This is a genomic window from Pseudomonas putida (assembly GCF_028682395.1).
Taxonomy (GTDB): domain Bacteria; phylum Pseudomonadota; class Gammaproteobacteria; order Pseudomonadales; family Pseudomonadaceae; genus Aquipseudomonas; species Aquipseudomonas putida_AB.
Genome location: NZ_JANHLC010000001.1, coordinates 284,577 through 339,352, shown reverse-complemented (window position 1 = coordinate 339,352; position 54,776 = coordinate 284,577). Strand labels below are relative to the sequence as shown.

At 62.4% G+C, this 54,776-nt stretch carries 54 protein-coding genes and 2 pseudogenes (2 of these 56 cut by a window edge); 37 read left to right on the top strand and 19 right to left on the bottom strand.

The window, feature by feature from the left end:
- The 3 genes from NPS46_RS01615 to NPS46_RS01605 all read left to right on the top strand — a co-directional run.
- A protein-coding gene (locus NPS46_RS01615) for a PaaI family thioesterase (protein WP_274104640.1) crosses the window boundary here: on the top strand, positions 1-17 show its 3' portion. It extends 430 nt beyond the left edge of the window; the window shows 17 of its 447 coding nt (coding positions 431-447); the start codon falls outside the window, past its left edge; the stop codon is at positions 15-17.
- A 99-nt stretch (positions 18-116) separates the two neighbouring features.
- A complete protein-coding gene (gene htpG / locus NPS46_RS01610; protein WP_274104639.1) occupies positions 117-2,021 on the top strand; it encodes a molecular chaperone HtpG in 1,905 nt (634 codons plus the stop codon).
- Between the two features lie 61 nt (positions 2,022-2,082).
- Positions 2,083-2,808 (top strand): dienelactone hydrolase family protein, encoded by a 726-nt coding sequence (locus NPS46_RS01605; protein WP_274104638.1) that lies wholly within the window; start codon positions 2,083-2,085, stop codon positions 2,806-2,808.
- A gap of 54 nt (positions 2,809-2,862) precedes the next feature.
- Here the strand turns inward: NPS46_RS01605 and NPS46_RS01600 are convergent, their stop codons facing one another.
- Complete coding sequence (locus tag NPS46_RS01600; protein ID WP_274104637.1) at positions 2,863-3,729, bottom strand: pirin family protein; 867 nt, start codon at positions 3,727-3,729, stop codon at positions 2,863-2,865.
- A gap of 60 nt (positions 3,730-3,789) precedes the next feature.
- Entirely contained in the window at positions 3,790-4,206 is a 417-nt protein-coding gene (locus tag NPS46_RS01595; protein WP_274104636.1) for an OsmC family protein, read from the bottom strand.
- Positions 4,207-4,393: 187 nt separating this feature from the next.
- Between NPS46_RS01595 and NPS46_RS01590 the strand changes: the two genes are divergently transcribed.
- The 4 genes and pseudogenes from NPS46_RS01590 (at position 4,394) to NPS46_RS25215 (ending at position 7,686) form a co-directional block, all read left to right on the top strand.
- Entirely contained in the window at positions 4,394-5,362 is a 969-nt protein-coding gene (locus NPS46_RS01590) for an amidohydrolase family protein (RefSeq protein ID WP_274105376.1), read from the top strand.
- A gap of 100 nt (positions 5,363-5,462) precedes the next feature.
- Positions 5,463-5,927, top strand: coding sequence for a DUF3859 domain-containing protein (locus NPS46_RS01585; protein ID WP_274104635.1), 465 nt, complete (start codon positions 5,463-5,465; stop codon positions 5,925-5,927).
- Positions 5,928-6,060: 133 nt separating this feature from the next.
- Positions 6,061-6,831: pseudogene (locus tag NPS46_RS25220) on the top strand (MCP four helix bundle domain-containing protein); the annotation flags it as partial.
- Positions 6,823-7,686 carry a methyl-accepting chemotaxis protein gene (locus NPS46_RS25215; RefSeq protein ID WP_425312686.1) on the top strand — a complete coding sequence of 288 codons (864 nt, stop codon included), beginning with the start codon at positions 6,823-6,825 and terminating at the stop codon, positions 7,684-7,686. The pseudogene NPS46_RS25220 and the gene NPS46_RS25215, both read left to right, overlap by 9 nt.
- Positions 7,687-7,732: 46 nt before the next feature.
- On the opposite strand, the gene NPS46_RS01575 is transcribed toward NPS46_RS25215, so the two are convergent.
- The 5 genes from NPS46_RS01575 to NPS46_RS01555 form a co-directional block, all read right to left on the bottom strand.
- Positions 7,733-8,866, bottom strand: a complete 1,134-nt coding sequence (locus NPS46_RS01575; RefSeq protein ID WP_274104633.1) for a hypothetical protein — start codon at positions 8,864-8,866, stop codon at positions 7,733-7,735.
- Between the two features lie 176 nt (positions 8,867-9,042).
- Positions 9,043-10,263, bottom strand: a complete 1,221-nt coding sequence (gene fabB / locus NPS46_RS01570) for a beta-ketoacyl-ACP synthase I (protein WP_274104632.1) — start codon at positions 10,261-10,263, stop codon at positions 9,043-9,045.
- A gap of 11 nt (positions 10,264-10,274) precedes the next feature.
- On the bottom strand, positions 10,275-10,790 hold the full coding sequence (gene fabA, locus NPS46_RS01565) for a 3-hydroxyacyl-[acyl-carrier-protein] dehydratase FabA (protein ID WP_274104631.1): 516 nt from the start codon (positions 10,788-10,790) through the stop codon (positions 10,275-10,277).
- A 237-nt stretch (positions 10,791-11,027) separates the two neighbouring features.
- On the bottom strand, positions 11,028-12,926 hold the full coding sequence (locus NPS46_RS01560) for an ATP-binding protein (protein ID WP_274104630.1): 1,899 nt from the start codon (positions 12,924-12,926) through the stop codon (positions 11,028-11,030).
- Positions 12,923-13,855 (bottom strand): ABC transporter substrate-binding protein, encoded by a 933-nt coding sequence (locus tag NPS46_RS01555; RefSeq protein ID WP_274104629.1) that lies wholly within the window; start codon positions 13,853-13,855, stop codon positions 12,923-12,925. Before NPS46_RS01555 ends, NPS46_RS01560 begins: the two co-directional genes overlap by 4 nt.
- 404 nt (positions 13,856-14,259) lie before the next feature.
- On the opposite strand from NPS46_RS01555, the gene NPS46_RS01550 reads away from it, so the two are divergent.
- From NPS46_RS01550 to NPS46_RS01510, 9 genes are all read left to right on the top strand, one after another.
- Positions 14,260-15,285, top strand: a complete 1,026-nt coding sequence (locus NPS46_RS01550; RefSeq protein WP_274104628.1) for an NAD(P)H-dependent glycerol-3-phosphate dehydrogenase — start codon at positions 14,260-14,262, stop codon at positions 15,283-15,285.
- Between the two features lie 18 nt (positions 15,286-15,303).
- Positions 15,304-15,639: a DUF4389 domain-containing protein gene (locus NPS46_RS01545; protein WP_274104627.1), complete on the top strand. Its 336-nt coding sequence runs from the start codon at positions 15,304-15,306 to the stop codon at positions 15,637-15,639.
- A complete protein-coding gene (gene sixA / locus NPS46_RS01540; protein ID WP_274104626.1) occupies positions 15,636-16,091 on the top strand; it encodes a phosphohistidine phosphatase SixA in 456 nt (151 codons plus the stop codon). Before NPS46_RS01545 ends, sixA begins: the two co-directional genes overlap by 4 nt.
- A gap of 122 nt (positions 16,092-16,213) precedes the next feature.
- Positions 16,214-17,899 (top strand): AMP-binding protein, encoded by a 1,686-nt coding sequence (locus NPS46_RS01535; protein ID WP_274104625.1) that lies wholly within the window; start codon positions 16,214-16,216, stop codon positions 17,897-17,899.
- A gap of 2 nt (positions 17,900-17,901) precedes the next feature.
- Positions 17,902-18,345 (top strand): hotdog fold thioesterase, encoded by a 444-nt coding sequence (locus NPS46_RS01530; protein ID WP_274104624.1) that lies wholly within the window; start codon positions 17,902-17,904, stop codon positions 18,343-18,345.
- Positions 18,346-18,456: 111 nt separating this feature from the next.
- The gene (locus NPS46_RS01525) at positions 18,457-19,263 is read left to right on the top strand and encodes an alpha/beta fold hydrolase (protein ID WP_274104623.1); all 807 of its coding nucleotides are present in this window, start codon (positions 18,457-18,459) and stop codon (positions 19,261-19,263) included.
- A complete protein-coding gene (locus NPS46_RS01520; RefSeq protein WP_274104622.1) occupies positions 19,260-20,114 on the top strand; it encodes an alpha/beta hydrolase in 855 nt (284 codons plus the stop codon). Before NPS46_RS01525 ends, NPS46_RS01520 begins: the two co-directional genes overlap by 4 nt.
- A 148-nt stretch (positions 20,115-20,262) precedes the next feature.
- Entirely contained in the window at positions 20,263-21,069 is an 807-nt protein-coding gene (locus tag NPS46_RS01515; RefSeq protein WP_274104621.1) for a DUF4892 domain-containing protein, read from the top strand.
- A 68-nt stretch (positions 21,070-21,137) separates the two neighbouring features.
- Positions 21,138-22,190: an AI-2E family transporter gene (locus NPS46_RS01510; protein WP_274104620.1), complete on the top strand. Its 1,053-nt coding sequence runs from the start codon at positions 21,138-21,140 to the stop codon at positions 22,188-22,190.
- Positions 22,191-22,250: 60 nt separating this feature from the next.
- Here NPS46_RS01510 and xopAW read toward each other — a convergent pair whose 3' ends face one another.
- From xopAW to NPS46_RS01495, 3 genes are all read right to left on the bottom strand, one after another.
- Positions 22,251-23,051: a XopAW family type III secretion system calcium-binding effector gene (gene xopAW / locus NPS46_RS01505; protein ID WP_274104619.1), complete on the bottom strand. Its 801-nt coding sequence runs from the start codon at positions 23,049-23,051 to the stop codon at positions 22,251-22,253.
- A 113-nt stretch (positions 23,052-23,164) separates the two neighbouring features.
- Positions 23,165-24,214 (bottom strand): sensor histidine kinase, encoded by a 1,050-nt coding sequence (locus NPS46_RS01500; RefSeq protein ID WP_274104618.1) that lies wholly within the window; start codon positions 24,212-24,214, stop codon positions 23,165-23,167.
- On the bottom strand, positions 24,214-24,978 hold the full coding sequence (locus tag NPS46_RS01495) for a response regulator (protein ID WP_274104617.1): 765 nt from the start codon (positions 24,976-24,978) through the stop codon (positions 24,214-24,216). The genes NPS46_RS01500 and NPS46_RS01495 overlap by 1 nt, the downstream gene beginning before the upstream one ends.
- A gap of 309 nt (positions 24,979-25,287) precedes the next feature.
- Between NPS46_RS01495 and kdpF the strand changes: the two genes are divergently transcribed.
- The 8 genes from kdpF to NPS46_RS01455 all read left to right on the top strand — a co-directional run bounded on the left by kdpF (position 25,288) and on the right by NPS46_RS01455 (position 33,769).
- Positions 25,288-25,377 carry a K(+)-transporting ATPase subunit F gene (kdpF, locus tag NPS46_RS01490; protein ID WP_003446770.1) on the top strand — a complete coding sequence of 30 codons (90 nt, stop codon included), beginning with the start codon at positions 25,288-25,290 and terminating at the stop codon, positions 25,375-25,377.
- Between the two features lie 11 nt (positions 25,378-25,388).
- A complete protein-coding gene (kdpA, locus tag NPS46_RS01485; protein WP_274104616.1) occupies positions 25,389-27,083 on the top strand; it encodes a potassium-transporting ATPase subunit KdpA in 1,695 nt (564 codons plus the stop codon).
- A gap of 10 nt (positions 27,084-27,093) precedes the next feature.
- Entirely contained in the window at positions 27,094-29,157 is a 2,064-nt protein-coding gene (kdpB, locus tag NPS46_RS01480) for a potassium-transporting ATPase subunit KdpB (RefSeq protein ID WP_425312671.1), read from the top strand.
- Between the two features lie 66 nt (positions 29,158-29,223).
- Entirely contained in the window at positions 29,224-29,772 is a 549-nt protein-coding gene (gene kdpC, locus NPS46_RS01475) for a potassium-transporting ATPase subunit KdpC (protein WP_274104615.1), read from the top strand.
- Positions 29,773-29,811: 39 nt separating this feature from the next.
- A complete protein-coding gene (locus tag NPS46_RS01470) occupies positions 29,812-32,469 on the top strand; it encodes a sensor histidine kinase (protein ID WP_274104614.1) in 2,658 nt (885 codons plus the stop codon).
- A gap of 36 nt (positions 32,470-32,505) precedes the next feature.
- On the top strand, positions 32,506-33,201 hold the full coding sequence (locus NPS46_RS01465) for a response regulator (protein WP_274104613.1): 696 nt from the start codon (positions 32,506-32,508) through the stop codon (positions 33,199-33,201).
- An 86-nt stretch (positions 33,202-33,287) separates the two neighbouring features.
- Positions 33,288-33,569 carry a ribbon-helix-helix domain-containing protein gene (locus NPS46_RS01460; protein WP_274104612.1) on the top strand — a complete coding sequence of 94 codons (282 nt, stop codon included), beginning with the start codon at positions 33,288-33,290 and terminating at the stop codon, positions 33,567-33,569.
- Complete coding sequence (locus NPS46_RS01455) at positions 33,566-33,769, top strand: type II toxin-antitoxin system RelE/ParE family toxin (RefSeq protein ID WP_274104611.1); 204 nt, start codon at positions 33,566-33,568, stop codon at positions 33,767-33,769. Before NPS46_RS01460 ends, NPS46_RS01455 begins: the two co-directional genes overlap by 4 nt.
- Before the next feature lie 120 nt (positions 33,770-33,889).
- On the opposite strand, the gene NPS46_RS01450 is transcribed toward NPS46_RS01455, so the two are convergent.
- Positions 33,890-34,927, bottom strand: coding sequence for a patatin-like phospholipase family protein (locus NPS46_RS01450; RefSeq protein WP_274104610.1), 1,038 nt, complete (start codon positions 34,925-34,927; stop codon positions 33,890-33,892).
- A 158-nt stretch (positions 34,928-35,085) separates the two neighbouring features.
- Here NPS46_RS01450 and NPS46_RS01445 point away from each other — a divergent pair, with 158 nt between their 5' ends.
- The 6 genes from NPS46_RS01445 to NPS46_RS01420 all read left to right on the top strand — a co-directional run bounded on the left by NPS46_RS01445 (position 35,086) and on the right by NPS46_RS01420 (position 41,014).
- Complete coding sequence (locus tag NPS46_RS01445) at positions 35,086-35,364, top strand: hypothetical protein (RefSeq protein ID WP_274104609.1); 279 nt, start codon at positions 35,086-35,088, stop codon at positions 35,362-35,364.
- Positions 35,365-35,502: 138 nt separating this feature from the next.
- The gene (locus NPS46_RS01440; RefSeq protein WP_274104608.1) at positions 35,503-36,420 is read left to right on the top strand and encodes an AAA family ATPase; all 918 of its coding nucleotides are present in this window, start codon (positions 35,503-35,505) and stop codon (positions 36,418-36,420) included.
- Positions 36,417-37,373 carry a DUF58 domain-containing protein gene (locus NPS46_RS01435; protein WP_274104607.1) on the top strand — a complete coding sequence of 319 codons (957 nt, stop codon included), beginning with the start codon at positions 36,417-36,419 and terminating at the stop codon, positions 37,371-37,373. The genes NPS46_RS01440 and NPS46_RS01435 overlap by 4 nt, the downstream gene beginning before the upstream one ends.
- Entirely contained in the window at positions 37,370-39,322 is a 1,953-nt protein-coding gene (locus NPS46_RS01430) for a transglutaminase TgpA family protein (RefSeq protein WP_274104606.1), read from the top strand. The genes NPS46_RS01435 and NPS46_RS01430 overlap by 4 nt, the downstream gene beginning before the upstream one ends.
- A gap of 18 nt (positions 39,323-39,340) precedes the next feature.
- The gene (locus NPS46_RS01425; protein WP_274104605.1) at positions 39,341-40,102 is read left to right on the top strand and encodes a CHAD domain-containing protein; all 762 of its coding nucleotides are present in this window, start codon (positions 39,341-39,343) and stop codon (positions 40,100-40,102) included.
- Between the two features lie 114 nt (positions 40,103-40,216).
- Positions 40,217-41,014: an acyl-CoA thioesterase gene (locus NPS46_RS01420; protein WP_274104604.1), complete on the top strand. Its 798-nt coding sequence runs from the start codon at positions 40,217-40,219 to the stop codon at positions 41,012-41,014.
- Between the two features lie 70 nt (positions 41,015-41,084).
- Here the strand turns inward: NPS46_RS01420 and NPS46_RS01415 are convergent.
- From NPS46_RS01415 to NPS46_RS01405, 3 genes and pseudogenes are all read right to left on the bottom strand, one after another.
- Positions 41,085-41,306, bottom strand: a pseudogene (locus NPS46_RS01415) (terminase); the annotation flags it as partial.
- 152 nt (positions 41,307-41,458) lie between these two features.
- A complete protein-coding gene (locus tag NPS46_RS01410; protein WP_274104603.1) occupies positions 41,459-42,940 on the bottom strand; it encodes a methyl-accepting chemotaxis protein in 1,482 nt (493 codons plus the stop codon).
- Positions 42,941-43,139: 199 nt separating this feature from the next.
- Positions 43,140-43,946: a TatD family hydrolase gene (locus NPS46_RS01405; protein WP_274104602.1), complete on the bottom strand. Its 807-nt coding sequence runs from the start codon at positions 43,944-43,946 to the stop codon at positions 43,140-43,142.
- Positions 43,947-44,183: 237 nt separating this feature from the next.
- On the opposite strand from NPS46_RS01405, the gene NPS46_RS01400 reads away from it, so the two are divergent.
- From NPS46_RS01400 to NPS46_RS01390, 3 genes are all read left to right on the top strand, one after another.
- Positions 44,184-45,608 (top strand): transglycosylase SLT domain-containing protein, encoded by a 1,425-nt coding sequence (locus NPS46_RS01400; protein ID WP_274104601.1) that lies wholly within the window; start codon positions 44,184-44,186, stop codon positions 45,606-45,608.
- A gap of 101 nt (positions 45,609-45,709) precedes the next feature.
- Positions 45,710-46,144 carry a DoxX family protein gene (locus NPS46_RS01395; RefSeq protein ID WP_274104600.1) on the top strand — a complete coding sequence of 145 codons (435 nt, stop codon included), beginning with the start codon at positions 45,710-45,712 and terminating at the stop codon, positions 46,142-46,144.
- Between the two features lie 262 nt (positions 46,145-46,406).
- Positions 46,407-46,712 carry a class I SAM-dependent methyltransferase gene (locus NPS46_RS01390; RefSeq protein ID WP_274105374.1) on the top strand — a complete coding sequence of 102 codons (306 nt, stop codon included), beginning with the start codon at positions 46,407-46,409 and terminating at the stop codon, positions 46,710-46,712.
- On the opposite strand, the gene greB is transcribed toward NPS46_RS01390, so the two are convergent.
- The 3 genes from greB to NPS46_RS01375 are packed head-to-tail and all read right to left on the bottom strand — an operon-like array spanning position 46,709 to position 50,428.
- Complete coding sequence (greB, locus tag NPS46_RS01385) at positions 46,709-47,206, bottom strand: transcription elongation factor GreB (RefSeq protein ID WP_274104599.1); 498 nt, start codon at positions 47,204-47,206, stop codon at positions 46,709-46,711. The genes NPS46_RS01390 and greB overlap by 4 nt on opposite strands.
- A gap of 34 nt (positions 47,207-47,240) precedes the next feature.
- On the bottom strand, positions 47,241-49,745 hold the full coding sequence (locus NPS46_RS01380) for an ABC transporter permease (protein WP_274104598.1): 2,505 nt from the start codon (positions 49,743-49,745) through the stop codon (positions 47,241-47,243).
- Entirely contained in the window at positions 49,745-50,428 is a 684-nt protein-coding gene (locus NPS46_RS01375) for an ABC transporter ATP-binding protein (protein ID WP_274104597.1), read from the bottom strand. The genes NPS46_RS01380 and NPS46_RS01375 overlap by 1 nt, the downstream gene beginning before the upstream one ends.
- 10 nt (positions 50,429-50,438) lie before the next feature.
- Here NPS46_RS01375 and NPS46_RS01370 point away from each other — a divergent pair, with 10 nt between their 5' ends.
- The 3 genes from NPS46_RS01370 to NPS46_RS01360 all read left to right on the top strand — a co-directional run bounded on the left by NPS46_RS01370 (position 50,439) and on the right by NPS46_RS01360 (position 52,454).
- Positions 50,439-51,044, top strand: coding sequence for an arylesterase (locus NPS46_RS01370; RefSeq protein ID WP_274104596.1), 606 nt, complete (start codon positions 50,439-50,441; stop codon positions 51,042-51,044).
- Between the two features lie 58 nt (positions 51,045-51,102).
- Positions 51,103-51,396: a hypothetical protein gene (locus NPS46_RS01365; RefSeq protein WP_274104595.1), complete on the top strand. Its 294-nt coding sequence runs from the start codon at positions 51,103-51,105 to the stop codon at positions 51,394-51,396.
- A gap of 86 nt (positions 51,397-51,482) precedes the next feature.
- A complete protein-coding gene (locus NPS46_RS01360) occupies positions 51,483-52,454 on the top strand; it encodes a L,D-transpeptidase family protein (protein WP_274104594.1) in 972 nt (323 codons plus the stop codon).
- Positions 52,455-52,578: 124 nt separating this feature from the next.
- Here NPS46_RS01360 and oprI read toward each other — a convergent pair whose 3' ends face one another.
- Positions 52,579-52,830 carry an outer membrane lipoprotei OprI gene (oprI, locus tag NPS46_RS01355; protein ID WP_003172710.1) on the bottom strand — a complete coding sequence of 84 codons (252 nt, stop codon included), beginning with the start codon at positions 52,828-52,830 and terminating at the stop codon, positions 52,579-52,581.
- Between the two features lie 615 nt (positions 52,831-53,445).
- On the opposite strand from oprI, the gene NPS46_RS01350 reads away from it, so the two are divergent.
- A complete protein-coding gene (locus tag NPS46_RS01350; RefSeq protein WP_274104593.1) occupies positions 53,446-53,727 on the top strand; it encodes a GNAT family N-acetyltransferase in 282 nt (93 codons plus the stop codon).
- 59 nt (positions 53,728-53,786) lie between these two features.
- On the opposite strand, the gene NPS46_RS01345 is transcribed toward NPS46_RS01350, so the two are convergent.
- Positions 53,787-54,776, bottom strand: partial view of a 3-deoxy-7-phosphoheptulonate synthase gene (locus tag NPS46_RS01345; protein WP_274104592.1) — the 3' portion only. 87 nt of this gene lie beyond the right edge of the window; the window shows 990 of its 1,077 coding nt (coding positions 88-1,077); the start codon falls outside the window, past its right edge; the stop codon is at positions 53,787-53,789.

The window sequence follows — 54,776 nt, the reverse complement described above, 5'->3', positions numbered from 1 at the left end:
TCGAGGAAAACAACTGAACCCTTGAAATTCGCCAGCCAGCCCCCAACTTTGATGACAACCCGCCGCCGAGCCTTTTTTGGGTGCGGCCACTGCCATCTATTTGGAGTTTGATAACCATGAGTGTGGAAACTCAAAAGGAAACCCTGGGCTTCCAGACCGAGGTGAAGCAACTGCTGCACCTCATGATCCATTCGCTGTACTCCAACAAGGAAATCTTCCTTCGCGAATTGATCTCGAACGCCTCCGACGCAGTCGACAAATTACGCTTTGAAGCGCTGTCCAAGCCTGAATTGCTGGAAGGCGGCGCCGAGCTGAAAATCCGTGTGAGCTTCGACAAGGACGCGAAAACCGTCACCCTCGAAGACAACGGCATCGGCATGAGCCGCGACGATGTGATCACCCACCTGGGCACCATCGCCAAATCCGGCACTGCCGACTTTATGAAAAACCTGTCCGGTGATCAGAAGAAGGACTCCCACCTGATCGGCCAGTTCGGCGTGGGCTTCTACTCGGCCTTTATCGTCGCCGACCAGGTTGAAGTATTCAGCCGCCGTGCCGGCCTGCCGGCCAGCGAAGGCGTGCACTGGTCCTCCAAGGGCGAGGGCGAATTCGAAGTCGCGACCGTCGAGAAAGCTGACCGCGGTACCCGTATCGTCCTGCACCTGAAGTCTGGCGAAGAAGAGTTCGCTGACGGTTGGCGCCTGCGCAATATCATCAAGAAGTACTCCGACCATATCGCCCTGCCTATCGAGCTGCCAAAAGAACAGGCCGCTGCCGAAGGTGAGGAAAAGCCGGCTTTGGAGTGGGAAACCGTCAACCGTGCCAGCGCCCTGTGGACCCGTCCTCGCACTGAAGTGAAGGATGAGGAGTACCAGGAGTTCTACAAGCATATTGCCCATGACTTCGAGAACCCACTGGCCTGGAGCCATAACAAGGTCGAAGGCAAGCTGGAATACAGCTCGCTGCTGTATGTGCCGGCACGTGCGCCGTTCGATCTGTATCAGCGTGAAGCGCCCAAAGGCCTGAAACTGTACGTCCAGCGCGTATTCGTGATGGATCAGGCAGAGTCGTTCCTGCCCCTGTACCTGCGCTTTATCAAGGGCGTGGTCGACTCCAATGACCTGTCGCTGAACGTCTCGCGGGAAATCCTGCAGAAAGATCCGATCATCGACTCCATGAAGTCGGCGCTGACCAAGCGCGTACTCGACATGCTGGAAAAACTGGCGAAGAACGAGCCTGAACAATACAAGGGCTTCTGGAAGAACTTCGGCCAGGTGATGAAGGAAGGCCCTGCCGAAGATTTCGCCAACAAGGAAAAAATCGCCGGCCTGCTGCGTTTTGCCTCGACCCAGGGCGACGACGGCGAGCAGGTGGTGTCCCTGGCCGAGTACCTGGCACGTGCCAAGGAAGGGCAGGATAAGATCTACTACCTCACCGGCGAAACCTACGCACAGGTCAAGAACAGCCCGCACCTGGAGGTCTTCCGCAAGAAAGGCATCGAAGTGCTGCTGCTGACCGACCGTATCGACGAGTGGCTGATGAGCTACCTCAGCGAGTTCGACGGCAAGAGCTTTGTCGACGTGGCCCGTGGTGACCTGGACCTGGGTAACCTGGATTCGGAAGAAGACAAGAAAGCCCAGGAAGAAGCAGCCAAGACCAAAGAAGGTCTGGTTGAGCGTCTCAAGGCTGCGTTGGGTGATGCCGTCAGCGAAGTACGCGTGTCCCATCGTTTGACCGACTCGCCGGCTATCCTGGCGATTGGCGAACAGGACCTGGGCCTGCAAATGCGACAGATCCTCGAAGCCAGTGGGCAGAAGGTCCCGGATTCGAAGCCGATCTTCGAATTCAACCCAAGCCACCCGCTGATCGAGAAGCTCGACCACGAACAGAGCGAAGAGCGGTTTGGCGACCTGTCGCACATTCTCTTCGATCAGGCCGCCCTCGCGGCTGGCGACAGCTTGAAGGATCCGGCGGCGTATGTGCGTCGGCTGAACAAGTTGTTGGTTGAACTGTCGGTTTAACCACGCTGTACGAAAAACCCGCTTCGGCGGGTTTTTTTATCTCTCGCAACAGGAGTCTGCAATGAGCCAAGTCATGCTGAGTTCGGTGGTCCATCAGATCGATGGGCAGGCCTACGAAAGTCGCCTGGCCTATGACCCGAGCCATAAGGGCCCCCGTCCGGGGTTGTTGATGGCACCGAACTGGATGGGTATTGGTGCCGGGGCCGAGAAGATCGCCGAAGCCGTCGCCTCCAAGGGGTATGTGGTGCTGATTGCCGACCTCTATGGCCAGGCGGTACGCCCGGGCAATATGCAGGAAGCCGCGGCGGCGATGACGCCACTCAAGGAAGATCGCGTACTGCTGCGCAAGCGCATACTGGCGGCCTTTGAGGTCCTGCGTGGGCAGGGCCTGGCGGCGGTCGATCCGTTGCGCCTGGCCACTTTCGGTTTCTGTTTTGGCGGTTGCTGTGCCCTGGAGCTGGCCCGCAGCGGCGCACCGTTGAGGGCGGCGGTGTCCTTCCATGGCACCCTGGATACGCCGACCCCGGCCCTGGCCGGCGAGATCAAGGGCTCGGTGCTGGTGCTGCACGGTGCGGCGGATCCGTTCGTGCCCCAGGAGCAGTTGCCGGCCTTTGCCCAGGAGATGGATGGCGCGGGTGTGGACTGGCAATTGGTCAGCTATGGCGGCGCGGTGCATTCCTTTACCGATGTGCACGCCAGCGTCCCGGGCAAGATGATGTATGACGCCAGAACCGCCCGCAGGGCGTTTGTGGCGATGCACAACCTGTTCGATGAAGTGTTTGCCTGAGTGGCGGCGCCTACAGGCCTGATGGGCCTTTTGTAGGCGCGAGCTGACTCGCGATCACTGGCCGGGCAGCTCGATGCGCCCGGTTTCTCCCGGCACCGTCGGCCAGTCCCCTGCCGCCCAGCGCTGGCGAGCCTGGTCGATCAGCGCCGGGTCACTGGCGACAAAGTTCCAGTTAAGCCGGCGTGGTCCGTCCAGGGGCGCGCCGCCGATCAGGACGGCATGGCACTCGCTGTCGGCATACAGTGTTGGCGTCTCGCCGGCCGGTAGCAGTACCAGGGTGCGCGCTTCAAGCGGCTGGCCATCGAGCTGGGCGTCGCCTTCGAGTAGGTACAAGGCCCGTTCTTCGTGTTCGGCAGGAATCAACAGGGTCGTCGCGGTCTGCATATGCAACTCGGCGTACAGCGTGGGGGCCAGTACGGGCACTGGCGAGGCCAGGCAGAAGCCGTTGCCGGCAATCATGCGGATCCGTACCCCCAGGCTGTCGCTGGTGGGCAGGCTGGCGGCAGGATGATGGCTGTAGTGCCCGCAACCTTGTTCGAAGGCTTTTGGTGTTGCCAGCCATACCTGCAACCCATGCAGGCTGGACCCGCTGGCCTGGAGCGGGGCGGGCGTACGCTCGATGTGGGCTATGGCGCTGCCGGCAGTCATCCAGCTGACTTCGCCGGGACGCACCTGTTGGTCCGAGCCGAGGCTGTCCTTGTGCTGCAGTTCGCCCTCAAACAGATAGGTCAGGGTCGACAGACCGATATGCGGGTGCTGGCGGATGTTCATGCCGCGGCCCGGTGGGTAGCGCGTGGGCAGCATATGGTCGAAAAACACGAAGGGGCCAACGCTGCGGGCCTGGGCCGAGGGCAGGGGGCGCAGGATCGGCTGGCCTTCGACCTCCTCGGCGCGCGGGCGGATCACGGTCATTGCGGGCATGGCGATTCCAGGCTGGGCGGGTGATGCGCTGAGCATAACCCGCTTTTCAGACCGGGGCCGTTACTGGCTGAACGCCCCTTCACTGAGGTGGGTTTCGATGTTGACCTCGGCGGTGGTCATCAGTTTGTGGATCGGACAACGGTCCGCCACACCGTGCAGTTCGTCACGCTGGGCGTCGGTCAGCACGCCCTTGAGGGTCAGCTTGACGTGCAAGGCGTACTTGCCTTTCTGCTCCTCGCTGCTGTCATGCTTGACCTCGACGGTCACGCCGGTCAGTGGAATATTCTTCTTCTGTGCATAGAGCCTGAGAGTCAGAGCCTTGCAGGCGCCCAGTGCGGCGTCGAAGTAATCGTGGGGCGAGGGCGCGCTATCCTCGCCGCCCAGGGCCTTGGGCAGATCGGTGAACAATTCGTGATCGTCGATCTGGATGCTGTGGCGAAAGCCTTCGCTGGATAGGGTGTTGACGGTAATAGGCATGGCAAACCTCTGGAACGTGACGGAAAAGAAGTCCTGATCTTTATAGAGCATGGCTGATGACAGGCGTTCCTTTATTGCGGCTGAACCCTCGCAGCGCTCATCGGGTCTACCCAGCTCGTACCGCCTGTTCGTGCTGCCTGGAGATTGGCCCGTGCCCTGGATTCAATGCTGTTTTACCCTGGTCGTGATGCTGGGGGCCATGTGCGCCCAGGCGCGTGAATATCGTTATAGCGATGCTCACCTGCATTACGTCGATTTTTTTCAGGAGTCAGCCGGGATGGCGCCGTTGCTCGAGGCGATGGCAGCCAACCGTATCGACCATGTGCTGATTACCGGGATCCCGGTGGCGAAGAAATGGCATGAGGACGAGCCCAAGCGGCCGCGCTACTACGCCGGTGACGATGCCGATGCCTATTGGTACAGCGCCACCGATGTGCTGGTCGCGGCGGCGGTGAAAAGCCTGAGCCCAAGCCAGCGCTCGCGCTTCCACCCCTTTATCAGTGGCTTCAACCCCAACGACAAGAACTCTGCGGCTCATATCCAGCGCATGCTCGACCTCGATCCGGGGCTCTGGCAGGGGATTGGCGAAGTCTTTACCCGTCACGATGACCTGACGGCCCTGACCGCCGGTGATACGCCCCGCGCCAACAATGAGGCAATGACGCGGGTCTACCATCTGGCGGCGGAACATGATCTGCCGGTGCTTGTGCATTCCAATATCACGTCCAAACGCGAGCGCAATCCACTGTACCTGGCGGAGATCGAAGAACCGCTGCGCAACCACCCCCATACCCGGTTTATCTGGGCCCATGCCGGCACCAGCAAGGAGATTCACCGACATCAGAAGCAGCTCGACTTTCTGTTGCCGACCTTGAACCGGTTGCTCGACGCCTATCCGAATTTGTATATCGACCTGTCCTGGAGCGTACTCACGCCCTACCTGCTGGACGAGCAGGGCGTGCCCCGCAAAGCCTGGCTCGAACTGGTGGAACGCTACCCGGAGCGTTTCATGCTGGGCTCCGATGTGGTCGGGCGGTTCACCCGTCTGGGCGAAGCGATGCAGCGCTTCGATCCATTCCTCGATGCGTTGCCGGCAGCGCTGGCGCAACGGGTAGCCCGGGACAATTTTCTGGCGATCCTGCCCAAGTCACGCTGAGGCTTGGGGGCACGGCAGGGGCCAATGCGCGCGCAAGGCTGTCATCAACCTGTCATGCCGGTGTCATAGCCTCGCCTGCATCTCAATCAAGGAGCGCGATATGCACCTCACCCGTTTGAGCGCGATAAGCGCGCTGATGCTGTTTGCCGGTTTGGCCAGTGCCGAGGTTCGGGTTGAAGGCCCGGTCCAGTATGGGGTGTTCCAGGGGAGCCAGACCGAGCTGCAGCCGGGCGAGCGCGTGTTGCGGCGTAGTAATGAAAGCATCGAGCAGACCCAGATCATCCCGGCCAAGCTGGGGACCAAGTTTGGCCTGCGTTACCAGTTGGCCGGCAAGGTTGCAGGCGACACGCCGCTGACGCTGTTGTACCTCACCCCAGGGCTGCGTACGCCCGATGGCCAGCGTCATGACAAGCTGGAAGTGGTCCAGCAAGTGGTGCCCAATGCGCCTCTGGACGTCATGGCCTATGAGTTCACCGAGAGCCATGAAGTGGTACCGGGCGAATGGCGCTTTATGGTGTTCCAGGGCGATCGCCTGTTGGCCCAGCAGAGTTTTACCGTGCGCTAAGCCCAAAAAATCCGTGGATCGGACTGCTTGGGCAATTTGATATCACGAATTCTTCTTACGCAAAATTTCGCCGGCCCGATACCGTCTATGAAGATCGCATCACCGATGCGCGCTTTTGGAAGGAACCAGGGGAATGAGTCTGCGCAATCTGAACATTGCGCCCCGGGCCGGTCTGGGGTTTGGTCTGTTGGCATTGCTGGTGTTTGCGCTGGGCGGCTTCGCCCTGTTGCAGATGAATAATATGCGCCAGCAGGCGCAAGAAATTGACAGCAACTGGCTGCCCAGCGTGATGGCGGTCGGTGAAATGAGTCAGGATCTGTTGCGTGTGCGCGCCCTGACCTTGCGGCTGCTGATCAATCGCGACCCTCAGGCCCTGAGCCAGAACGTAAGCAAACTCAATGACCTCAAGCAGGGCCTGGGCGCTATCCAGCAGCGCTATGAGGCGCTGATCGTGCTGCCTAAGGAGCGTGAGTTGTTCGAACGCTTCAAGAGCCTCGAAACGCAGTATCTACAGCGCCAGACTCAGGTCATGAGTTTTTCCCGCGAGGGCCAGGTCGAGTCGGCGGTGAAAGTGGTCAATGGCGAGATGAACCAATTGGCCGATGAAATGGCAGCTACTCTGCATGAACTGATCGGGCTCAATCAAAGCAGCGCCAATGCGGCCGCCGATCTGGCGCAAGCGGTATTCAGTAGTGCGCGGATCTGGGTCATCGGCATGGTCGTGCTGGCGGGGCTGGTCACGGTGTTCCTGGCTGTACTGCTGACTCGCAGTATTGTCATACCGCTGGCGCAGTCGTTGGGGGTTGCCGAAGTGGTGGCCTCGGGCGACCTGACCGCGCAGATCGAGATCAAGGGGCGTGACGAGCCGGCACGCTTGCTCGCAGCGCTCAAGAGCATGCAGCAGCACTTGCGTGAAACGATCCGCCGTATTTCCGACTCCTCCAGCCAACTGGCCTCGGCTTCCGAGGAGTTAAGCAGCGTGACCGAGGATGCCACCCGCGGGCTGCACCAGCAGAGCCTGGAGATTGACCAGGCTGCGACGGCGGTCAACCAGATGACCGCGGCGGTAGAGGAGGTGGCCAGTAACGCGGTGGCGACTTCCGAAGCGTCGCGCGAGTCGGATCTGGTCGCCCAGCATGGCCGCGAGCAGGTCCGCCAGACCGTGGCGTCGATCGAGGCACTGGCTGACGATGTCGGCAACAACGCTGAGCAAGTCGAGTCTCTGGCGCAGAAGGTCTACGGCATCAGTAAGGTGCTGGATGTGATCCGCTCGATTGCCGAGCAGACCAATCTACTGGCGCTCAATGCCGCCATTGAAGCGGCACGGGCCGGTGATGCCGGACGTGGTTTTGCGGTGGTGGCCGACGAGGTTCGGGCGTTGGCCCATCGCACCCAGCAGTCGACCCAGGAAATCGAGCAGATGATTGGCGGGATCCAGCAGGGTACCGATCAGGCGGTTAGTGCTATGCAGCAGAGCAATCTACGGGCGCGCACAACCCTGGATTTGGCCAAGGCGGCCGGCGTGGCCCTGGAGGAAATTGCCGAAGCCATTACTCAGATCAACGAGCGTAACCTGGTGATTGCCAGCGCTTCGGAAGAGCAGGCGGCCGTGGCGCGCGAGGTCGATCGCAATCTGATGAATATCCGCGACCTGGCCTTGCAGACGTCGGCTGGCGCCAACCAGACCAGTGCTGCGAGCCAGGAGTTGTCGCGCCTGGCGGTGGATCTCAATGCCCTGGTGGCGCGGTTCTCGGTTTAACGGGCTAGTCCTTGGGCGTTGCCCGATGGTGAGGTGGCGTAAAGGCTCAACAAATATCTTTGTATTTGCTTTCATGGAACATTAGGTCTGCCGCCAGGCCGGCTGCTGGTTGGAATTGGGGGCTGTTGATCGAGGTAAAGGTTGTGCCTTTGTCGCCATTGGCCACTCTGCGTTGTCCTTTATATTGTTTGGTAATGAAGGTGCAGGACTCTTTTTTCAGCAAGGCATAGTCAGCTTCGGCCTCTCTTATGAGGTCATGAAAGCTCTCCAGCTCGGCATCTGACAAATTGAGCTTTTTGTCTATTTTCACGTTCCAGCGTGTCAGACAGGTTTCGGCGAAGTGACGCACGATCAGGCCAGGCTCGGGTAGTGCCTTTGGATTGTTGAGATGTTTGGCGTTGGCGTCGCCGACCAGAGAGGCATGACGTCCGGCCATTGGGTAGAGATGGACCTTTGTGCTGCTGTGGGTGTGCGGGACAGCTGCGGTAAATCCCCAAGAGCGTTCATCGCGGGCGAAGAAGCCAACATACTCTTTTACATTCGCACCAAGGGTGACGCGATTGGGTTGAAAGTTGGATATACCTGGCACAGGGTCAACGGCAAATATATTGATGGGGATGTCTTTGAGAATGCCGTCGTTGAGCATTATGTTCGCCATCATGTGGCAACTTACGGCGCCACGACTCCAGCCAATCAAGTTGACACAGGTTGGGATAGCCTCTTTGTTGCGGAGCACTTTTATCAGTTGTTCTTGGAGTTGCTGTGGGGTGAGCTTGCGCTCACCGTAGTTTTTCTTGCTCTTGGGCCACGAGCCTTCCCGCGTTGCATTGGCAACCGGCACGCCGGCCGCCTTGAGGGCTTTAAGCTCGCGCTTTTTCAGCTGGGAGCGCTGCCAGGTTGCCTGGCCCCTGACTAGCTGTATCGCGTGGTGGACATTTTCTTCCCAGCCCTTGCCTAGCAATCTACCGGCTTTTATGCCGTAGTTTGCTGACTTGACGAACAACTCATCCGCCTGCAAGTTATGAGTGCCTGGTCCGTTCACGATAGCCCAGTCGACGAACTCTCGGCCAAGGTTGTTGTTGGCCAAGGTTGAAATAAGCTCGCCATTCCAATAGTTTTTATTTGTGTCGTCAAATTTGGTGAAGCCAGTACCGCAAAAATAGACAGTGAGTGTCGTCATTTTTTTTAGCCTGGAAACGGGCGGGCATATTAGGCTATGTATGCCGGGCCGAATGTTAAAGGTTACAAATATTGCTGGGTATGTAGAGGTTCGGCTGGCGAGGGGGAAAAATGCTGCACCATAAAAAACGCCCCGAACCAGTCGGGGCGTTTTTTATGGTCGCGGGAGGCGAAGGCTTACTTGCCCTGCCAGCGCTGCAGTACCAAGGTGGCGTTGGTGCCGCCGAACCCGAAGCTGTTGCTCATCACGTTGTTGAGCGTAACGTTCTCGCGGGTCTGGGTAAGGATCGGCATATCGGCAACGGCCGGGTCGATCTCTTCGATGTTGGCGGAGCCGGCAATGAAGTTGCCTTCCATCATCAGCAGGCAGTAGATCGCTTCGTGAACGCCAGCGGCGCCCAGGGAGTGGCCGGACAGGCTCTTGGTCGAGCTGATGGCCGGGGCCTTGTCGCCGAACACTTCACGCACGCCTTCCATTTCCTTGGCATCGCCAACCGGAGTGGAGGTGCCGTGGGTGTTCAGGTAGTCGATCGGACCGTCAACGGTGGCCATTGCCATCTGCATGCAGCGGATCGCGCCTTCACCGCTAGGGGCAACCATGTCGTAGCCGTCGGACGTCGCGCCGTAGCCAACGATTTCCGCGTAGATCTTGGCGCCGCGAGCCAGGGCGTGTTCGAGTTCTTCGACCACGACCATGCCGCCGCCACCGGCGATCACGAAGCCATCACGGTTCTTGTCATAGGCGCGGGAGGCTTTGAGCGGGGTTTCGTTGTACTGGCTGGACAGCGCACCCATGGCGTCGAACAGGAACGATTGGCTCCAGTGTTCTTCTTCACCGCCACCGGCGAAAACGATGTCCTGCTTGCCCATCTGGATCTGCTCGACCGCGGTACCGATGCAGTGAGCACTGGTGGCGCAGGCGGAGGAGATGGAGTAGTTCAGGCCCTTGATCTTGAACGGCGTGGCCAGGCAGGCGGAAACGGTGCTGCCCATGGTGCGCGTCACGCGGTACGGACCGACACGCTTGACGCCTTTTTCGCGCAGGATATCCAGCGCTTCCATCTGGTTCAGGGTCGAGGCGCCGCCGGAGCCAGCGATCAGACCGGTGCGCGGGTTGGAAACCTGCTCGTCGGTCAGGCCGGAGTCGGCGATCGCGTCTTTCATGGCCAGGTAGGCATAGGCTGCCGCATGGCCGACGAAACGGTAAATCTTGCGATCGATCAGCGATTCAAGGTCGAGGTCAATGGAGCCGGAAACCTGGCTACGCAGACCCATTTCGGCATATTCCGGGTTGAAGCGGATGCCAGGGCGGCTTGCACGCAGGTTAGCGGAGACGGTCTCTTTGTCATTGCCCAGGCACGAAACGATGCCCAGACCAGTGATAACGACGCGGCGCATGCGGATAACCCTTAGAAGTTGTCAGTGGAGGTGAAAACGCCGACCCGGAGGGCTTCGGCAGTGTAGATCTCGCGGCCGTCAACGCTGACCGAGCCATCGGCGATGGCCATGTTCAGCTTGCCGCGCATAACGCGTTTGATCTGGATGTTGTACGTGACTTTCTTGGCGCTCGGCAGAACCTGGCCGAAGAACTTCACTTCGCCCGATCCCAGGGCGCGGCCACGGCCAGGCAGATCCTGCCAGCCGAGGAAGAAACCGACCAGTTGCCACATGGCATCAAGGCCCAGGCAGCCCGGCATGACCGGGTCGCCTTCGAAGTGACAGGCAAAGAACCACAGGTCTGGATTGATATCCAGCTCGGCGACCAATTCACCTTTGCCGTACTTGCCGCCTTCGGCGCTGATATGGGTGATGCGATCCACCATCAGCATGTTCGGGGCGGGCAGTTGCGCGTTACCTGGGCCGAACAGCTCGCCGCGACTGCAGCGCAGCAGGTCTTCCCGGGTAAAGGCGTTTTGTTTGGTCATGCGAGCTCCTCAATAATCCGATGCTGCAGGGTGGGGCGATTCATCCCGAGCGTTCGGAGCGTTCATGCCCCGAATCGACAGCCTACTCATAGACTATTGCGTTGTAGTGAAAGTCACAGCTTCAAGGGCACGAATGTACACTTGTTCACTGAAATTATTATTCGGGCCGGTTTCCCAGCCCGTTCGGGTGTCTAAGACTGCCGCACTTTCGCTTTTCATGCCAGTCGCACGTGAGTTTCAGGGCAACCAACGCTGCAGTAACTGCTGTAGATCATGGCGTTTGAATGGCTTGGACAAATAGTCGTTCATGCCGGCCTGCAGGCAGGTTTCCCGGTCTCCCTGCAGGGCATTGGCGGTCAGGGCAATGATAATCAGTCGCTCGCCGCCCTGCTGCAGACGGATCTGGCGCGTGGCTTCGTAGCCATCGACCAGCGGCAGGCGGCAATCCATCAAAATGGCCACGTAGTTCTGGCTTGCGGCGCTGTCGATGGCCTGTACGCCGTCGCCGACCACCGTCACGGCAAAACCGAGGCTGCGCAGCATGGCCTCAATGACGGTCTGGTTCACTGGGTTGTCCTCGACCAGCAGAATCCGCCGGCCCTCGCCATGTTCCGGTGCCGGGCTGGGCGCGATTACGGTCGGTGCCGAGGACGGCATGTAGCGGGCCAGGGGAATCTCCAAGGTGAACAGCGAGCCCTGGCCCTCTTCACTTTGTGCATGCAGGGTCCCGCCCATGCGCTCGGCCAGATTACGGGCAATCGGCAGGCCCAGGCCTGTGCCGCCATAGCGGCGCGAGATCGAGTTGTCGGCCTGTTGAAACGCATCGAACATTCGCTCCAACTGCTCGGTGGAAATGCCAATGCCGGTGTCGCGCACCGTGCAGGTCAGCCACAGTAGTTCGCTGTCCAGGGCTTGCCAGCGAGCCTGGATCGAGACGCTGCCCTGCTCGGTGAATTTCAGGGCATTGGCGATCAGGTTGACCAGGATCTGGTGAATACGCGTTGGATCGCCCCGTACATGCAGGCCTTCCATATCGCTGGGGATGTACAGCTTTAGCTCCAGCCCGCGTTGGCTGGCGTTGTGTTCGAATGCCTGGGCCGAGGTGCGGATCATCTCTGCCAGTTGGAACGGAATATGTTCGAGCTCCAGGGCGGCACGTTCGATTCGCGAGAAATCGAGAATATCGTTGATCACCTTGAGCAGGTGCTCGGTGGATTGCGAGGCCAGCGTGGCGTATTCGTGCTGCTCCTCGGTCATCTCGGTGGTTTCAAGCAGTTGCAGCATGCCCAGCACCCCATTCATGGGCGTGCGCAGCTCATGGCTCATCATGGCCAGGAACTCGGATTTCGCATTGTTGGCGCGTTCGGCTTCCTCGCGGGTGTGGATCAGTTCGGCCATGGCCTGCTGCTGTTCCCGGCTGGCCTCTTCAAGGCCGCTGGCAAGGTTATTGATATGCCTGGCCAGGCTGCCCAGTTCGGCATCGTCGACGATGGGCAGCGGGGTGCGATAGTCACCGCGTTGGATGGCCTTCACGGCATTCCCCATATCGCTGATGGGTTTGGCGATGCTGGCCGCCAGACGGCGGGCCAGGAAGAAGGTGAAGAGCAGGGCAAACAAGGCAAGAATTGCGGCCTTGAACAGGATTTCCTGCTGGCGCTGGCTGAAAGCATCACTGGACATACCGACAATCACCCGGCCCAGGTATTGCTGAGTGGTCCTCGCGTTGGCGTCGCTGTCAGCGAAGAATTCATTGCGCAGGTGGATGCGCTGCAGACGTACCGGTGCCTGAAATATCTCCACCTGTTTGGAACGCGTGTGGCTCTCCAGGGGCTGTTCGACATAGGCGAGGATTTGGTTGGCGTCGTCCTGGACCTCGAGAAAGCGCACATGAGGTGTGGCGAGAGTGGCTTTGAGCAGACTTTCCAGGACTTGCTTGTTGCCCGAGATCACCCCGAAATCTGCGGCGGGGGCTAACTGGTTGGCGATCAGTTGGCCGGTGTGGTTGAGCTCCTGGCGTAGGTCCTGCAGCCGGACCAGGGTAAAGAAACTGATCAGCAGCAGGGTCAAGAGCAAGGCCGGGCCCAGGCTGATCATCTGGGTACGGGTGTGGATATCCCAGCGGCGGCGCAACGTCATGGGTGTACTTCTCCTGAGGTCAGCCGGTTGGCGAGCGCCGACTCGTCGATATCCTCTATCCCCAGCGAGCGGGCTACTTGCGGGTTGCTCAGCACATTGAAGCGTTTCGCGTACTGTGCCCGGGGCCAACGGGTCGGCGGGCGGTCGAGCAGGTCATCGAGGGTGTACAGCCAGTCCTGTTCGCTGCTGTACGTGCTGGCAAGGCTACCGGCCCAGACAAAGCTGGCAGTGGGGCCGATCAGGGCCTGTCGGCGAGTGTAGCAACTCAACAACAGGCGTTTTGCGGTGCTCGGGTTATACAGCGTGGGATCGTCCAGGCCCAGCAAGACCTCGCTGTCGTTGAGCAGTGTTTGCAGTGGCTGGCTGTCGAAGGTGTCGTTCCAGCGCCGGGTGACGATCTCCAGCCCGAGCGAACGTGCGGCCCGACGTGTCTCGAGCAGCAGGAATTCGCTGTTGTGGCTATAGAGCACGCCCACCCGGCGAACCTCAGGAAGCATGGCGCGAATCAGGCGTAACTGGCGTGCCGGTGGCGGATCGCTCCAGAGCAGGCTGAGATGGGACGGGCGCAGTTCCCCCAGGCGTTCGTGGGCTTGTACGCGGCTGATGCTCATGACCAGGGTCGGCGGGCCCAGATGATCCTGCAGGCGCCAGTCGAGGCTGGCCGGGTCGAGCAGGATCAGGCGGGCGCCAGCGGGCAACTGGCGGGGGGCGGGCAGGTCGGAAATACGGCTGAAGCTCACCTGGTCGCTCGGGCGCAGTTTGGCCAGCGCCTGGGTGAAGGCGAGCATGGCATCGTTGCTCTCACTGGCGGTCAGCAATATCTGTGCGGCCCTGGCCGGGAGTGTGGCAAAGCCCAGGCACAGCAGCAGGCACCCTTGCAGCACAAGGTGGCACCAGTGCGATGTTGTCCGTGGCTGATCAGGCGGCATGTTCAGAACTCCATTTCGGCACTGACGCAGGGCTGTTGGCAATTGATGTCGCTATCGTGGACCCGGATGGCACTCGGCTGCCCAGGTACGGTTGGAACCGGTCTGCGAACGGCGAGTCTATACGTCGCGTTGGCGCCAGGGGCCGGATCTCCATAAGCGGCTTGGCGAGTATCGGGCTGCCGCATGGCAGGACCGCAGGCACCGACGTCGAGTGAGGGAGGTGTCCGGGAACACAGCACAAGCCTCGATGTCGAGTAGGCGCTGAGCATGTTAACCGAGCTGCCCGGGTTTTCCAGCGCGTCCGGCCGGCGGTGCATCGATCTAGAGGGCGCGAGAGGGACTGGTCGCGCTTCGGGCGCTCCGTATAATGTGCGCATTGCCTTGATTTGGATAACGGATTGCATATGACTGAACAGCGCCCTATCGCGGTCCTCGGAGGCGGAAGTTTCGGGACCGCCGTGGCCAATCTACTGGCTGAAAATGGTCATTCGGTTCGCCAGTGGATGCGTGATCCCGAGCAGGCCGAAGCCATTCGGACCCATCGCGAAAATCCGCGTTACCTAAAAGGTATCAAGATCCTTCCGGCAGTTGAGCCGGTCACGGACCTGCAGGCTACGCTCCAGGCTTGTGATCTGTGTTTTGTCGCCTTGCCGTCCAGTGCCTTGCGCAGCGTGCTGGCGCCCCATGCCGAACGCCTGCGCGGCAAAATGCTGGTCAGTCTGACCAAAGGCATCGAGGCGCAGACCTTCAAGCTGATGAGTGAAATTCTCGAAGAGATCGCCCCGCAGGCGCGGATTGGCGTGCTGTCGGGGCCTAACCTGGCCCGAGAGGTCGCCGAGCACGCGTTGACCGCCACCGTGGTCGCCAGTGCCGATGAGGCGCTGTGCGAGCGGGTCCAGGCGGCGTTGCACGGGCGCACCTTCCGGGTCTACGCCAGTGCCGATCGTTTCGGCGTGGAACTGGGTGGGGCGCTGAAGAACGTCTACGCGATCATCGCCGGCATGGCCGTGGCGCTGGGTATGGGCGAGAACACCAAGAGTATGCTGATTACTCGTGCCCTGGCGGAAATGACCCGTTTTGCAGTCAGCCAGGGCGCCAACCCCATGACGTTTCTCGGCCTGGCCGGGGTCGGTGACCTGATCGTCACCTGCTCCTCGCCCAAGAGCCGCAATTACCAGGTCGGCTTTGCCCTGGGCCAGGGCCTGAGCCTGGAAGAGGCGGTGACCCGCCTGGGTGAAGTGGCCGAAGGGGTCAATACACTCAAGGTGCTCAAGGCCAAGGCCCAGGAACTGCAGGTTTACATGCCACTGGTGGCGGGCCTGCATGCGATTCTGTTCGAGGGCCAGACCCTCGAGCAGGTGATCGGCCTGTTGATGCGCGGCGAGCCCAAGACCGATGTCGACTTTATTTCCACCAGCGGTTTCAACTGAGTAGGTCAGGAGAAAGACATGAGCGAACCCAAATACGAATCCATCGTCTTGCGCATTCTCTGGATGCTGGTCTTCCTGCTGGTCTGGCAGGTGGCGCAACTGCTGCTGGGTGCGGTGGTGCTGGTTCAACTGGCGTACCGGCTGTTCTACGGCGCACCGAGCGCCAACCTGATGAACTTTGGTGACAGCCTCAGCCAGTATCTGGCCCAGATCGGTCGTTTCGGCAGTTTCCACACCGAACAGAAGCCCTGGCCTTTTGCAGACTGGCCAGCACCGCGCAGCCCCGAAGGTGAAACGCCGCACCAGGTGCCACCCGCAGCCCATCCGGTCCGCGACGAGGAACCCAAGCTATGAAGCTTTGGGTGCTGCGCCACGGCGAAGCCCAGCCGCATGCGGCTCGTGACGCCGACAGGGCGCTGACGGAACACGGGCGCGAGCAGGTCCTGCACAGTGCCGCCCACCTGATCGGTCAGCCGCTCGCGGCGATTATTGTCAGCCCCTATGTGCGTGCACAGCAGACCGCCGAACTGGTGCGCGCCACGCTGGCTTTCGAGCCGCAACTGTTGACGGTGCCCTGGTTGACCCCGGACAGCAGCCCGCTGAAGGTCCTGGAGAGGTTGGAGATGGAGGGCGATGTATTGCTGGTCAGCCATCAGCCGCTGGTGGGGAGCCTGATCGGGCTGTTGCAGCACGGCCACCTGCGCTCGCCCGTGGGAATGAATACCGCCAGCCTTGCCGAACTCGAAGGTGAATGGCCGCTGGCCGGCTCGATGACCTTGCGTTCGCTGCATCATGCTCAGCCCTGAGTGCTAAGTCGCACGCATGAAGCTTGCGTCTGCCGTCTAATGTTTTTGTGAAATAGCCAGCCAAGCAAGTGCTTGGTTGGCTACGCTGTCCCCACATAAAAACAAATGAGGGGGGCGTTCGTATGTCGTGTGTCGTTCGTTTACCACTGGCGGTCTTCTACGAGCGCGAAGCTCGGCACCCCGCCAAGCGCTATCTGGTCCAGCCGCACGAGGACGGGCAGGTCGAGGAACTGAGCTGGGCCGAAGTCGGCCGCCAGGCACGCTGCGCTGCACACTGGCTGCGCCAGCGCAACCTGCCGGTGGGCAGCACGGTGGCGATTGTCTCGAAGAACTGCGCGCACTGGATCATTGCCGACCTGGCGATCTGGATGGCCGGCCATGTCTCGGTGCCCCTCTACCCCAATCTGAACAGCGAGTTGGTCGCCCAGGTGCTCGACCACAGTGAAGCCGCGCTGGTGCTGGTCGGTAAGCTGGATGACTGGCCGGCCATGGCCGCGGGTGTCAGGTCGGACCTGGCGACGGTTAGTCTGCCCCTGGCACCACCTGGGACGTTTAGCCATTCCTGGGATGAGTTGCTGGCCTGTGCGCCCATCGACGACAACCCGGCACCTGCTGCCGGGCAGCTGGCGACGATCATCTACACCTCCGGTACCACGGGAATGCCCAAGGGGGTGATGCACACTTTTGCCAGCCTGGGATTTGCCGCCAGCAATGCCGCCACGCTGTTCAGCCTGGGGGAAGAGGATCGACTGCTGTCCTATCTGCCGCTGTGCCATGTGGCAGAACGGATGTTTGTCGAACTGGCCTCGATCTATACCGGCCAGACCGTATTTTTCGCACAAAGCCTCGATACCTTCCTGATCGACCTGCAACGCGCCCGGCCCACCGCATTGTTTGGTGTGCCGCGTATCTGGACCCGATTCCAGATGGGGGTCTACGCCAGGATTCCCGCCAAGCGTTTGGACCGCTTGCTCGGGTTGCCGTTTATCGGGCGCCGGGTGGGACGCAAGGTGCTGGTGGGACTGGGCCTGGATGCCTTGCGTGTGGCCTTGTCGGGAGCCGCACCGGTGCCGCCGGCCTTGTTGCGCTGGTATCGACGCCTGGGGCTGGAGGTGCTGGAGGTCTACGGCATGACCGAAAACGGCGGCTACTCCCATATCGGTCGTCCCGATCGCCAGCAGGCCGGCTGGATCGGCCTGCCGTGCCCCGGGGTGGAAGTACGCATCGACGGCCAGGGTGAAGTTCAGGTGCGCAGTGGTTCGACCATGCTGGGCTATTTCAAGGAGCCCGGGAAAACGGCCGAGGCGCTGACCGAGGACGGTTTTCTGCGCACCGGCGACAAGGGTGAACAGAATGAGGCGGGGTATCTGCGCCTGACCGGCCGGCTCAAGGAGATCTTCAAAACCAGCCGGGGCAAGTACGTGGCCCCGGCCCCGATTGAAAATCAGTTGGCAGCCCATGGCGGGATCGAGCAAGTGTGTGTGGTCGGCGATGGCCTGGAGGCGCCGCTGGCACTGTGCGTGTTGTCTGCCGCTGCCGCGCAGGAGCCGCCGCACGTGCTGCAGGGCAGCCTGGTCAGCCTGCTGGAGCGCATCAATGCGCGTCTCGATAAGCACGAGCGCGTCCACCGGCTGGTGGTGGTCAGCGATAGCTGGGCGGTCGAAAACGGTTTCCTGACCCCGACCCTGAAGATCAAGCGTGGGGTGATCGAGCATATTTACGGTGCTTATTTTCAGGCGTGGAGCGCGCACCCGACTCCGGTTATCTGGCAACATCCGAGCGTCAGTCAATCCATAGGGAATCAATAATAATGAGCGTGTGGCGCACCCTTCCGAATATCGAGCAACTCAATGCCTTGCAGAAGAACACCATCGGCGAAGTGCTGGATATCCGCTTCGAAGCCTTCGATGACGAGTCCCTGACCGCCAGCATGGTGATCGATCACCGCACCCACCAACCCTATGGCCTGCTGCATGGTGGCGCCTCGGTCGTACTGGCCGAGACGGTCGGTTCCATGGCCAGCTACCTGTGCATTGATGCCAGCCGGTTCTACTGCGTAGGCCTGGAGATTAACGCCAACCATTTGCGCGGTCTTCGCAGCGGGCGGGTCACGGCCGTGGCGCGGGCCGTGCACATCGGCCGGACGACCCATGTCTGGGATATCCGCCTGAACAGCGACGAAGGCAAGGCCAGCTGCATCTCGCGCCTGACCATGGCCGTGGTGCCGCTGGGTGAAACCCCGCCGACGCGCTGAATCGCGCCAGTGGCATGGCCGGACTGTCATCTGTCCTGGCAGTTACGGTCATTGCCGCGCGTGCAGCGCCTGCGGACAATGACCGCTGTTTTTACGAATGGATGTACCGGTATGTCGCAACAGGTCTTTTTCGCCCATGCCAATGGCTTTCCCTCGGGCACCTACGGCAAGTTGTTCGCCGCGCTGGCGCCGGAGTTCGAGGTCGCGCATTTGCATCAGCATGCCCACGATCCGCGATTTCCGGTGGATGACAACTGGCTGAACCTGGTCGACGAGTTGATCCATCACCTCGAACAGCAGCCCGAGCCGGTCTGGGGCGTGGGGCATTCCTTTGGCGGTGTCCTGCATCTGCATGCGGCCCTGCGTTGCCCGCAGTTGTACAAGGGCGTGGTCATGCTGGACTCGCCCGTGCTGACCCGTACCGACCAGTGGGTGATCCGCGCGGCCAAGCGCTTTGGCTTTATCGACCGCCTGACTCCGGCGGGCCGCACGCTGGGCCGGCGTGAGGAGTTCAGCGATCTGGAGGCCGCTCGCCAGTATTTTGCTGGCAAGCACCTGTTTCGCGAGTTCGATCCGCAATGTTTCGATGACTATCTGCAACATGGCCTGCACCCCGTGGGCGATCGCCTGCGGCTGCGCTTCGATCCGGCCACGGAAATCAGCATTTATCGCGGCGTACCCCATATCAGTCCGGGGCGCGTCAGGCAGTTGAAAGTGCCGCTGGCCCTGGTGCGCGGGCACAGCAGCCGGGTGGTCATGCGCCATCATGTCTATGGTGTCGGGCGCCTACCCATGGGCGAGTCGCTGAGTATGCCGGGCGGGCACATGTTCCCCCTGGAGCGGCCGCAGGACACCGCCCAGATGCTCAAGGACCTGTTCAGCCGCTGGCAGCATCGCCAGGCGCGTGACTGCGCATGAGCCTGGACGTCGAGGAGGTGCGCCTGAGCCTGCCCCATATCGAGTTGGCGGCGCATGTATTCGGCCCGGCTGACGGGGTGCCGGTCATTGCCTTGCATGGCTGGCTGGACAATGCCAACAGCTTTGCCCGATTGGCGCCGCGCTTGCACGGGTTGCGGATCCTGGCAATCGACATGGCCGGCCATGGGCATTCGGCCCATCGTCCGCTGGGGGCCGGCTATGCCTTGTGGGACTACGTCTACGATGTCCTGCAGGTGGCAGAGCAACTGGGCTGGCAGCGGTTTGGCCTGCTGGGGCATTCGCTGGGCGCGATTGTCTCGGTGGTGCTGGCGGGGGCGATGCCGCACCGTGTCAGCCACCTGGCGCTGATCGACGGGGTGTTGCCGCCCACCGCCAACGATGAAGACCCTGCCGAGCGCTTGGGCATGGCCCTGCAGGCGCAGCTCGACCATGAAAACACGCGCAAATCGGTGCACAAGACTCTGGAGCGGGCAATCGAAGCCCGGATGAAGGGCGTGGTGGCGGTCAGCCGTGAGGCCGCCGAGTTGTTGGCTCAGCGCGGCTTGATGCCGGTGCCGGGTGGCTACACCTGGCGCAGTGACAGCCGCCTGACCCTGCATTCGCCGTTGCGCCTGAGCGAAGCACAGGCGCTGGCCTTTGTCCGCCGCGTGGCCTGCCCAACCCGACTGGTAGTCGCCCAGGAGGGCATGCTGGCACGGCACACGGCCCTGCTCGAAGGTCTGCCTTTTGTGGTCGAATACCTGCCCGGCGGCCATCACTTGCATCTGAACGACGAGTCGGGAGCGGTTCTTGTTGCAGATTGTTTCAATCGGTTTTTCGCCATTTCTTGACTTGCCGGGGGCAACTGTCGAGGCTGGGCGGGTTGAAACGGGAGACACCCATGTACGATCTCCATACCGCGGCGCCCCCGAACGGCCACCTGGACCCAGCTCTCGTTGCTGAAGGCGCCCCGGCCACGCTGACCCGATGAGAGACTCCATGCGTTCAATCATTCTTTTTGCGCTGTGCTGTTTCAGCGCCCCTTTACTGGCTGCAGACCTGCCTGACGGGCACGATCTACCCAGCCTGCCACGGCCCGGTGATGCACGAATCGTCGATTCGCGGCCGGCAACCGAACTCGAGCGGATCTACCCGCTGGGCGCGATCCGCAAGATCAGCGGTCGCCTGCGCTTCGAGAGCCAGGTCAGTGCCCGCGGGCAACTGAGTACGGTGACCTACGAGCTGCCGGCCGAACACTATGCCAACGAGGCCTTCACCGCCGCGCGCGAAGCCCTGCAAAAGAACAACGCCCAGTTGCTGTTCTGGTGCCAGGCCCGTGATTGCGGGGAAAACAGCCTGTGGGCCAACGAGGTGTTTGGCAACGCGGTGCTTTCCGGTGCCGACGACCAGCAGGCCTATCTGCTGTTGCGCCTGGCCGCTCCCCAGGACGACACGCTGGTCGCGCTGTATGCCATCACCCGGGGTAACCGCCGTGCCTACCTGCATGTCGAGCAATTCAGCGCCTCGGCGCCGCTCGGAGAGTTGCTGCCGACGTCCGCCACCCTGTTGCGTGAGCTCAAGAGCAGTGGCGACCTGGACCTGCCGGCGCTGGCCAGCGAGCCGCAACCGGCGTGGGTCCAACTGCTGTCCCGGGGCCTGAACCTGGATACGACCCTGCGGGTCAGCCTGTCCGGTGCCCATGCCGAGGCCTGGCGCCAGGCGCTGGTGGCGGCCGGTGTACGGGCCGCCCGGCTGGAACTGGGCAGTGCCCAATCTTCGGGCTTGCACCTGGAACTGCTGCGCTAAGCTGTGTGGACGGGTGCCCGGAGGGTACCCGCCAACGCTGTTCTCTCTGATTCTGTACGGAAAACCCCATGCTCAATAATGATCGCCTGCTGGTGCAGATCCTGCTGCTGGTCCTGTTCGGTGCCAGCTTCTGGGTGATGGCGCCGTTCTGGTCGGCGCTGTTCTGGGGGGCGGTACTGGCTTTCGCCAGTTGGCCGCTGATGCGCCTGCTGACCCGCTGGCTCAATGGTCGCGAATCCCTGGCCGCCGGGCTGCTGACATTGGGCTGGATGGTGTTGGTCGCCGCGCCGCTGGTCTGGCTGGGTTTCAACCTGGCCGACCATGTGCGCGATGTCACGATCTTTATCAAGGATGTCCAGGTCGATGGCCTGCCCGAGGCGCCTAGCTGGCTGGCGGGGGTACCCCTGGTCGGTGAGCGGCTGGCAGGTTATTGGAGCAGCCTCGACGAGCAGGGCGCGGCGCTGATGGCGGCGACCAAGCCGTACCTGGGCATGGTCGGCAACTGGCTGCTGGCGCGCAGCGCGCAGTTGGGCGCCGGGATGCTCGAACTGACCCTGAGTATTGTCTTCGTGTTCTTTTTCTATCGTGACGGCCCGCGCCTGGCGGCGTTTGTCCACGGGCTGCTGGAGCGGCTGATCGGAGAGCGCGCGGCCTACTACCAGCACCTGGTGGCAGGGACCGTGCAGCGAGTGGTCAACGGCGTGATCGGCACCGCGGCGGCCCAGGCGCTGCTGGCTTTGATCGGGTTCCTGATTGCCGATATCCCCGGTGCGCTGGTATTGGGGCTGGGTACCTTCCTGCTGAGCCTGATCCCCATGGGGCCGCCGTTGATCTGGGTACCGGTCACCGCGTGGCTGGCCTGGAAGGGCCAGTATGGCATGGCCATCTTCCTCGGGATCTGGGGCACTTTCGTGATCAGCGGCGTCGATAACGTGCTCAAGCCTTACCTGATCAGCCGTGGCGGCGATCTGCCGTTGGTGATTGTGTTGTTGGGCGTCTTTGGCGGCTTGATCGCGTTCGGCTTTATCGGCCTGTTTATCGGCCCGACCTTGCTGGCAGTGGCCTATAGCCTGTTGCTGGACTGGAGTGCCAGCCAGGCGCGGCGCGAAGAGAAAAATTAGCACGTAAATCGTCGGAGCCGGCCGCTGGGCGCCATGCCCGGCGGTCGGCTTCGGCTGTTTTCAAGCGGCGATATTGACGCTGCTGCCGACCTGGGTTGGAGTCTGCACCTGATACTGCTTGTTCAGGTTGACGATCATCCTGCTCAGGGCCTCGGCGATCTTGTCCTGGGTGGTCTGGTTCGTGGCAGTGCTGCGATCGCTGTCGAGCACCTGGAGCAGGGTCGAACTGTAGTCGCTGCTGGTGCTGTTGTTATCGCTGGCGGTTTGCAGGGCGCTGGTCAGCTCACTGGTGTTGATGCTGCCAGTGCTATCGCTGTCCAGTTGGCTGAACAGGCTGGTGTTGTCTGCCGATTGCGCCTGGGGCGGTGGCGGCGGGGCCAGGCTGGCGGCCAACTCGTCGACGCTGACGACGCCGTCCTGGTTCTTGTCCAGTGTCGAAAACACCTCGCTGCTGTCGGCCGTGCTCCCCGCACTGCTCAGCCCTGCGCTGAGCTCGTCGGCGCTGATCGCGCCATCACCGTCGCTGTCCAGCGCGCTGATCAGGGCGTCGGCCAGTTCGGTGTTCGGCGCCTGGTCCCGTGGCGGCGGCGGAGGTGGCGCCATCGCGGCCATTTCTTCGCTGCTGAGGCTGCCACTGCCATCGCTGTCCAGGTCGCTGAAGTGCTGGCTCAGGCTGACCAGAATCCCGTTATCGCTGTTCTGTGACGCAGCGCTGCTCAGTTCATCCTGTCCAATACTACCGTCGCCGTTGCTGTCGAGTTGGCTGAACAGCTCCTTTTGCAGTGGCTGGCTGCGCGTCGTGGCCGTGCTGGCCGAGCCGTAGCTGCTGTAGCTCGAATAACTGCTGACGCTACCGATCATGGTGTGCACTCCCTAAGTGTTGACGAAGCCGGTCGCGGTGCCCGGCTTGTACAGGTTCTTCGGGTGATGTGTCGTGGGTATGCGGGTTTTGTACCGATCGGCACACAGGGCCATCAGGCGCTGGGATGGCGGGGCAGGTCGAGCTGGGCCGTCAGGCCGCCACCGGGCGTCTCTGCGAGGGTCAGGTCGCCGCCCAGGCGCCGGGCGGCCTCACGCGCAATGGTCATGCCCAGGCCGACGCCGCCGGAGTTGCGGTTGCGTGAGCCTTCCAGGCGATAGAAGGCCTCGAACACTGCTTCACGCTGATCCTCGGCAATCCCCGGGCCGTGATCGATGACCAGGATCTGCAAGGCTTGCCGGCTGTCTTGCAGGCGGATGCAGGCGTGGCCGGCATAACGCAGAGCATTGTCCAGCAGGTTGTTCAGGCATGAGCGCAGGGCCATCGGCTGCACCTGCAGCGGCGCGCAGTGGCCGTCGACCTGGACATCGGCGCCCTGGTCCTGGGCGTTCTCGCACATTGACTCGACCAAGGCCTGCACATCCAGCCATTGCACGGCTTCGCTGGTGCGTTGCTCGTGCAGGTAGCTGAGGGTGGCATCGAGCATGCTGATCATGTCGTTGAGGTCCTGACGCATCTGGCCCTGGAGTTTTTCGTCGTCGATCTGTTCCAGGCGCAGCTTGAGCCGCGAGAGCGGCGTGCGCAGGTCGTGGGACACGGCGCCGAGCATGCGCGCGCGCTGCTGCACCTGCTCGCGAATACGCTTTTGCATCAGGTTGAAGGTGATCGCGGCCTGGCGGGCTTCGCGTGGACCGGACTCATCCAACGGCACGCTGTCGAGGTTTTCGCTCAAGCGCTCGGCGGCGTCGCTTAGGCGCTGGATCGGTCGCGCCAGCAGCTTGGCACCATACCAGGCGGCGACCACCAGCGAGATCAACTGGAACGACAGAGGCACCAGCGGGCCGCCATACCAGGGCCGAGGCGGCGGCCTGGGGCCGGAAGGCAATGGCGGCATCTGACCCTGCAGCCCGGGCGGAGGTGGCGGCGGTGGCGGTGGCCCGCCGTAGTGCTGGAACCAGAGAAAGGCCAACAGATGCGCCAGTACGATTGCCAGCAGCAACACGCCAAACAGGCGGCTGAACAGGGTATCGAACCGGCTGCGCATCAGCCGATGTCCCGGGCGTCGAACAGATAGCCTTCACCGCGCACGGTCTTGATCAACTGCGGCGCCTTGGGGTCGTCACCGAGCTTCTGGCGCAGGCGTGAGACGAGCAGGTCGATGCTGCGATCGAAGGCCTCGATGGAACGGCCACGTGCCGCGTCGAGCAGTTGCTCGCGGCTCAGCACCCGTCGGGGGCGCTCGATAAACACCCAGAGCAGGCGGAACTCGGCGTTGGACAGCGGCACCACCAGGCCATCGGCGGCGACCAGCTGGCGCAAGACGCTGTTCAGGCGCCAGTTGTCGAAGCGGATATTGGCCCGTTGCTCGCTGCGGTCATCGCGGACCCGCCGCAGGATGGTCTGGATACGTGCCACCAACTCGCGGGGCTCGAAGGGCTTGGCCATGTAATCGTCGGCGCCCAGCTCCAGGCCGATGATGCGATCGGTTGGCTCGCAGCGGGCGGTGAGCATCAGGATCGGAATATCCGATTCGGCGCGCAGCCAGCGGCACAGCGAGAGCCCGTCTTCGCCGGGCAGCATCAGGTCCAGCACCACCACATCGAAGGTTTCGGCCTGTAGCGTCTGGCGCATGGCTGCACCGTCGGTCACGCCTGTGGCGAAGATATTGAAGCGGGCCAGGTAGTCGATCAGCAGTTCGCGGATCGGGATGTCGTCGTCGACGATCAGCGCGCGGACATTCCAGCGCTTTTCATCGCCGGTGGTGGTTGGCGCGTGGGTGTCGCCCAAGGGCGGTGAGCTGTTGTGCATGGTTTGCCTGGAGGCGCTGGCGACCACAGTGAGAGGCCGCGAAGAAAGGGCAGGATAAGCGTCCGCCGGGAAAGCCGGAAGTACCCCTCACAAGTGTAGTCGCGCACAAGCCTAGCCTTGGCGCATGTTGGGCGGTTGTCGGTTGTGTATCGAGACTGATACATGGCCGGGGCCGTTGGTTTTCACGGCTTGGGTCCCAGTCTTTACGCTTTCTTTATGCCGATGCGCAGGCCTCGGTCTCGTTCCTTTACGCGCGCTCTGCGGACAATTGAGACACACGCGGCAATGGCCGTATCACGGAGAATTTCCATGGGCGTTCTGGATGGGGTGTCACTGCTGCTGGCAGTGGGGCTGTTCGTTTATCTGCTGGTGGCGCTGTTGCGCGCGGACCGGAATTAGGAGCAGCGATTATGCACGGTTATGACTATGGGCTGATCCTCGCCTTCTTCGCGCTGGTGTTGATCCCGGCACCTTTTCTGGGGCGTTTCTACTACAAGGTGATGGAAGGCCAGCGCACCTGGCTGTCGCCGATCCTGGGGCCGGTGGAGCGCGGTTGCTACCGCCTGGCCGGGGTCGATCCGGCTGCCGAGCAGAGCTGGCAGAAATACACCCTGGCCCTGCTGGCGTTCAACCTTGCAGGCTTCTTGCTGTTGTTCGCCATCTTGCTGTTCCAGGAGTACCTGCCGCTCAACCCGGAGCATTTGCCGGGGCAGGAGTGGACCCTGGCGTTCAATACCGCCGTGAGTTTCATGACCAACACCAATTGGCAGAACTACAGCGGTGAAGCCTCGCTCAGCTACCTGAGCCAGATGGCCGGCCTGACCGTACAGAACTTTGTCAGCGCCGCGACGGGCCTGGCCGTGCTGGTGGCGTTATGCCGCGGGATCGGTCGGCGCTCGGCGCAGACCCTGGGCAACTTCTGGGTCGATATGACCCGCGCCACCCTTTACGGTCTGCTGCCGTTGTGCCTGGTGCTGGCGCTGCTCCTGGTCTGGCAGGGCGTACCGCAAACCTTTGCCCACTATGTCCACAGTTTGACCATGCAGGGCGTGGAGCAAGTGATTCCCCTGGGCCCGGCGGCCAGCCAGATCGCGATCAAGCAACTGGGCACCAATGGCGGCGGTTTCTTCGGGGTCAACTCGTCCCACCCCTTCGAGAACCCGACGGCCTGGAGCAATCTGTTCGAGGTGGCGTCGATCATCCTGATCCCGGTGGCACTGGTGTTTACCTTCGGTCATTACGTCAAGGACCTGCGCCAGAGCCGCGCGATCATCGCCTGCATGCTGGCGTTGTTCCTGATCGGCGGTGGCACGGCCTTGTACGCCGAGTACCAGCCGAACCCGGCCCTGAGCAACGTCGCCGTCGAACAAACCGCGCCGCTGGAAGGCAAGGAGTCGCGCTTCGGCACGACCGGTTCGGTGCTCTGGTCGGTGACCACCACCGCGGCGTCGAATGGTTCGGTCAATGCCATGCATGACAGCCTGAACCCGCTGACCGGCATGGTTGCCCTGGTCAACATGATGGTCGGCGAGGTGATCTTCGGCGGCGTCGGCGCGGGTCTCTACGGCATGTTGTTGAACGTATTGATCGCGGTATTCCTCGCCGGGCTGATGATCGGACGTACCCCGGAATACCTGGGCAAGAAGCTCCAGGCCCGCGAGGTGCAGTTGCTGGTGGTGACCTTGCTGGTTATGCCCATTGGCGTGCTGGTGCTGGGTGCGCTGGCGGCCAGCCTGCCAGGGCCGGTGGCCTCGGTGAGTAACCCCGGGCCCCATGGGTTCAGCCAGTTGCTCTATGCCTACACCTCGGCCAGCGCCAATAACGGCTCGGCATTCGCCGGCTTGAGCGGCAATACCCCATACCACAACCTGATGCTCGGCCTGGGCATGCTGATCGGGCGCTTCGGCTACATCCTGCCGGTGCTGGCCCTGGCGGGTAGCCTGGCGCTGAAGAAAACCGCGCCGATTGGCCAGAACAGCTTTCCGACCCACGGTCCGCTGTTCGTCACCCTGTTGACCGTGACCATTTTGCTGGTGGGCGGCCTGACCTTTCTACCCAGCCTGGCCCTGGGGCCGATTGCCGAACACTTGAGCCTGGGCTTCTGAGGAATCGATGATGAATATGCCGCTTCCCGTCATTAAACCGGCTGCCAGCAAGGCCGCCGAACCGCCGAAAACCGCGCTGACTGCCCTGTGGCGCCCGGCGCTGGTACAGGCCTTCGTCAAGCTCGATCCGCGTCAGCTCAAGCGTGCCCCGGTGATGCTGGTGGTGGAACTGACGGCGATTCTGACCACGCTGCTGTGCCTGGTCCCGGACCCTGCCGTACCGACCCTGGTGGCCGCGCAGATCGCCCTGTGGCTGTGGTTTACCGTGCTGTTTGCCAACTTTGCCGAAGCCCTGGCCGAGGGCCGGGGCAAGGCCCGCGCCGACAGCCTGAAAGCCGGCAGCGAAGGATTGAGCGCGCGTCGCCGCAAGGGGGACGGAGCCTTCCAGATCGTTGCGGCGACCAGCCTGCGTCAGGGCGATGTGGTACGTGTCGAAGCCGGGGAGATGATCCCCGGCGACGGCGAGGTCATAGAGGGCATCGCGGCTGTCAATGAAGCGGCGATTACCGGTGAATCGGCGCCCGTGATTCGTGAGTCCGGCGGCGACCGCTCGGCCGTGACCGGCAATACCCGGCTGGTGTCCGACTGGCTGCTGGTGCGCATTACCGCCAACCCTGGCGAGTCGACGCTGGACCGGATGATTGCCCTGGTCGAGGGCGCCAAACGCCAGAAAACCCCCAACGAAATCGCCCTGGATATCCTGCTGATCGGCCTGACGCTGATCTTCCTGATCGTGGTCGTGACGCTGCAACCGTTTGCCCATTTCGCCAACGGCAGCCTGCCGCTGGTGTTTCTGGTGGCGCTGCTGGTAACGCTGATCCCGACCACCATCGGCGGCCTGCTGTCGGCCATCGGTATCGCCGGGATGGACCGCCTGGTGCGCCTCAATGTGATTGCCAAGTCCGGGCGTGCGGTGGAAGCGGCAGGCGATGTGCATGTGCTGCTACTGGACAAGACCGGCACCATCACTTTCGGCAACCGCCGTTGCAGCGCGCTCTATGCGACCCCGGGCGTGACCGCCAGTGAGTTGGCCGAGGGTGCCTTGCTGGCTTCGCTGGCGGATGACACGGCGGAGGGTAAGTCCATCGTCGAGTACCTGCGCGAGCTGCACCCGCAAACCGAGCCACCGGCGGCGGCGCTGACGGCCGTACCCTTTACCGCTGAAACGCGCCTGTCGGGCGTGGATTACCAGGGCCGGGCCTATCGCAAGGGCGCAGTCGATTCGCTGCTGAGCTTTATCGGTCTTACGCGCAGCGAGGTGCCGGCGGCGTTGTCCCGGGAGATCGACAAGATCGCCCAGAGCGGTGGTACGCCGTTGCTGGTCTGTGTCGACCGACGCTTGCTCGGGGCGATCCACCTCAAGGACGTGGTTAAACCGGGGATTCGCGAGCGTTTTGCCGAGTTGCGCAAATTGGGGATCCGCACCGTGATGGTGACGGGCGACAACCCACTGACCGCGGCGGCCATTGCGGCAGAGGCGGGGGTCGATGATGTGTTGGCCGAAGCCACGCCGGAGAAGAAGCTGGCGCGGATCCGCCAGGAACAGAACGACGGTCGCCTGGTCGCCATGTGTGGTGACGGGGCCAACGATGCCCCGGCCCTGGCCCAGGCCGACGTCGGTATGGCGATGAACGATGGCACTCAGGCCGCCCGTGAAGCGGCCAATATGGTCGATCTGGACAGCGACCCGACCAAACTGCTGGACGTGGTGCAGATCGGCAAGGAACTGCTGGTGACGCGTGGCGCGCTGACGACCTTTTCCATCGCCAACGACGTGGCCAAGTATTTCGCGATTCTGCCGGCCTTGTTCGCGGCTATTTATCCACAGTTGGGCGTACTCAACGTGATGCACCTGAGCAGCCCGCAGAGCGCGATTCTCTCGGCGATCGTGTTCAACGCCCTGATCATTGTGGTGCTGATTCCCCTGGCCCTGCGTGGCGTGCGGGTCCAGGCGGCGAGTGCGGCCCATCTGTTACGGCGCAATCTGCTGATCTACGGCGTTGGCGGGCTGTTGGTGCCGTTTGCCGGGATCAAGCTGATCGACATGTTGCTGACGGCCCTGCACCTGGTCTGAGTTGCCTCGCCTTCACGCAGGTCGGGCCTGCGTGGAGGCACCGAAACCCCATTGAGGATTGGAAAAATGTCTAGCGTGATTCGTCCGGCCTTGAGCCTGATTGTTCTGATGACCCTGATAACCGGCGTGGCCTACCCCCTGGTTGTGACGGGTGTGGCCCAGGTGGCCTTTCCCGAGCAGGCCAATGGCAGCCTGGTGCGCGACACCGACGGCCAGGTGCGCGGCTCGGCGCTGCTGGCTCAGGATTTCAGCGGTGATGGCTGGTTCCATCCACGGCCGTCCGCTGCGGCCTATGCCACGGTGGCCAGTGGCGCGAGCAACCTGGGGCCCAGTAATCCGGCTCTGGCGGCACGGGTTTTCGATGACGCGGCCAAACTGGCGGTCACCGGGCAGGGGGCGGTGCCATTGGCGTTGTTGACAACCTCGGGCAGCGGTCTTGATCCACACTTGCCTCCGGCGGCGGTTCACTATCAACTGGCGCGGGTCGCGGCCGCACGCCAGTTGCCGGTTGCGACGCTGGAGCAACTGCTTGAGGCGCGGATCGAACGCCCTCTGGTAGGCCCGCCGGTGGTCAATGTGCTGGCCCTGAACAGAGCCCTGGCTGACTTGAAATAAGCGTGTCCCGCGATTGATTGAACGAAGAGAGAACCGAGCATGAGTGATTCCGGCCGCGCCGACGCGCTGTTAGCCGAACTGCCCCGTGATGGTCGTGGCCGGCTGAAGGTCTTTCTGGGCGCCGCGCCCGGCGTGGGGAAAACCTACGCCATGCTGCAGGCGGCCCATACGCAGATGCGCCAGGGCGTCAGGGTACTGGTCGGGGTGGTGGAAACCCATGGCCGGGCGGAGACCGAAGCGCTGCTCGGTGGCTTGCCCCAGCAACCGTTGCTGCGTTCGGAGTATCGCGGGGTGATGCTCGAGGAGATGGACCTCGACGGCCTGCTCAAGGCCCGGCCCAAGCTGGTGCTGGTGGACGAACTGGCCCATAGCAATGCGCCTGGCAGCCGACATGCCAAGCGCTGGCAGGATATCCAGGAACTGCTTGCGACCGGTATCGACGTCTTTACCACGGTCAACGTCCAGCATCTGGAAAGCCTGAATGATCAGGTGCGTGGCATCACTGGGGTCCAGGTCCGCGAGACGTTGCCGGACTGGGTGTTGCAGGAGGCCTATGAACTGCTGCTGATCGACCTGCCGCCCCGTGAGTTGCTGGAGCGCTTGCGCGACGGCAAGGTCTATGTGCCCGAACAGGCACGGGCGGCCATCGATGCGTTTTTTACCCAGACCAACCTGACGGCCTTGCGTGAACTGGCCATGCAGACGGCGGCGGCCCAGGTTGACAACGACCTGGCCCAGGGCTATCGGCAACTGGGCCAGGCGGCACCGGCCCTGCGTGGGCGGCTGCTGGTGGGCGTCGATGGCGATGCTCAGGCCGAGCGGCTGGTGCGTCACGCCAGCCGGGTGGCGCAACGCCGTCATCTGCCCTGGAGCCTGGTGCATGTGGACAATGGCAGCCTGCGCAACGAACAGTCGCGCCTGCGTCTGCAAAACGCCCAGCAACTGGCCGAGCGCCTGGGCGGTGAAGTGGTATTGCTGCGCGCCGGTGAGGTTGCCAAGACCCTGATTCAGCACGCGGCGGAGCGGCGGGCCAGCCTGGTGCTGGTAGGCCAATCGCGACCGCGCTGGCGTCGACGCCTGTTCGGCGGCGGCTTGGCCGCGCGCTTGCTGCGCCATGCGCGCGGGCTGGAAATCAACGTGCTCGACAGCGATGAAGGGCCGCCCCAGCCACGTGTGCGTACGCCCCATGCGCTGCCCTGGTTCGACTACCTGCTGGCGCTGGTCGCGACAGTGCTGGCCAGCGCGCTGGCCTGGGGGGTGTCAAGCCTGTTGGCGCTGCCGAACATCTCTCTGGTGTTTCTGGCCGCGGTATTGCTGGTGGCGGTGCGCAGCAGCCTGGGCCCGGCGCTGGCCTGCGCGGCGCTGTCATTTCTGAGTTACGACTTCCTGTTTATCCCGCCGAATTTCTCCTTCAGCATTCAGCGCGAAGAAGATGTATTGACCCTGCTGTTTTTCCTGTTGATGGCGGCCCTGACCGGCAACCTGGCGGCCCGTCAGCGGCGCCAGTTGCAAGCACTGCGCGACACCCAGGAGGAAACCAGCGAACTGCTCGACCTGTCGCGCAAACTGACGGCCGCGACGGATCGGCGTGCGGTCATTAGCGCCGCGGCGCAGCATCTCAATGCCTGGGATGAGCTGCAATTGTGCCTAGTTGATCGCGATAGCGAGGCCGAGACCGGTTGGAGGATCGAGAGCGGCGGCCCACTGAATCTATCCGAAGCCGAGCGGGCTGCGGCCGACTGGGCCTGGCAACACGATCAGCCGGCAGGCATGGGCACGGGGACGTTGCCCATGGGGCGCTGGTGGTGGTGGCCATTGTCGGTGGAAGAAGGACCGCTGGCGTTGCTGGGGGTCAGCTCCAAAGACGGTCGGGCACTCAGTGGCCAGCGGCGCCGGCTGCTGACAGCGCTGAGCCAGCCCTTGGCCCAGGCGCTGGCCCGCGCCCGTCTCGCCCAGGAGCTGGAGGCGGCGCGGCTGCACGGCGAAACTGAACAACTGCGCAGCGCCTTGCTGGCGTCGGTTTCCCATGACCTGCGTACACCGCTGACGTCCATGCGCGGGAGCATCGATAGCCTGTTGACCCTGGGCGAAGCCATTGCACCGAGCGATCGCCGGGAGCTGCTGGAGGGTACGCGCGATGAGGCCGAACGCCTGGATCGCTATATCCAGAACCTGCTGGACATGACCCGTCTCGGTCACGGTTCGCTGAAGTTGGCGCGGGACTGGGTGGCGCCGGCGGATATCGTCGGCAGTGCGCTGGGCCGGCTGCGCGCGGTGTTGGCGCCCCTGCAGGTGAGCACCGAGGTACCGGCCCAGTTGCCCTTGCTGTACGTGCACGCGGCCTTGATCGAACAGGCACTGGTCAATGTGCTGGAGAATGCCGCGCGTTTCTCGCCGCCCCACGGGCGTCTGTTGCTCCAGGCGGGGGCCAGCGACAGCGAGCTGTTTTTCGCCGTCAGCGACGAAGGCCCGGGGATTCCCGAGGCCGAGCGCGGGAAGATCTTCGATATGTTCTACACCGCCGCGCGCGGCGATCGCGGCGGGCAGGGCACAGGGTTGGGGTTGGCGATCTGCCAGGGAATGGTCGGTGCCCATGGCGGGCATATCGGCGTCAGCGAGGGCATCGACGGGCGGGGGACGCGGATCACGCTGTACCTGCCGTTGCAGGCCCAGCCGGGGGGTGAGAATGAAGCCTGATATGCTCTGGCAATCCTTTTGCCATGGCCCGATATCATGAGTCAGACCGCGACCATCCTGGTGATCGACGACGAACCGCAGATTCGCAAGTTCCTGCGTATCAGCCTGGCGTCCCAGGGCTACAAGGTGCTTGAGGCCGGTAGCGGCAGCGAGGGGCTGGCCGTGGCGGCACTGAACAAGCCCGATGTGTTGGTACTCGACCTCGGCCTGCCGGATATGGATGGCCAGCAGGTGCTGCGCGAGTTTCGCCAATGGTCGAGCGCACCGGTGCTGGTGTTGTCGGTGCGGGCGGCCGAGGGGCAGAAGGTCGAAGCGCTGGATGGTGGTGCCAACGACTATGTGACCAAACCCTTTGGTATCCAGGAATTCCTGGCGCGGATCCGTGCTCTTTTACGCCAGGCCCCACTCGGCGAGGCTCAGGAGTCGGCGTTGAAGATGGGGCCGCTGACCATTGATCTGGCCTATCGGCGGGTGCTGCTCGATGGCGTCGAGGTCGCCCTGACACGCAAGGAATACGCGGTGCTCGCCCAATTGGCCCGGCACCCTGGGCGGGTGATTACCCAGCAGCAATTGCTCAAGGATGTCTGGGGCCCGACCCATATCGAGAACAGTCATTACTTGCGCATTGTCGTCGGTCATCTGCGGCAGAAGCTTGCGGATGATCCGACCTGTCCACGGTTTATCGTCACCGAAGCCGGGGTCGGTTATCGGCTGATCGAGGCCGACGGTTGACGGCGGCACTGGTCGGTTAACTCGCGACAGCCGATCACGCTTGCGCTAGCCTTTTCCCCTGTTGATGGTTTAACCGAGGGCGCTCCATGCGTATCACTGAACAGCTCAGCATTTCCCTGCCCAGGGAAATGGCGGAACAGATCAAGGCCAAGGTGGCAGCGGGTGAATATGCCACGCAGAGCGAGATGATTCGCGATGGCCTGCACACACTGCTGGAGCGGGACTTGGCTGCCGATGGCTGGCTTCTGGAACAGGTTGCCCCGGCTTATGACGCGCTCAAGGCTGAGCCAGCGCGCGGGCTGAGCGCTATCGAGGTGCGTGAAGCCCTGGCGGCCGAGTACCGCCGAGCGAGTGATAAAGGCCCATGAGGCTTGGCGTCGACTTCTCTCCAGAGGCGTTGACGCAACTGCGCAGGCTGTTTCGCTACATTGCGGAAGTGGCTACGCCCATGGTGGCGGCACAGTATACCGATTTGATCGTCAGCTATTGCGAAAGCCTGCGGACCTTCCCTGAACGCGGGGTCCGCCGTGACGATATCCGCCCGAACCTGCGCATGACCTATTACTGAAAGCGTGTGGCGATTGCCTTTGTTGTAAGGGAAGAGGGGATCGGCATCGTAGGTATTTTCTATGGTGGACAAGTCTATCAGGCTCGATTGGGTTGCCCTATCGAGCCTTGACTCACTCGCTCAATCGCGCTCGTTTTCATAACGGTCCAGGGTATCCCGGGCGATCTCCCGGCCCAGGGCGATCAGCTCCGGGGCCTTGTAGAACTCGAAGAAACGGCAGACGCGCTTTGGCACGTTGATCAGGATATCCGGTGGATAGCCGGCAATCTTGTATTGGGCCAGCGAGGTCTGCATCACCTCGAAGCTCTGGTTGATCAGGTCGAGCAGCGACGCCGGACCGACGTTATCGATGATGAACGAGCCGGTGGCCGAGCGCGGTGCCCCTTCGTTTTCAGGGGCGGCAGCGGCTTGCTGGGCTTCTGGTTCGGGCGGCTCAAGCCAGGGGTTGATATCGCTGGCCACGCTACTGAGGGCTTCGCGCTCTAAACGCAGCAATTCCTCGGCCTGCTTACGCCGGAACGGCAGGTGCGAACCCAGGGAGTTGAGCAGGTTGTCGAAGCGGCTTCTAAAGGCGGCCGGACGCTGGATAACCGGCAGTTGATAGTGTTTCTGGTTGGTCGAGTTGAGGTTGACCGCAATGATGAGGTCGCAGTGGCTGGAGACCACCGGCACGATGGGCAAGGGGTTGAGCAGGCCGCCGTCGACCAGCATGCGATTACCTTGCATGACCGGCGTGAACAGGCTGGGGATGGCCGCCGAGGCGCGCATTGCCTGGTGCAAGCAGCCTTCCTGGAACCAGATTTCCTGCTGGTTGGTCAGGTCGGTGGCTACCGCGGTGTAGGGAATGCGCAGTTGCTCGATATTGATCTCACCAACGATCTTGCGGATCTGGCCAAAGACTTTCTCTCCACGAATCGCCCCCAGGCGAAAACTCACATCCACCAGGCGCAGCACATCGAGGTAGTCCAGGCTCTCGATCCAGTTCCTGTAGTCATCGAGTTTTCCGGCGGCATAGATCCCGCCCACCACCGCGCCCATGGAGCAGCCAGCGACACAGGCGATATCGTAGCCACGGCGTTCGATCTCCTCGATCACGCCGATATGGGCGTAGCCCCGTGCTCCTCCAGAACCCAGTACCAATGCGACACGTTTTTTCATGACTCGAACCTTCGGCAAACAGGCGCCCACAATGCACCCGCAAGAGGCTGTCGACAATCGTTGGACGGCGTGGTTTTTCAGACTGGGCAATCAGGCACTTTTAGCCATACTGAACGTCATACAGCGTACGACTGTTTTCTTACCTTGAGGTGCCTTCGATGAAAGCCTGGATCTGTCTCCCCCTGATTGCCTTGACGCTCGCCGGCTGCGCCGGCAAGACCGCCTACCGCGACAGCTGTGCCACCCAGATTGATGCTGCCTGGCACGAGCTGGACCTGGCCAAGGCTGAAGGTTTTGCCGGCACTGTCAGCTATTCCAAAGCGCTGTCGCTGCTGACCGGTGCCAAGACCCAGCAGCAATTCGAGGCCTTCGAGGGCTGCACGAAAAAGGCCGAGAAAGCCCGTTTCTATATTCGTGAGTCGCGCGCCGGGCGCTGATCCCATGATCCAACCCTGAGCCAGGGTGCACGACGGGGCTAAAATAGCCCTGGCGCCCGGCCTTATTCCTCGCGTTCAGCGTCCTTCCAGGGCTAGGCTAGGCGCCTCCCGGGCTGATCGATAAGAGGAATCGCGCCTATGCGTAGCAAATTGGATGCGTGCCTGCTGGCTGTCAATCAAGTGGTATTGGGCAAGGAAGCCCAGGTCCGTCTGGCGCTGACCTGCCTGTTGGCCAACGGTCATTTGCTGATCGAGGACTTGCCGGGGATGGGCAAGACCACCCTGAGCCATACCCTGGCCAAAGTCCTGGGGCTGAGTTTTCAGCGGATCCAGTTCACCTCCGACCTGCTTCCCAGCGATATCCTCGGCACTTCGGTGTTCGATAAGGACAGTGGGTTGTTCGTGTTCCACCCCGGGCCGATTTTCGCCGAACTGGTGCTCGCGGACGAAATCAACCGTGCCACGCCCAAAAGTCAGAGCGCACTGCTTGAAGCCATGGAGGAGGGCCAGGTCACGATCGAGGGCGCGACTCGCCCGCTGCCCGAGCCCTTCTTTGTGATCGCGACCCAGAACCCCAGCAGCCAGGGCGGCACCTTTGCCTTGCCCGAGTCGCAACTGGACCGCTTTCTGATGCGTCTGTCCTTGGGTTACCCGGCCCAGGCAGCGGAAAGAGCCCTGCTGCTGGGCGAGGCCCGACGCGATCTGCTGCCGCGCTTGCAGCCGATCCTCAGTCATGTCGAGTTATCGGCACTGCAGCACCAGGCGCGGCAGGTGCGTTGTAGCGATGCGCTGATCGATTACGTGTTGCGCCTGGTCACGGCGACGCGCAACCAGGCGCAGTTTGCCTGGGGCTTGTCGCCACGGGCGAGCCTGGCACTGTTATCGGCGGCGCGGGCCTGGGCTTTGCTCACCGGGCGCGACTATGTGGTCCCCGAGGATGTGCAGGCGGTATTGCCGGCCGTGGCCGGCCACCGTCTGCGTGAGCGGGCTGATCCGACCGGGCAGGGAGGTGGTGCCCTGGTGCAGTGGCTACTGCGTGAGGTGCCGGCGCTTTGATCGGGCGCCTTAACGCACACTGGCAGCGCTGGCTGGTGCGGCGGCTGCTGCCGGCACCGCGGGTCGAACTGACCCAGCGGCGCATCTTCATCCTGCCCAACCAGGCCGGGCTGAGTTTTGCCGTGGTGTTGGTGGTGATTCTGCTGGCCGCGATCAATTACCAGAACAGTCCGGCCTATGGCCTGTGTTTCCTGTTGTTGGCACTCGGCCTGGTGGGCATCGTGCACACCTATCGCAATCTGCGCGGACTGCTGTTGAGCGCAGGCGCAGCGCCGGCGGTGTTTGTCGGTGAGCAGGCCCGCTTTGTCCTGCGCCTGGAGAGTGTTGGGCGAGCGCACCAGGCGATAGCGCTGGGCTGGTCGCCCGTGGCACTGCAAACGGTGCACGTGCCCGGCGCCGGGTTCCACGAGGTCGAGTTGAACCATCCGACCCATGTCCGAGGCTGGCTGAGGGCGCCGCGGATCCGGGTCGAAAGCTGTTTCCCCCTGGGCATCCTGCGGGCCTGGAGCGAGGTCGATCTCGGGCAGTCGGTGCTGGTTTATCCACAGCCTCTGGTCGGTGAACTGCCAGCGCTGTCCAGCACATCTGTGGATAACCAGGATCAGGGCACGCAGGCCCATGGCCAGGGGGTTGATGATTACCAGGGGCTCAAGCCGTATCAGCCAGGCGATTCCTGGCGGCGTCTGCACTGGAAGGCCTATTCCCGTGGCCAGGGCCTGCTGGTCAAGGAGTTTGCCAGCCTCGAAGGCCAAGAGCCCTGTCTGGATTTCCAGGCCTTGGGCGGTGATGTCGAGCAGCGCTTGTCGCGGCTGTGCTACTGGGTGCTGGAGCTGACTCAGCGTCAGCAGGCCTTTGCTTTACGTCTGCCTGGCCAGTGGCTGGGCATCGACAGCGGTGAGGCGCATTGTCAGGCCTGTCTGCGCGCGCTGGCGCTGTTCGGGCGCGAGCCATGACCCACCTACCGCCGATTTCCCGGGCCAGCCTGATCTGGCTGTTGGTCGCCCAGGCCCTGGTCATGGTGCCGTTCTGGCCGCACGTCCCCCTATGGCTGATGGGGTTGTGGCTGGGCTGCACGGCATGGCAGATCCAGGTGTATCGCATGCGCGTCGGTTATCCGGGCCGTGGGATCAAGCTGCTATTGCTGCTGGGCACGGCGCTGGGCGTCTGGTGGTCGCGCGGCAGCCTGGTGGGGTTGGATGCTGGCGCGGTGTTGCTGGTCGCGGCGTTCGCGCTCAAGTCGCTGGAAATGCACAGCCGTCGCGACGCCCTGGTGCTGGTTTTCCTTGGCTGGTTCTGTGTCGGCGTTGCCTATTTGTTCGATGACAGCCTGCTCTGGACGCTCTACAGCGTGCTACCGATCACGGCCCTCCTGGCCGCCTTGATCGGTTTGCAGCAGGAGGCGTTGACCCGACCCACCGCCACGCTGCGTCTGGCTGCGAGCCTGTTGCTGCAAGCCTTGCCATTGATGCTGCTGCTCTTCCTCTGCTTCCCCCGGCTGGCACCGCTCTGGTCGCTGCCGTTGCCTAGCGATAAGGCACAAAGTGGTTTGTCCGAAACCATGGCGCCAGGGGATATCGCCGAACTAAGCCGTTCCTCGGCGTTGGCTTTTCGTGTCAGTTTCGAGGGGCCGCAGCCGGCACGCCAGGCATTGTACTGGCGGGCCTTGAGCCTGGAAGTCTTCGATGGCCAGCGCTGGAGCCAGTCGCCGTCCATGCCCTACAGCATGGCCCCGACCTGGCAACCTAGCGGGACAGCGTGGCAGTACAACATTATCTTGCAGCCGACCGACAAACCCTGGTTGCCGGTACTGGATGTGGCGCGCAGTGAGCTGGACGGCACGCGCCAGCTCGCCGACTACCGCTTGCAGCGTATGCGGCCGGTGCAGCAGGCGCTGCTGTATCGAGCCAGTTCCTGGCCGCAGGTGATCCGTGACCCGCTGTTGAGCGAGCGTGCGCAACGTCAGGCCTTGCAACTGCCGGCCAGCGGCGATCCGCGCAGCCGTCGTTGGGCTGAGGAACTGAGACAGGCTTATCCACAGCCTGAGGTGCTGGTCGACGCTGTGCTGGCGCATTTCCGTCAGCAACCGTTTCACTACAGCCTCAAGCCGCCGACCTTGAGCGGCGATACCATCGACAGTTTTCTTTTCGACAGCCGCCAGGGGTTTTGTGCCCATTACGCCGGCGCCATGACCTTTGTCCTGAGGGCTGCGGGGATTCCCGCGCGGGTGGTGGCCGGTTACCAGGGCGGTGAAGCGAATCCGGCAGGTAATTTCCTCACGGTGCGCCAGTCCGATGCCCACGCATGGGTTGAATACTGGCAGGCCGGGCAGGGCTGGCGCAGTGTCGATCCGACTTATGCGGTGGCTCCGCAACGGATCGAGCAGGGCCTGGCCCAGGCCCTGGACGCCGATGAGGATTTCGCCCCGGGCGGCGTGCTCTCGCCGTTGCGTTATCCGAGCCTGACTTGGCTCAATGGCTTGAGATTGGGCTGGGATAACCTCAATTATGGTTGGCAGCGCTGGGTATTGGGCTACCAGGCTGAAGACCAGTGGCAATTGCTCGGTCAATGGTTCGGTGAGGCTCGGCGCTGGGTATTGCCGGTAGGCGTGGTGTTACTGCTGGCCGTGACCATGCTGTGCCTGCTGCGTCCATGGCAGCGGCATCGGGATGCGCAGGTTGCGCACTTTATGGCGTTCGAGCAGTTGCTGAGTCGTCGCGGCCTGCGGCGTGAGCCTGGCGAAGGGCCGCAGGCCTTTGCTGAGCGTGCGGCTCGGCAGTTGCCTGCGCAGGCCCCGGCCATACGATTGTTTATCTCGGCGTTCATGGCCCAGCGCTATGCTGGCGCTGCCAGCTCGCCGAGTGTCTTGCCACGAGCGTTGCGGTACTTGCGCCGCAGCCTGTAAACGGAGGAGTCATTCACAATGTCTGCTTTGGTTGATCGGTTGATTGCTCAGGTCTTGCGCCTGGAAGTCCGTTTGTTGGCGTGTCAGGAGCGGGTCCGTGGCCACACCGACAGCGAAGCCCTGCATGACCTGCGTACCACGGTCAGGCGTTTGCGCAGTCTGTTGCGACCACTGCGCGGGCTGCCTGGCGTCGAGCCGCTGGAGCAGGCCGCTGCCGAGGTCGGCCAACTGACCACGCCGCTGCGCGATCGCGAGGTGCTGGCGGCTTACCTGCATGAGCACGGCTATCACGCCGCAGCGCAACGGCGCACTCGGACGTTGGCCAACGATTACTTGAAAGTGGCTGAGAGCCCACAACTGGCGCAATTGCTGGTGGTGCTCGATGCCTTCCCGCGGTTTTTGCGCGCATCGCAACGCCAGGGCTTGCTGCGGGGGCTGGAAACGCGCATTGCCAAGCGTCTGGAGAAACAGTGGCAGGCGCTGGCTGAGGCGCTGGCCGATCCGGCGCACGATCGCCATTGGCTGCGCCTCTTGATCAAGCGTGTGCGCTACGCTGGTGAAGCTTATCCGCAGCTCGGCAATCTGTCTGCGTCGGCACTCGAGCATCTCAAGGCTGCCCAGAGCGCGCTGGGTGATTGGCATGATTGCTGGCAATGGCTGGCACAGGCTGAGCGTCAACCGGATCTGCTGCCTTGCGTGGCGGGCTGGCGCCTGAGCATGGCCCGGGCCGAGGGGCGCTCGGACAAAGTGCTGGACAAGCTGGCCGCACGTTGCTTTTGACGCCCAGGCGTGAGGACGCGGCTCGATTGTCCGCAGGTTTGGCAAAAATAGGCCCTGTGCTGCTCGGGCGAGCTGGTTAGTATCGATGGATATTTACCCTTGCCCGAGGTTTGCATGCGTTTTTCCCAGTTGCTCGATGCTGTTCGCCATGATCCCCAGGCCATCTCGATCCCCGCTGATTGGGCTCAGGGGCGAGCCAGTTTCGGCGGGTTGATGGGAGCGCTGTTGTACGAGGCCATGCGCGCCAAGGTGCCAGCCGAACGCCCGCCACGCTCGCTGGCGATCACCTTTGTCGGCCCGGCCGAGCCCAATGTGCCGATCAGCTTCGAGGTCGAGGTTCTACGTGAAGGCAAGGCCGTCAGCCAGATGCTGGGCCGTGCGGTGCAAAATGGCCAGGTGGTGACGCTAGTCCAGGGCAGTTTTGGCGCCTCCCGTGCGTCGGTCGTCCAGGTGGTGGCTGAGCCGGCACCGGCGATGAAACCCTCGGAAGAGTCCCAGGAGTTGCCGTTTATTCCTGGCATGACCCCCGAGTTCATGCGCCATCTGGCCTTGCGCTGGAGTGTCGGCGGTGTGCCGTTTAGCGGGAATACCTCGCGGGAAATGGGCGGCTGGGTGCGTTTGCGTGGCGAGGTCGAGGAAGAACCGTTGACCGAAGCCCATCTGCTTGCCCTGGTCGATGCCTGGCCACCGGCCGTGCTGCCGCATTTGAAGCAGCTCGCCCCAGGCAGCACCCTGACCTGGACCATTGAGTTCGTTCAGCCATTGCCGGCCCTGACCACGCTGGACTGGTGCCAATACCTGGCGGTCATCGAGCATGCCCGCGATGGTTATGGGCATGTTGCGGCCGCGCTGTGGACGCCTCAGGGCGAACTGATCGCATTGAGCCGGCAAACGGTCACGGTGTTTGGCTGAACCTCAGGTCGAGGTCAATGAAACAGTCGCCCGGTTCGCTGGGTCTCCACGCGAACCGGGCGAGCGCCTACAACAGATGCCCGCGTTGCAGGCCCAGGCCGGCGAGCAGGCCGATGATGCCGATGGCGATGCTGGGCAGGTCGGTGCTGAACACGCCCCAGGCCAGTAGCAGAAAGGCCACGACAAACAGCGGCAGGGCGATCAGGCGCAAGACGGCTTGATAGGCATCACGCTGATCCTGCGGGGAAACTCGCCATTGCCAGGCGGGGAAATCGGGATGACGTTTGCCCATGATGGCTCTCCTTGAATCGTGAATCCGATGAAAGAAGAATAGGAGCGGCCACGGCGGGTTGCGAATCGAGCTTTTCTATAAACGCTATAGAAAGCCTTAAACGGCAAGCTTCAAGCGGCTGCAGCGTGCCGCTTGAAGCGGAGCCCGGGGCGCTACAGCTTGAGTTGGCCGATGGCCTTGCTCAGTTCGCCGGCCAGGGTCGCCAGCTCGCTGCTGGTGGTGGCGGAATCGACGGTCTGCTGCACGGTGTTTTCGGTGACATCGCGGATGCTGACCACGGCCCGGTTCATCTCTTCGGCGACCTGGCTCTGCTGTTCGGCTGCAACGGCGATCTGGGTGTTGCTTTCACGCATCTGGGCCACGGCGCTGGTGATCTCTACCAAGGCGGCACCGGCTTCCTGGGCCTGCTGTACGCAGTCGTCGGCCTTGAACGAGCTTTCCTGCATGAAGTCGACGGCATCACGGGTGCCGGCCTGTAGTGCGGAGACCATGCCGGTGATTTCGTCGGTCGAGGCTTGCACCCGCTTGGCCAGGTTGCGCACTTCATCGGCCACCACGGCGAAGCCGCGTCCCATTTCTCCGGCCCGGGCTGCTTCAATGGCTGCGTTCAGGGCCAGCAGGTTGGTCTGTTCGGCAATGCTGTGGATCACGTTGACCACGCCATTGATCTTCTGGCTGTCTTCGGCCAGTTTCTGGATCATTTCCGCCGTTTGTTGCACGCCGTTGGACAGCCCGGCAATCGATTGCTGAACGCGGCTGACCACGGCCTGGCCGCTGCCGGCCAGGGTGTCGGCGGTCTGCGACAGATCACGGGTCGCGCCGGCATGCTGGGCAATATGGTAGACGGTGGCGGACATTTCGTTGATCGCCGTGGCGGCCTGGTCGGTTTCGCTCTGCTGGCCGATCATGCCATGGCGAACGTCGTTCATGCTCGAGGCCAGGCGCGCGGCGCCGACATCCAACTGAGCGGCGGTGCGCGCCACGGTGCTGACCACACGCTGATAGCCGGCCTGCATGGCATTGAAGGCGCTGGCCATCTGGCCGACTTCGTCGGTGCAGGCCAGGGGCACACGGGCCGACAGGTCGCCGGTCTTCTCCACATGCAGCATCACGTCCTTGAGGATATTGAGCTGGCTCATCAGGAAACGGATCAGCAACTGCGAGGCGCAGAGCATGGCCACCATCAGGATAAAGACGGCAATTGCGTAGTTGGTAAAACGCTCGGTAAAGACCTGGGCCAGGCTGGGGCCATAGGCAAGTACAGCGACCTGCTGGCCATCGTCGCGGGCGACGACTTCGGCGCCCATCAGCGGGTTCTCGCCGAACAGCGGCATGTAGTCATATTCGACCCAGCCGTTGGCGTTGCTCAGGCGTGGCAGCAGTTGGCCATTCAGGCTCGGGTTCTCGCCGCGCTTGAAGCTCAGTAGAAAGCTGGCCTTGGGCAGTGGCTGGCCGGTGGGCCAGGACTTGATCAGTTGGGCCTGGGCCTGGGCGGAAGCCTGGGAGGCAGCACTGCGTGACTGCTGTTCGAGCTGCACGGCGTAGAGCACCAACAGCAGGGTGGTGACGAAGGCCACTGCGTTGACTGCCCAGAATTTGTATTTCAGCGAGATGTTGCTAAGCCAGGCACCCATGGAGGTCTTCTCTGATTGGGCCTGAGCTTCGCCGCGCTCTCGCGATACAGGCTGCGGCCGGCCTGTTGGAGCGAGTCGGGTGGCGCTCCATTGGCGCGTAAACGCGAGCAGGGAAGCTACCCAGGCTGATTGTGCGGAAAGAATATTGGCAAGGTGCCATTATTGTGCAGGTACTGAATAAAACGCTTCTTGATATGGGTCAAGCAATCTCTGGCAGGCCGAAGAATTTTCGCGCACAGGCGGTGCTCTGGGCGGCCAGTTCGGTTTCGCTCTGTTGGCGGTGCAGGGCGACTTCGCGCAGCACTTCGCCCAGGAAGGCCGGTTCGTTGCGCCCGCTCTTGGGTTTGGGGCGCAGGCTGCGGGGCAGCAGGTAGGGCGCATCGCTTTCCAGCATCAGGCGATCATGGGGGATATTGCGCACCAGCGGGTGCAAATGGGTGCCGCGGCGCTCGTCGCAGATCCAGCCGGTAATACCGATATGCAGGTCCAGGTCGAGATAGCTGAACAGCGCGCGTTGCTCGCCGGTAAAGCAGTGCACCACGGCGGCCGGCAGTTGGTCGCGGTAGTCGCGCAGGATTTCCAGCAGGCGCTGGTTAGCATCGCGTTCGTGCAGGAACACCGGTAGCTGCAACTCCACAGCAAGGGCCAGATGGGCTTCCAGGACCTTTTCCTGTTGCGGGCGAGGCGAGAAGTCGCGGTTGAAGTCCAGCCCGCATTCGCCCACCGCACGGACCCGCGGCTCCTTGAGCAGGGCGCTCAAGCGGGTGGCGCTATCGGCGTTCCAGTCGCTGGCGCTGTGGGGGTGGATACCGGCAGTCGCGAACAGCCGCTGGCCGCTGTCATCGAGTTCGCCGCACAACTGCAGGGCCTGTTCACTGCCCTCGACACTGGTACCGGTCAACACCAGTTGGCAGACTCCAGCAGCATAGGCGCGATCGAGTATTTCCCGTTGCTTGCCGACGAAACTGGGGTTGGTCAGGTTGACGCCGATATCGATGAGTTGCATGGTGCTACCTCCTGCCTGCGGCCGGAAAGCATACCAGAGCCCGGAATTTATAAGAAAAGCCAAGAACTACAACGAGTTATAACTGTCTTTCAAGTCCGCGAGAGCGCAGCGGCTGGCGTGATGCCCGGGCCTGTGCGAGGCTTGCGCACTTTTTTGCGTGCAGAAGCGGTCCTGCTTCTATCGCCCGACCCCAGGTCATTAGGCCTGCTGTCGGACAGTACTGTTCCCGGAGAGCGGATGACGCGACCCTCGTTGCTGATCATGCTGTGCTTGTCGTTGCTGCTGCCGCTACCGGCGGTTGCGCGTCTGGCTGGGCCTGTGCAGGCCTTGCCGAGCGGCAAGGTCCGCGACCTGGCACAGATCCGTGAAAGCCAGGTGTTGCGTGTGCTGGTCAATCAGAGCCGGCACAGTTCGGGGGAAGTCCAGGGCCAGGCCATCGGCGTCGAGTACCACCGCCTGCGTGCCTTCGAGCAGTACCTCAACGGTCATGCCCGTGACGGTCAGGAAATCGCCCTCAAGATCATTCCCAAGTCCAAGGATCAATTGCTGGGCGCCTTGCAACGCGGCGAAGGCGATCTGGTCGCCCCCGGCGAGTTGATCGATGCCGCGCCCAGCCACCTGATCAGCCCCAGCGATGCGATTGTCAGCGACGTGCCGCTGTGGCTGGTAGGCGTCAAGGGCGAACGGCGTTATACCCGCCTGGAACAGCTGTCCGGCAAGGCGATCACCCTGACCAGCGGCAGCGCGGCGGGCGAGGCGGTGAATCAGATCAACCAGAAGCTGGCACTGCACAAGAGGCCGCCGGTCAGGGTCGAGTGGGTCGATCCCAGCCTGGCCGTGGAAGATGTGCTGGAGATGATCCAGGCCGGGATTTTTCACCTGACCATTGTCGAGCAGCCAATCGCCGAGCGCTGGGCCAAGGTGATGCCCAAGCTGCGTTTCGATCGTCAGGTGATCATCAGTGAGCCGCGCGAGCAGTACTGGTTCGTACGTCGCGACGCTTCGATGCTGCGGGCGAGCATTGATCGATTTCTCAAGTCGTATAAGGCGCCGGCCGACCAGGATGCGGCGTTCGTACGGATCTACCGGCGCCTGTACAAGGTGCATTACCCGCTAGCCAGGGCCAATCGGCAGAAACTGGAGAAGCTGCGGCCGGTATTGCAGCGGCATGCCGAGGCCTTGGGCATGGACTGGTTGAACCTGGCGGCCCTGGCCTTCAAGGAATCGACGCTCAACCCTGACGCACGAGGCGCCAGCGGTGCCATGGGGTTGCTGCAGATCACCCCGGCAGCGGCGCAGCGGGTCGGGGTGGCGAGTATCCAGACGCTCGACAGCAATGTGCAGGCCGGTGCGCGGTATCTGGCGATGATCCGCCGCAAATTCTTCGCCAGCCCCGCGCTCAATGAGCGCGAGCGCATGGCGTTTGTACTGGCGGCCTACAACATGGGCCCGGAGCGGGTCCAGGGCATGCGTGCGGAGGCGCGGCGCCGTGGCCTGAATCCCAATCAGTGGTTTTTCCAGGTCGAGCGAATCGCCATGGAGCAGGTGGGAATGGGGGCGGTCAGCTATGTTAATAGTGTGAACAAGTACTATCTGGCATTCGACCGGGAACGGGAGTCGCTAGAACCTCGGGCAGTGCAGAAGGTCGCCGTACGGAAATAATCGATATTGTTGATTGGTAAACCGCATTTTTTGCGCTTTTATCATTGTTAATACTGATTAATATGGCGGCCATCACACCCCACACCCAAAAGGATTACAGCATGAGCACACTGATCAATCGCGTCCTGAGCACCCGCGCCGGTTACGGCCTGACGGTCCTGCGCATCTTTGTCGGGATCATTTTCGCCGCCCACGGCGCGCAGAAACTCTTCGGCCTGTTTGGCGGCCATGGCCTGGCAGGCACGGCCCAGTGGATGGAAAGCATCGGCCTGGCGCCCGGTCACTTGATGGCCCTGTTGGCCGGAGGCACGGAGTTCTTCGGCGGCCTGGCGTTGATCATCGGTTTGCTGGCGCGGCCTGCCGCACTGGGACTGTCTTTTACCCTGGTGGTCGCGATTCTCTCGGTGCATATCGGCAACGGCCTGTTTATGGCCAACAACGGCTACGAGTTCGCCCTGGCGCTGCTGGGCGGGACGATTGCGGTCCTGTTCGAAGGCGCTGGCAAACTGTCGGCTGATGGCGCCATCGCTCGCTGAGCATTGCTGATGATAAAAGGCCCGCACTGAGCGGGCCTTTTTCGTTGCGCGAGATTCTTGACACTGCCCCCGCCGCTTCTCTAGGATGCCCTTATGCGCCGATTTAAACAGCTACTTGCGGGGCGCCAGGTGGTTCGAATGAACCCCCGTAGAAGCTTGAAGCAGGCTTCGAAATACCGCTAAAGCGCTGGTTCGGTGTTGCCTCTCACCTGCCCGGCAGAATTTTGAGGCGGAGACACGCACTTTGAACAGCACATGCCCTCTGGTACCACGTCCGCTGGTACGTCTTGCACCCATTACCGCCAATATTGTCCAGCGTAATCCGAAAATCCTGTTGGGCGGTTCCCACCAGCCGACGCTTCTGCGTTACCTGGACGGATGGCCGCGACGCAAGGGACGTGCCTCGGCGTTTTTGATCCAGTTTGTCGAAGCGGGCGCCAGCCTGGCGTCATTCAGTCGCGATACGTTCGACCTGGCGGTGATTCAGGCACCGAGCGCCGCGCAGGCCGAGGACGTCATTGCCCAACTGATCCGAGTAGCGCGCCGGGGCTTGATTACCCGCCGCTAGGGGTAGTCGATCGCGGTGATGCACACCCACTGCTCGCCAGTGGGTGTCTGGACGCAGACTTCGGTGTCCAAGGCTTTGCCGATCAAGGCCCGGGCCAGGGGCGAGTCGATGCTGATCAGGTTTTGTTTCAGGTCCAGCTCATCTGGGCCGACAATGCGATAGCGGGCCTCCTTGCCCTCTTCATCCTCAATCGTTACCCAGGCACCAAAGTAGACTTTGTTCGGATCGCTCGGGCGCTCGCTCACCACCTTCAGACTTTCCAGGCGTTTGGTCAGGAAGCGCACGCGGCTGTCGATTTCGCGCAGCATCTTCTTGCCATAGGTGTATTCGGCGTTCTCCGAGCGATCGCCCTGGGCTGCCGCTTCGCTGACCGATTGCGTGACTTGGGGCCGGCGCACATGCCACAGCTCATGCAACTCGGCACGCATGCGCGCTTCGCCCTCGGGGGTGATCAGGGCGGTACCGGCGCTGCGTGGTGGACGATAACGGCTCATTGCAGGTCCATTGGCAAAAGAGGGCGCAAGTCTATCAGCCCTCGCGCAGGACGGTCAGGGGGCTGGCATTCAAGGCGCGGCGCGTGCCGAAAACGCCCGCGCCACCAATCAGCAATGCGCCCATCAGGGGCAACAGCAACAGCCATGGATGAGGCTGCCAGCTCAGGTCGAAGGCATAGCGGTACAGCACGAAACTGACCAGCTCGGTGCCCAGCGCGGCGAGCAGGCCGCTGGCTGCACCGAGTACGCCGAACTCGATACGCCGGGCCTTGATCAGCAGTCGGCGTTCGGCACCCAGGGCGCGCAGCAGCGCTCCCTGGCGGATGCGCTCGTCGAGCGTGGCCTGCAAGCCTGAGAACAGCACCGCCATCCCGGCGGCCAGCACAAACAACAGTACGTACTCCACCGCCAGGGTGACCTGGGCGAGGATACTGCGCAGTTGTTCGAGCAGGGCTTCGACCTGCAGGATAGTGACCGCAGGAAAGGCTCGTGACAGCTCGATGATCTGTGAATCATGGCCAGCGGCCAGGTAGAAACTGGTGAGGTAGGTGGTCGGTAGGTCCTGCAGGGTGCCGGGCTGGAAGATCATGAAGAAGTTGGGCTTGAAGTTGTCCCAGTCGACCTCGCGCAGGCTGGTGACCCGCACCTCGCGGTTTTCACCGCCGATGGTGAACACCAGGTGATCGTCGAGCTTGATCTTCAGGTTCTCTGCCACCTTGCTTTCCACTGAAACGCCAGGGACCTCGTCACCTGTGTGGGGTGTCCACCACTGGCCGGCCGTCAGGCGATTACCAGGTGGCAGCTCGGCGGCCCAGGTCAGGCTCAGGTCGCGCTGGATCGCACGGTCGCCGCTGGATTCCTTGGTGACGATATCCTGTACCGGGGCGCCATTGATGCTGATCAGGCGTCCGGGGATGACCGGATACAAGGGCGCGGCCTGGGCCGAAAGCTGCTCCAGGCGCGCATTGAAGGCGTCTTTTTCGGCCGGCAGGATATTCAGCGCGAAATAGTTGGGCGCGTCGGGTGGCAGCTGATTTTGCCAGGTGTCCAGCAGCTCCCCGCGCAACAGGGCGATCAACGCCATGGACAGCAGGATCAGGCCAAAGGCCAGGGACTGCCCGGCCGCAGCCAATGGATGGCGCAGTAACTGGCCCAGGCCCAGGCGCCAGGGAAGCGAAGCACCCGCCAGCAGGCGGCGCAGGCTTTGCAGCGCCAGCAGGAGCAGGCCGCCGAGCAGGACGGCGGCAATGACTCCACCGCCGAGCAGGGCAAACGTCAGCAACAGGTCCAGGCTCAGGCGCCACATGATTAGGCCCAGCGCGAGCAGTGCCGCGCCATAGACCAGCCAACTGCTGGCGGGCACGGGCAGCATATCGCGGCGCAGGACCCGCAGCGGTGGGACTCGACCCAGCGCTGCGAGGGGCGGCAGGGCAAAGCCGGTGAGGGCGACCAGGCCGGTACCGATCCCGGCCAGGGCCGGCAGCAGGCCCCCAGGTGGTACAGCAGCCGGTAGCAGGTCGTGCAGCAGGTAGAACAGGCCCAATTGGGCCAGCCAGCCCAATAGGGCGCCAGCCAGGCTGGCCAGTAGCCCGAGCAGGAGCAACTGCGCGCTGAACAGCAGCATGGCTTCGCGGCGCGACAAGCCCAGGCATCGCAGCAGCGCGCTGGCGTCAAAGCGTCGGCTGGCAAAGCGATTGGCCGACAGGGCGACAGCAACGCCGGACAGCAGGACCGCGACCAGGCTGGCCATATTCAGGTAGCGCTCGGCTTTACCCAATGCACCGCCGATCTGTTGGTTGCCATCGCGGGCATCCTGCAGGCGCTGATTGGCGGCCAGCCCGGGCTTGAGCAGTTCCCGGTACGTCTGCAGGGCGCTGGGTGTGCCGCGCCACAGTTCGCGGAAGCTGACACGGCTGCCCGGTTGGACCACGCCGGTGGCCTGCAGGTCGGCAAGGTTGATCATCACGCGCGGGGTCAGGCTATAGAAGTTGCCGGCACGGTCCGGTTCATAGGTCAACACATGGGTCAGGCGCAGGGTTTTGCTGCCAACATCGATGCTGTCGCCAATCTTCAGGTCCAGGGCTGCCAGAAGCCGTGCTTCGGCCCAGGCTTCGCCGGGTTGCGGGCGCCCGCCTGCGGTTTCCGGGCCATAGAGCACGCTGGCGCTCTTCAGCTCGCCGCGCAGGGGGTAGTGGTCGTCGGCCGCCTTGACGCTGGCCAACTGGATGCCGTTGTCGGTGGCGATCACGCTGGAAAACTCAACCACCTGGGCATGATCCAGGCCCAGTTCGCGGCCGATGCGAATCTGCTCGGAGCGGGCGGGCGAGCTGCCTTCGAGCAGCAGGTCGGCGCCAAGGAACTCGGTCGCGCGCAAGAGCATGGCGCCATTGAGGCGAGCACCGAAGTAGCCGATGGCGGTACTGGCGGCCACGGCCACCAGCAGCGCGAAGAACAGAACCCGTAATTCACCGGCGCGGGCGTCGCGCAACAGTTGGCGGGTGGCGAGGCTGAACAGGCGCAATAGCGGCAGGCGTGCCATCAAGGCTCCAGGGGGGCGACCAGATGGCCGGCTTCGAGGCGGATCAGGCGCCGGCAACGGTGGGCCAGGCGTTCATCGTGGGTGACCAGTACCAGCGTGGTGCCGCGTTCGCGGTTAAGGTCGAAGAGCAGGTCGCTGATACGCTCGCCGGTATGGCTGTCGAGGTTGCCGGTGGGTTCGTCGGCAAACAGCACGGCCGGTTCGGCGGCAAACGCCCGGGCAATGGCGACCCGCTGCTGCTCGCCACCGGAGAGCTGGCGGGGCGAGTGGCTCAGGCGCTGGCCGAGACCCACGCGCTCGAGCAGTTCGCGGGCGCGCTCACGGGCGTCTTTGCGGCCATCGAGCTCCAGCGGCAGCATGACGTTTTCCAGGGCATTGAGGCTGTCGAGCAGTTGGAAGGACTGGAACACGAAACCGACATGCTCGGCGCGCACGCGTGCGCGTTGGTCTTCATCAAGTGTGCTGAAGGCCTGGCCGGCGAGCGTGACTTCGCCGCTGCTGGGCAGGTCGAGGCCGGCGAGCAGGCCGAGCAGGGTGGATTTGCCCGAGCCCGACGCGCCGACGATAGCCAGGCTGTCGCCGCTGCTCAATTGCAGGCTCAGGGGGTGCAGGATGGTCAGTTCGCCTTCCGCGCTGGGAACCACTTTGCTAAGGTTCTGCGCGGTGAGAATGCTTTCGCCCATGGAGAATCCGATGCGTGTGTGGTTTTTGAGTGTTGCCCTGGCCTTGATGTGCCTGGCCCAGAATGCAACAGCAGGTACGGTGTTGATCGTTGGCGATAGTATCAGCGCGGGTTTCGGCCTGGATACCCGCGAGGGTTGGGTCGCGTTGCTGGAGAAGCGCCTGAAGCAGGAAGGTTTTGACGACAGGGTCGTCAATGCCTCGATCAGTGGTGATACCAGTGCCGGAGGCCAGGCACGCCTGCCAGCACTGCTTGCAGCGCATAAACCGGATCTGGTGATCCTGGAGTTGGGAGGCAACGATGGCCTGCGTGGGCAGCTTCCTACGCAATTGAAACAAAATCTTGCGTCGATGATTGAGCAAGCCCGGAAGGCGGGCGCGAAGGTGCTGCTGTTGGGCATGCAGTTGCCGCCTAATTACGGGGTTCGTTATACCCAGGCGTTTGCCAGGGTCTATAGCGAACTGGCCGAGGAAAAAAACGTCGCGCTGGTGCCGTTTTTCCTCAAGGGCGTGGGCGGGCATCCCGAGTTGATGCAGGCCGATGGCTTGCACCCTGCGGTCGGTGCCCAGGGGCAATTGCTGGAGAATGTCTGGCCGACGCTAAAACCGCTGCTTTGACGCTTTTCTAGCGACGGCCTTTCGGCTAAGGTGGCGCCCCCGAAATCTGGAGCCCCCGATGCAGCGTCCTGCCTGGTCTTTGTATGCCTATCAACTGATCGAGCCCGACGAACAGCTCGATCTGTTCGCCTGCCAGGAGGTTCGGGTGCATCTGGTCGCACGCCAATTGGAATTGGGCGGTTCGGCCGACCGTACCTTGTGCGGTACATTGCTGCCCGCGCAGCCGCGTTTGCTGTGCGTCGATAAACTGATTTTTCGGGATCAGCGTCTGTGCCCGCTATGTCGGGCTATTCTCGAAGCACAGAAGCGCGGTACACCGCCGATCTGGCCGGAGCTGCGCTTCGAGCTTTGAGCCCGTGGGCTGCCTCCCGCAGCCATAGGTGGCGGTGTACAATCGCCTTCTTTAATTTCACGTCGATTATGCGAAGGATTTTCCGGATGTTGTCGCGCTTTCCTGCCGTCACCCGCTATCTGTCAGTTGCCGCGCTTTGCCTGAGCGGCCCCGTATCGGCGTTGGAATTGCCGCTGCCTGCGCCGGGCGAGGATATCGTCGGTCAGGTCCAGGTGGTGAAGGCCAAGTATGAAGATACGTTCGCCGATCTGGGCACTACCTACGACCTGGGTTATCTGGAGATGGTGGCGGCCAACCCCGGTGTCGATCCGTGGTTGCCGGGGGCCGGCACCGATGTCGTGCTGCCGACGCGCTTCATTCTGCCGCCGGGCCCGCGCGAGGGCATCGTGATCAACCTGGCAGAATACCGCCTGTACTACTTCCCCAAGGGCCGCAACGTGGTCTACACCTTCCCGTTGGGGATTGGTCGTGAAGGCTGGGGCTCGCCGATTGCCAAAACCAGCATCACCGCGAAGACGCCGAACCCGACCTGGACCCCGCCAGCCTCGATCAAGGCCGAGCACGCGGCCGATGGCGATCCGCTGCCCAACGTGGTGCCGGCTGGTCCGGACAACCCGCTGGGGCCTTTCAAGTTCACCCTGGGTGTACCGGGTTACCTGATCCATGGCTCGAACAAGAAGTTTGGCATTGGCATGCGCACCAGCCATGGCTGCTTCCGCATGTTCAACAACAACGTGCTGGAAATGGCCGGCATGGTGCCGGTGGGCACCCCGGTCAGGATCATCAACGAGGCGTACAAGTTCGGCGTCAGTGGTGGCAAGGTTTATCTGGAGGCCCACGCGCCACTGGATGACAAGGGCAACCCCTCGGTCGTCGACAAGCATACGGCTGTGATCAACGCCCTGCTCAAGCGTGAAGACCTGGCCAATAATGTGCAAATGAACTGGGATATGGTGCGCGACGTAGTTGCCGCTGAAGAGGGGCTGCCGGTCGAGATCGCAGTGCCGCGTACGCCGTCTTACACCCCACAGGCGCCGGTTGACCTGCAGCCATACTAAATCGCGGGCTGAGCCCGTCGAAGCCGAGTGCTTTCGACGGGCTTTTTATTGCCTGGGTATAACCGCAGGCAATAAAAAAGCCGACCCATAAATGGGTCGGCTTGGTAACAATCCCGAAGGACTATTACTTGCGGCTTGCTTTTTCAAGCATGCGCAGAGCGCGCTCGTTAGCTTCGTCAGCAGTCTGTTGTGCTTTTTGAGCAGCAGCCAGAGCTTCATCAGCTTTACGGTAGGCTTCGTCAGCACGAGCCTGGGAGCGAGCTGCTGCGTCTTCTGTAGCAGTCAGACGAGCTTCGGTTTCTTTGGATACGCTGCTGCAACCGGTAGCCAGAACTGCGGCCAGAGCCAGAGCAGAGAATTTCAGAACGTTGTTCATCGTGTTCCCCTTCAAGGACTTTCTATTAATAGCTATTAGCTCAGAGTGAGGTAATAGCCGGCGTACATACTACCCATTACTTGTAGTAAGTAAACTGACGTAACGCAAGAAGCAAAAAAAATTCTGTGACGCCTATCCACTTCAGCTAACTTTTCACGAATGAGTATAAAAAACACCCAGCTGTAAGGTAGACCAGCAGCGGTCCGCTTGACTCTTGGCGAGTAAAGCCGTGAGTCGCCTTTCTATAAGTTTCTGGCACTCTTTTAGTGCCTGTCGAGAGAGTGTCGTGCATCTAGTGTTGATCGCGAAGTGACTTTAAAAGTGGGCGCTCGTCTCAACCCACAACATTCGGCAATGTTCAGGCGCGTGACGAGGCTAAACCTCGCTTGCCCGCTTTCTAGATAATCCAGAGCTGCGTGAGCCCAGGCCGGGCAATGACGACGAGTGCGCCTTGAGCAATTGCGCGATTGGTGCCTACTATTTGTAACGTGCTCTTGTCAGAGAACGGCAAAGCTCTTCTCGGTGTCCATATAGGCACGGGGTGGCGTAGATGTTCCTTCGCCGGACAAACATCGGTAAGGTAGGGGTCAAAATACAGACCCGCGAGGAGTAGTGATGAGCGAGGCGTTGTCCATCCACCATGACCAGGCTGGTCATCAGTTCGAGACCAATGTGGACGGTCATCGTGCCTACCTGACTTATATGGACCTGGGTAAGCAGACCCTGGATATCTACCGGACCTTTGTGCCCAACGCACTGCGTGGCCGTGGTATCGCGGCGGCACTCACCGAGCAGGCCCTCGAGTATGCCGAGCAAATGGGCTACACGGTGATTCCGTCCTGCTCCTACGTGGAGCGCTATATGGAACGCCACCAGCGAAACGCCGCAAAGATCTAGACAGGGCACCATAGAAAACGCCGGGCTTGGCCCGGCGTTTTTGTGTCTGCTGTTTAATCCTAGCCGCGTGCGCGCTTGGGCAGAACGTCCTTGAGCTTGGCATGCATGCCGCGCAGGGTTTTTTCGGTACTGGCCCAGTCGATGCAGGCGTCGGTGATGGAAACACCGTACTGCAGTTCGTCGAGGTTCTTCGGAATGGACTGCGCGCCCCAGTTCAGGTGGCTCTCGACCATCAGGCCGATGATCGACTGGTTGCCTTCGAGGATCTGGTTGGCTACGTTCTCCATGACCAGCGGTTGCAGTGCTGGATCCTTGTTGGAGTTGGCGTGGCTGCAGTCGACCATGATGTTCGGGCGGATGCCGGCTTTGCTCAGGGCCTGTTCGCACAGGGCGACGCTCACCGAATCGTAGTTCGGCTTGCCGTTGCCGCCGCGCAAGACCACGTGGCCGTAGGCGTTGCCTTTGGTGGTGACGATCGACACGCCACCTTCCTGGTTGATCCCCAGGAAGCGGTGTGGGCTGGACACCGATTGCAGGGCATTGATCGCCACGGTCAGGCCGCCGTCGGTGCCGTTCTTGAAGCCGACGGCCGAAGACAGGCCGGAAGCCATTTCACGGTGGGTCTGGGATTCGGTGGTGCGGGCGCCGATGGCCGACCAACTGATCAGGTCCTGCAGGTATTGCGGGGAAATCGGATCGAGGGCTTCCGTCGCCGTCGGCAGGCCTTTCTCGGCCAGGTCCAGCAGCAGTTGGCGGCCGATATGCAGACCGTCCTGGATCTTGAAGGAGTCATCCAGGTACGGGTCGTTGATCAGGCCTTTCCAGCCGACCGTCGTGCGCGGCTTTTCAAAGTACACGCGCATGACCAGGTAGAGGGTGTCGGACACTTCTTCGGCCAGGACCTTGAGGCGGTCGGCGTACTCGTGAGCCGCTTTGATATCGTGGATCGAGCAGGGCCCGATAACGACGAACAGGCGATGATCCTTGCCGTCGAGAATGTTGCGAACCACTTCGCGACCCTGGGTCACGGTGCGCAGTGCGGCGGGGCT

Excerpts from the sequence above, each read along its gene's own strand:
- htpG (WP_274104639.1), top strand. The coding sequence starts at position 117 with ATGAGTGTGGAAACTCAAAAGGAAACCCTGGGCTTCCAGACCGAGGTG.
- NPS46_RS01605 (WP_274104638.1), top strand. The coding sequence starts at position 2,083 with ATGAGCCAAGTCATGCTGAGTTCGGTGGTCCATCAGATCGATGGGCAG.
- NPS46_RS01600 (WP_274104637.1), bottom strand. The coding sequence starts at position 3,729 with ATGCCCGCAATGACCGTGATCCGCCCGCGCGCCGAGGAGGTCGAAGGC.
- NPS46_RS01595 (WP_274104636.1), bottom strand. The coding sequence starts at position 4,206 with ATGCCTATTACCGTCAACACCCTATCCAGCGAAGGCTTTCGCCACAGC.
- NPS46_RS01590 (WP_274105376.1), top strand. The coding sequence starts at position 4,394 with ATGCTGGGGGCCATGTGCGCCCAGGCGCGTGAATATCGTTATAGCGAT.
- NPS46_RS01585 (WP_274104635.1), top strand. The coding sequence starts at position 5,463 with ATGCACCTCACCCGTTTGAGCGCGATAAGCGCGCTGATGCTGTTTGCC.
- NPS46_RS25215 (WP_425312686.1), top strand. The coding sequence starts at position 6,823 with ATGCAGCAGCACTTGCGTGAAACGATCCGCCGTATTTCCGACTCCTCC.
- NPS46_RS01575 (WP_274104633.1), bottom strand. The coding sequence starts at position 8,866 with ATGACGACACTCACTGTCTATTTTTGCGGTACTGGCTTCACCAAATTT.
- fabB (WP_274104632.1), bottom strand. The coding sequence starts at position 10,263 with ATGCGCCGCGTCGTTATCACTGGTCTGGGCATCGTTTCGTGCCTGGGC.
- fabA (WP_274104631.1), bottom strand. The coding sequence starts at position 10,790 with ATGACCAAACAAAACGCCTTTACCCGGGAAGACCTGCTGCGCTGCAGT.
- NPS46_RS01560 (WP_274104630.1), bottom strand. The coding sequence starts at position 12,926 with ATGACGTTGCGCCGCCGCTGGGATATCCACACCCGTACCCAGATGATC.
- NPS46_RS01555 (WP_274104629.1), bottom strand. The coding sequence starts at position 13,855 with ATGCCGCCTGATCAGCCACGGACAACATCGCACTGGTGCCACCTTGTG.
- NPS46_RS01550 (WP_274104628.1), top strand. The coding sequence starts at position 14,260 with ATGACTGAACAGCGCCCTATCGCGGTCCTCGGAGGCGGAAGTTTCGGG.
- NPS46_RS01545 (WP_274104627.1), top strand. The coding sequence starts at position 15,304 with ATGAGCGAACCCAAATACGAATCCATCGTCTTGCGCATTCTCTGGATG.
- sixA (WP_274104626.1), top strand. The coding sequence starts at position 15,636 with ATGAAGCTTTGGGTGCTGCGCCACGGCGAAGCCCAGCCGCATGCGGCT.
- NPS46_RS01535 (WP_274104625.1), top strand. The coding sequence starts at position 16,214 with ATGTCGTGTGTCGTTCGTTTACCACTGGCGGTCTTCTACGAGCGCGAA.
- NPS46_RS01530 (WP_274104624.1), top strand. The coding sequence starts at position 17,902 with ATGAGCGTGTGGCGCACCCTTCCGAATATCGAGCAACTCAATGCCTTG.
- NPS46_RS01525 (WP_274104623.1), top strand. The coding sequence starts at position 18,457 with ATGTCGCAACAGGTCTTTTTCGCCCATGCCAATGGCTTTCCCTCGGGC.
- NPS46_RS01520 (WP_274104622.1), top strand. The coding sequence starts at position 19,260 with ATGAGCCTGGACGTCGAGGAGGTGCGCCTGAGCCTGCCCCATATCGAG.
- NPS46_RS01515 (WP_274104621.1), top strand. The coding sequence starts at position 20,263 with ATGCGTTCAATCATTCTTTTTGCGCTGTGCTGTTTCAGCGCCCCTTTA.
- NPS46_RS01510 (WP_274104620.1), top strand. The coding sequence starts at position 21,138 with ATGCTCAATAATGATCGCCTGCTGGTGCAGATCCTGCTGCTGGTCCTG.
- xopAW (WP_274104619.1), bottom strand. The coding sequence starts at position 23,051 with ATGATCGGTAGCGTCAGCAGTTATTCGAGCTACAGCAGCTACGGCTCG.
- NPS46_RS01500 (WP_274104618.1), bottom strand. The coding sequence starts at position 24,214 with ATGCGCAGCCGGTTCGATACCCTGTTCAGCCGCCTGTTTGGCGTGTTG.
- NPS46_RS01495 (WP_274104617.1), bottom strand. The coding sequence starts at position 24,978 with ATGCACAACAGCTCACCGCCCTTGGGCGACACCCACGCGCCAACCACC.
- kdpF (WP_003446770.1), top strand. The coding sequence starts at position 25,288 with ATGGGCGTTCTGGATGGGGTGTCACTGCTGCTGGCAGTGGGGCTGTTC.
- kdpA (WP_274104616.1), top strand. The coding sequence starts at position 25,389 with ATGCACGGTTATGACTATGGGCTGATCCTCGCCTTCTTCGCGCTGGTG.
- kdpB (WP_425312671.1), top strand. The coding sequence starts at position 27,094 with ATGAATATGCCGCTTCCCGTCATTAAACCGGCTGCCAGCAAGGCCGCC.
- kdpC (WP_274104615.1), top strand. The coding sequence starts at position 29,224 with ATGTCTAGCGTGATTCGTCCGGCCTTGAGCCTGATTGTTCTGATGACC.
- NPS46_RS01470 (WP_274104614.1), top strand. The coding sequence starts at position 29,812 with ATGAGTGATTCCGGCCGCGCCGACGCGCTGTTAGCCGAACTGCCCCGT.
- NPS46_RS01465 (WP_274104613.1), top strand. The coding sequence starts at position 32,506 with ATGAGTCAGACCGCGACCATCCTGGTGATCGACGACGAACCGCAGATT.
- NPS46_RS01460 (WP_274104612.1), top strand. The coding sequence starts at position 33,288 with ATGCGTATCACTGAACAGCTCAGCATTTCCCTGCCCAGGGAAATGGCG.
- NPS46_RS01455 (WP_274104611.1), top strand. The coding sequence starts at position 33,566 with ATGAGGCTTGGCGTCGACTTCTCTCCAGAGGCGTTGACGCAACTGCGC.
- NPS46_RS01450 (WP_274104610.1), bottom strand. The coding sequence starts at position 34,927 with ATGAAAAAACGTGTCGCATTGGTACTGGGTTCTGGAGGAGCACGGGGC.
- NPS46_RS01445 (WP_274104609.1), top strand. The coding sequence starts at position 35,086 with ATGAAAGCCTGGATCTGTCTCCCCCTGATTGCCTTGACGCTCGCCGGC.
- NPS46_RS01440 (WP_274104608.1), top strand. The coding sequence starts at position 35,503 with ATGCGTAGCAAATTGGATGCGTGCCTGCTGGCTGTCAATCAAGTGGTA.
- NPS46_RS01430 (WP_274104606.1), top strand. The coding sequence starts at position 37,370 with ATGACCCACCTACCGCCGATTTCCCGGGCCAGCCTGATCTGGCTGTTG.
- NPS46_RS01425 (WP_274104605.1), top strand. The coding sequence starts at position 39,341 with ATGTCTGCTTTGGTTGATCGGTTGATTGCTCAGGTCTTGCGCCTGGAA.
- NPS46_RS01420 (WP_274104604.1), top strand. The coding sequence starts at position 40,217 with ATGCGTTTTTCCCAGTTGCTCGATGCTGTTCGCCATGATCCCCAGGCC.
- NPS46_RS01410 (WP_274104603.1), bottom strand. The coding sequence starts at position 42,940 with ATGGGTGCCTGGCTTAGCAACATCTCGCTGAAATACAAATTCTGGGCA.
- NPS46_RS01405 (WP_274104602.1), bottom strand. The coding sequence starts at position 43,946 with ATGCAACTCATCGATATCGGCGTCAACCTGACCAACCCCAGTTTCGTC.
- NPS46_RS01400 (WP_274104601.1), top strand. The coding sequence starts at position 44,184 with ATGACGCGACCCTCGTTGCTGATCATGCTGTGCTTGTCGTTGCTGCTG.
- NPS46_RS01395 (WP_274104600.1), top strand. The coding sequence starts at position 45,710 with ATGAGCACACTGATCAATCGCGTCCTGAGCACCCGCGCCGGTTACGGC.
- greB (WP_274104599.1), bottom strand. The coding sequence starts at position 47,206 with ATGAGCCGTTATCGTCCACCACGCAGCGCCGGTACCGCCCTGATCACC.
- NPS46_RS01380 (WP_274104598.1), bottom strand. The coding sequence starts at position 49,745 with ATGGCACGCCTGCCGCTATTGCGCCTGTTCAGCCTCGCCACCCGCCAA.
- NPS46_RS01375 (WP_274104597.1), bottom strand. The coding sequence starts at position 50,428 with ATGGGCGAAAGCATTCTCACCGCGCAGAACCTTAGCAAAGTGGTTCCC.
- NPS46_RS01370 (WP_274104596.1), top strand. The coding sequence starts at position 50,439 with ATGCGTGTGTGGTTTTTGAGTGTTGCCCTGGCCTTGATGTGCCTGGCC.
- NPS46_RS01365 (WP_274104595.1), top strand. The coding sequence starts at position 51,103 with ATGCAGCGTCCTGCCTGGTCTTTGTATGCCTATCAACTGATCGAGCCC.
- NPS46_RS01360 (WP_274104594.1), top strand. The coding sequence starts at position 51,483 with ATGTTGTCGCGCTTTCCTGCCGTCACCCGCTATCTGTCAGTTGCCGCG.
- oprI (WP_003172710.1), bottom strand. The coding sequence starts at position 52,830 with ATGAACAACGTTCTGAAATTCTCTGCTCTGGCTCTGGCCGCAGTTCTG.
- NPS46_RS01350 (WP_274104593.1), top strand. The coding sequence starts at position 53,446 with ATGAGCGAGGCGTTGTCCATCCACCATGACCAGGCTGGTCATCAGTTC.